This window comes from Brucella pituitosa, assembly GCF_003049685.1.
Classification (GTDB): Bacteria; Pseudomonadota; Alphaproteobacteria; order Rhizobiales; family Rhizobiaceae; genus Brucella; species Brucella pituitosa.
This window is the reverse complement of record NZ_PYSY02000001.1, coordinates 1,957,134-2,013,403: the sequence shown is the minus strand read 5'-3', so window position 1 is coordinate 2,013,403 and position 56,270 is coordinate 1,957,134. Positions and strand designations below refer to the sequence as shown.

The window sequence follows — 56,270 nt, the reverse complement described above, 5'->3', positions numbered from 1 at the left end:
ATAATCCGGTCGGCAAGCCCGGTATAGGGCGGCTTGATCATATCGGTTGATGCAGGCGTATATTTGGTCAGTACTGGCATGGCCTTGGAGAAGGTGAGGAAGCCATCTTTGCCGTGGTAGTGTCCCATGCCGCTATGTCCCACCCCACCAAAGGGCAGATCCCCACAGGCGAAATGGTAAAGCGTGTCATTGATACAGACGCCGCCTGCAACGACATGCGAAAGCACAGTGTCGATTTCAGCCGTGTTATCGCTGAAGCAATAAAGTGCCAGCGGTCGCTCATGTCCAAGAATATAAGCAATTGCTTCATCAAGTGATCGATAGCTGATAATCGGCAACAAGGGACCAAAAATCTCTTCATTCATGATCGCGCTGGTCGGCGCTGGCTCAAGAATTACGGTTGGTGTCATCAAGCGTGGATGGCTTGCTGTGGCAGAGATCTCCAGAAGCGGAATGATGGCTTCGCTTTTACCTTCCGCGTCGTGCAACAGATTGGAAAGACGCGCATATTGCATATCGTTGATGATCGTCGTGCGGTCATTTTCCGCTGTTGCACCACTATAACGCCTTTGCGTTTCTTCGCGTAGCAGCGCAATGAATGCATCGCGTTTGCTTTGATGGATCAGTACATAATCGGGCGCAATGCAGGTTTGACCCGCATTGAAGTATTTGCCTGTCGCGATAGAGCTGACTGCACGTTTAAGGGTGCTGTTCTCGCTGATGATCGCTGGCGATTTCCCACCCAGCTCCAGGGTTACGGGTGTGAGGTTTTCTGCAGCTGTTTTCATAATCTTGCGGCCCACAGCCGTCGACCCTGTGAAGAACAGATGGTCGAAGGGCAGGGCAGAAAACTCTGCTGAAAGACTGGCATCGCCAAGAATAACAGCTGCCCGGTCATCCGGAAAAACATCGGCAATCAGTTTGCGCAGAAACTCGGACGTATGTGGCGTGTGTTCTGAAGGTTTCAGGAATACGTGGTTTCCAGCGGCTATGGCTGCCACAAGTGGCGCGAGTGCAAGATTGACCGGATAGTTCCATGGCGAAATGATGCCAACTACACCCAAAGGCACAAAGCGCAGCTCTGCTTTTGCTGGCCAGAGTTTCCAACCTGCCTTACGGCGCTGTGGCTTCATCCATCGCTTGAGGTGATGAAGCGTGTGGTCGATCTCGGCGAACACGACGCTCGCTTCACCCAACAACGTTTCATGGACCGAACGGTTTCCAAAATCCGCATTGATGGCCTTTGCCATATCATCGAGACGTTCATGAAGCAGCTTACGCAGGCGACGCAGGTCATCAATGCGCTGTTCAAAAGGTGGCCGATGATTGATCCAGTTTTGCCGCAGACGTTGGAAGGTTGTCTGCAGTGTTTGCTGTGATGAAACGGCTTGATCAGCGCTCATAAGCAAAATTCTCCGTTGAGCGCGCAAAGAGGAATTGCGCCACATAATAGGTGCTGAGCACCCAGAATCCAGCAAGGGGAATTGGCGCATGAAAGCGATCAAAGGCGAGCAGCGTGTCGCTTACCATGAAGAACAGACCACCAGCCGCCGCCAGCGTCGCGCTATAGCGCAAGGTGGGTTCGAGTTTGTCTGAACGCGCACGACTGACGGCCTGTGCAGCCATAACGCTGATTGCGGTTGCATAAATGACAACAGGAATTTTCATTGCGGATGGAACGGACGTCCACAGGCCCGCAATGATCGCAATTGCGAGGAATGCGAAGATCAAGAACACGAGCTTGTTTTCAGCAAAGCGCGTCTTACGGCACAATGCATAAATGTAAATGCAGTGGGTTATGAGAAAGCAGACCAGTCCCGCCAGAAAATAATCGCCCGGAAGCATAAGGAAGAAATCGCCAGCAGCGGCAAAAGCCAAGCCCAGAGCGATTGCAAATCCGTAGCCTTTCGAGATGAGGCGCGGCGCACATAAGATCGCGCCGAGCAGAAGCAATGTTGCGGTGGGCTTGGTCAGGTAATGTAGCCAGCGCCAGAATGGTATTTCGCCATTCTGGCTCAACACGCTGCTTAATACGGCGCAGATGGCGCTTACCAAAAACAGCCGGTAGAACAGGCCGTTCCTTCCGAAATCGAGCAAGCCTTTACGACGCATTTTCCTCCCCTCTTGCTTTATCTCAGGCTGATATTGTTATCGTTCTTGAGCCTGTTTGATCCCATTGGAGCAGTTTCAGTTAAGATTGTATTGTTGGAACCGCTCCTTACGCAAAACCGCGACGCACTCTTGGCTCAAATGCCTTAATCGTTCGTCTGTTCAGCTTCGCGACAACGTTTACGATCGATCCGTTCCGCACGCGTTGAGAGTTCAGTGTTGCCCTCGAGGTCCGATTGCAGAATGAGGCCATGTTGCCTGAGCCAGCGGATTATCTCACCAAACTCAATATCATAGGCGGGTTGATGCATCTGATTTGTCCCTCAAATCGCATTGCGCAAAACAAGGATGCGCGGAGTTCTTGCATGTGGCAAGGCCCAAAGCATTGTGGGGCAATGAAGCGATAGCCGGTTAACCATTTATTAACCAATCGTGCCCACTATAGGCTCATAGCTGTTGTCGTGACTGCGGATGTACCAGCACTGACGATAGCGTAAAAAAGGCCGGGCAATTAGCCGGCCTTTTTCATTTTCGGATCCAGTTCCGATATCGTTTTGAACGCCCGATTTTCGGTTTCACTCACTTTCAAAAAAGCGCCCCTCTCTGGGCATGTTTTGCCCAATGAGAAGGTCGCCATCGCCGTGGTGAACGGAAACGGACAGTAGAAAATCAGGCAACAAAAAAGCCCGCTTGCGCGGGCTTTTTGGGGTGCTTCCGGACCTTGGTAGTGGTCTGAAGACTTGGAAATGGTGCCCAGAAGAGGACTCGAACCTCCACGCCCTTGCGAGCGCCAGCACCTGAAGCTGGTGCGTCTACCAATTCCGCCATCTGGGCGACGAGGACCCATCTAAGGGGTCGGCCTCTCTCTGTCAATCGCGTTTTCGATAATCAATCAGCTTTTTTTCACATTGGTGTTTTGAATGCTGCAAAAGCCTGGAAAACGCAATTCGGGCGCAGTGCATAAATGCGTCCGCGCCCGAAAAATCATTATGCAGAAAGCACTTCCTTGGAAGCGACGGTCGAATCGGCGTTCAGCTTGTAGATGATTGGGACGCCGGTGTTGAGTTCCTGCTTGAGGATCTCTTCAGGCGTCAGGCCATCAAGCGCCATGATGAGCGCACGCAGCGAATTGCCGTGGGCTGCAACCAGAATGGTCTCGCCACGCAGAACATGCGGCTGGATGGTGTGCAGATAATAAGGCCACACGCGCGCGCCGGTATCCTTCAGGCTTTCGCCGCCGGGAGGAGGAACGTCATAGGAGCGGCGCCAGATATGGACCTGCTCTTCGCCCCATTTTGCGCGTGCATCGTCTTTGTTGAGTCCCGAGAGGTCGCCATAGTCGCGTTCGTTGAGGGCCTGATCGCGGATCGTTTCAAGATCGGACTGGCCGAGTTCATCAAGAATGTGCTGGCAGGTGACCTGTGCACGCGACAGGGCCGAGGTGTATGCGAGGTCGAATTTGAGGCCTGCGGCCTTCAGGCGCTGACCAGCGGCCTTGGCTTCCGCATGGCCCTGTTCGGTCAAGCCTGGATCACGCCAGCCAGTAAAAAGGTTCTTCAGGTTCCATTCGCTTTGGCCGTGGCGGACCAGGACGAGGGTACGAGACATCGCAGCACTCCGTTGGGATGAAAAAACAGATCAGTCGTTGAGCCCGAGAACATCGAGCATGGAATAAAGGCCGGGTTTCTTGCCGTGAGCCCAAAGTGCTGCTTTCACAGCACCACGAGCAAAGATTGTGCGGTCCTGAGCATGGTGGGAGAGGGTGATACGCTCTCCTTCGCCGGCCAGAATCACTTCGTGGTCTCCAATGACGGAGCCTCCGCGTAAAGTCGCAAAACCAATCGTGCCTTCCTCGCGTGGTCCAGTATGACCATCGCGTACACGCACGCTCTTTTCAGCAAGATTGATTGCTCGTCCTTGCGCAGCTGCCTCACCCAACAGAAGGGCCGTGCCGGAAGGCGCGTCGACCTTGTGCTTGTGATGCATTTCGAGGATTTCGATGTCGAAATCTTCAGGCCCGAGTGCTTGCGCTGCCTTCTTGATAAGGCCAGACAGAAGATTGACACCCAAACTCATATTGCCGGACTTGACGATTGTTGCATGGCGAGCGGCGGCACGGATCTTTTCTTCTTCGTCAGTGGAAATGCCTGTGGTGCCAATGATGTGGACGATGCGGGCCTGTGCTGCGAGCCCTGCATAATTCACCGTAGCAGAAGGACTGGTGAAGTCGATAACGCCTTGAGCTTTTGCGAAGACGGGAAGTGGGTCGTGGGTGATCTCGACGCCGAGATTGCCCACGCCTGCGAGCTCACCGGCATCTCTGCCAAGAAAAGGTGATCCCTCACGTTCAATAGCCCCGATCAGTCGTGCGCCATGAATTGCATGGATCGTGCGAATGAGAGTCTGTCCCATCCGACCGCTCGCCCCAACAACCACGAGGCCCATTTCAGCGTTCTCAGCCATTTGACGTTTCCTCCGAGCCTGTATTTCCGATGAGCATGTCATCCTTGCCGCTCTGAAGCTGATAGAAGCGGGCATAGACGCCATTTGGTATCTTGATCAGGTCGTTGTGACGGCCTTCTTCGACAACATAACCGGCTTCCATCACGACAATGCGGTCGGCATTGACGACGGTGGAAAGACGATGCGCGATGACGATGGTCGTACGATCCTGCATGATGTGATCAAGCGCCTGCTGCACACGCTTTTCCGACTCATTATCAAGCGCGGAGGTGGCTTCATCCAGCAGAAGAACCGGAGCGTTACGCACGATTGCGCGGGCAATTGATATACGCTGACGCTGACCGCCTGAAAGCGTTACGCCATTTTCGCCAACTGGCGTGTCATAGCCCTGCGGTTGTTGAAGAATGAATTCATGCGCATTGGCAAGTTTTGCGGCTTCTATGATTTCATCCAGCGTCGCATTGGGGCGCCCATAGCGGATATTATCGGCAATGGTGCCTTCAAAAAGATATGGCTGCTGCGAAACATAAGCCACGCAATGACGCAGCGACTCTTTCGTGACTTTTGAGATGTCCTGTCCGTCGAACAGGATTTCTCCGTCGGTGACGTCGTAAAAGCGCTGCACAAGGCTGATGAGGGTCGATTTGCCCGCGCCAGACGCACCAACGATAGCGGTGGTTTCACCTGCCTTGGCTGTGAAGTTCACGCCATGCAGGACCGGTGCGATATCGCTATAGGCGAAGTGCACGTTCCGGAAATCAATTTCACCAGGACCGGCCTTGAGTGACACGGCATCAGGCGCATCACCCTGATTGGGTTCGATATCCAGCACTTCGTAGATCATGCGTGCATTCACAAGCGCACGTTCCAGTCCGACCTGCAAACGTGCGAGACGGCGCGCAGGATCATAAGCCAGAAGCAGCGCAGTGATGAAGGCGAACATTGCGCCCGGAGGCTGTTGATTGAGGATCGCATTGTAACCGCTATAGGCCAACACGCCCGCAATGGCGAAACCTGCCAGAATTTCTGCAATCGGCGTGGTGCGTTCTGAAACGCGTGCGATTTTGTTGCTTCTGTTTTCTGCCTGATCGATCAGTGTGCTGATTTTGCCGCGAAGCTGGTCTTCCATAGTGAAGGCCTTCACGATGGAAATACCCTGCACGGTTTCCTGCATGGCTCCCAGAAGATGGGAGTTCAAGTGAACCAGATCGCGCGTGACAGACCTGATGCGGCGAGAAATATAAGAAACCGCCAGAACGAGCGGCGGGCCGACCAGAAAGACCACCGTCGACATGAACGGATCGGTATAAAACATCATGCCGATCAGACCGATAAGCGCCACGAAATCACGGGCAATCGATGTGATCGTCATGTTCAGCAAATCGCGTATGCCATTCACATTCTGATTGATTTGCGCTGCCAGATGGCCGGATCGCGTATCGTTATAAAAATCGAGGCCAAGCTTCAGCAGATGATCGAAGATGCGCTTCTGATAGCGCGCTACCAGATTATTGCCGATCTTCGCCAGTTCGACGGCCTGAATATAACTTGAAAGACCACGCAGAACGAAAATGCCGAGGATTGCGCCGCAGATTACCCAGATAAGGCCGATTTTCTGTTCGTAGAAAATCTTGTCGATCATCGGCTTCATCAGATAGGCGAGCGCGCCATTTGATACGCCGACGACAAGAGAGGCGGCGATGGCTATGGCATAGCTTGCCTTATACTGGCTTCCGTTTTCCGATAGCATACGACGAATGACGCGGGTGGCTTCGCTCGGGTCGATCTTGTTTTTTTTCTTTTTGAATAGGCTCACGGGCAAAGTGCTTTTTATCTAGCAGCCGCTGGCTGTCGTTGATCATGCATTTTCGCGCGTCCTTTTGGACTGGAAACGACAAAAGGCTGCAATAGAGCGGTTCCAGTTAAGACAAAATCGTTCGAACCACTCTAATTCTTCGTTTTTGCGCATTATCCAACGCAAAACCGCTTCGCACTTTTGCTGGAAATGCTTCAAGTGTTTTCATTGCAGCGCTTCTATAGCGTTATCTTTGTCGCTTGACCATGCCTGAGAAAGCAAACCCGATCAGCTAACACGCCAGCGGCGGCCATCGGTTGAAACTTCAAACCGCATTGGTATGCGAGCAAATGCGGAAAGCCCGCTGAGTGCCGCCAGCGGATGAATGACGACGCGGACCGGAATATCCCGCATAAAATGAGTATGAGGAGCCTTGTCCTCAAAAGCTGCCCTGAACGATCCGGCTTGCAAAGCGGGCAGGATACGCTGCGGAATGCCGCCGGAGAGATAAACGCCGCCATGCGCTTTGTAGATCAGCGCAAGGTCGCCTGCCAGTCTGCCGAGATAGGTGACGAACAGATCAAGCGTTTCCACTGCCTGAGCATTGCTACCATCAAGCCCTGCGGCCGTGATATCCGGTGGCGTGTCGAGAACTGGTGCCACCTTATCTGCGGCACAGATTGCAAGGTAGAGATTGCGCAAACCGCGGCCGCAAAGAATCTGCTCAGCTGCAACGCGACCTTCAATTGGTTCAATATGTGGGAAAACCTGATAATCGCGCTCACTGCGCGGGCCGATATCAATATGTCCACCTTCACCGGGAACTGGAACCCATGCCTTGCCAGTGCGCACAAGCCCGGCAACGCCAAGGCCCGTTCCCGGACCAAGCACCACGCGTGTAGCGACAAGTTCTTCGTCGTGTCCGCCGATCTGATGCAGATATTCTTTGCCGATCGAAACCACTGCAAGCGCCTGAGCTTCAAAGTCATTGAGAACAGTCACATCCTCGAAGCCGAGATTTGCGATCAATTGTTTGGGGCGAACCGCCCAGTCGCAATTGGTCAGATCGATTTCATCACCATCGACCGGGCCTGCAACAGCCAGAATGGTTGAGCGCGGGCGTATGGAGGTATGATTGAGGACGGTCTGCTCGATTGCATCATCAATCGTTGCATAGTCAGCCGTTTGCACCACGGGAAACTCTTTCGGTTCCGCGTGGGCATCAACAAGAAGCGCAAAGCGCGCATTGGTTCCACCGATATCGCCGACGAGGACGGGAAACTTGAAACTCTGGTCAGCGTCAATCATGGTCTGCCTTGCTGCTTCGTCTGTTCTTATTGTTTGAGGGCGGCCTAATGCAAAGGAATAGAGGCTGATTTAATCCAGCACTCTTACCAGCTTTTCAGCCGTTGCCGGATTAAGCGCCATTGGGATGTCATAGACACTGCCGAGGCGTGTCAGCGCTTTTACGTCGACATCATGTGGAAGCGGCGATAGCGGATCGATGAAGAAGATCAATGCCTGCACCGTTCCTTCGGCAATCATTGCGCCAATCTGCTGATCGCCGCCAAGCGGTCCGCTTTTGACACGATGAATGTTGAGCGAAGGGCAAGCCTCCTGGATGAGGCCTCCTGTCGTCCCGGTCGCAACGATATCGTAATGCGACAAGGCTTTCTCATGCGCACGCGCAAAGGCGACCATCTCGTCTTTCTTCAGGTCATGAGCGATCAAAGCAATGCGCAGACGTTCTGTCATGAGATTGATAACCTTGTCATTTGAAGTTTAAATCGTTTAAACCCTATAGCGAAGCCGTGGTTAAGTGAAAAGCATGTTTTCTATTACACGCTTAATTGGCACCATAAATAACATCTGCAATAGAATCCGGTGACGGGCCATTCAGCACTGCGGCACAGGCTTTTGGCAAGTCTGAAACCATAATTGGTTTCGGCTTCTTCGGAGGTTCCTTGGATGGCTTTGCAGGCTTCCATGGCTCGTCGGTAAACCACCATGCCAGCGACTTGTCGCAACCGTCACCTGCCGCCACCTTTGGCTGCGGCTTGCAGTCCGGCGATCCGGGCTGACAATGCAGTCTTACATGAAAATGATAGAAATGCCCCCAATAAGGACGCACTTTGCCAAGCCAGCTGCGGTCGCCTGTCACCGTATCGCAAAGCTGCTGCTTGATGCCGGGGTGAACGAAAATGCGCTCGACTTCCGGATAGCTGGCAGCATGTTTGATGAGTGCCGTGCGGGCAGGGGTCCATTTCTGCGGATCGACGTACAGCGAATCCTTTTTCAGCATGGACACAGCCGATACGCTTTCACGCTCAGCATCGGTGAAGCGTTTCTTTGGCATTGGCGTCAGCCAAATATCCGCGTCCAGCCCAACTTGGTGCGAGGCATGACCAGTGAGCATAGGGCCGCCGCGAGGCTGCGAAATGTCGCCAACCAGAAGGCCGGGCCAGCCGTCTTTTGCGGCGTCGCGGGATAGTTTTTCCAGCAGGCCAATTGTGCGCGGGTGTCCCCAGTTGCGATTGCGAGAAAGCCGCATAACCTGCCAGTTGGGGCCATCGATAGGCAGGGCGACACCACCGGAAAGACAGCCCTTGGCATAAAAGCCGATGGATTGCGGTGATTGCGCCAGAACCGGCAGCTGTTTGCTGCCAAATGCCTGCTTGGCAGGGGCATCCTGAGCTAAGGCCTGTGTTACAAAGTCCGGAGCGATCATTGCCGCAAGACAGGTTGCCAGAACAAGACGCGGCCAGAATTTTGAGCTGGATCTCTTTGCCATGGGCAATTTCCCATAAAAACGTTTGCTCGAATCATTCGAGCGGATGGGCCGGATTATGCTTTGCGTTCGTCTAAACGGCAATCATCGCCAATTATCGTCTCGCCACATGGCGGAAAAAGCAGCTTTATAATCGGGATGGATGAAATCATAGCCGAGATCTTTGATGCGCTGGTTGGAGACGCGCTTGTTTTCACCATAGAAAGAGCGCGCCATCGGCGTCATGTCCGCATCTTCAAACGGAACTTCTGGCGGAGGTGCAACGCCCATCAATTCGGCGGCATAGACCACAACATCCTGCGGCGGCGCAGGTTCATTATCGGTGATGTTGAAAGCGCCACCCGTATTGGTACCTGCCAGAAAACGTAGCGTTCCGGCAATATCCTCGACATGAATGCGGTTGAAGACCTGACCTTCCTTGATGATGCGTCGTGCCGTACCGCGTTCCAGATTGATGAAGGCATTGCGGCCCGGACCGTAAATGCCGGACAGGCGCAAAAGTGCGACCGGCGTACCGTGCCGTTCGCTTAAAGCATTCCATGCATTTTCTGCTTCAACGCGCTCAAGCGACCGGCGAGAGGCGGGTTCGCATGGGGTGGTTTCATCGATCCAGTTGCCATCGTGATTGCCATAAACGCCGACGGTGGAAAGATAGCCGATCCAGCGGATCGTGTTGTCAGGACGACGAAGCGCTTCTTCGACAATTGCCAAAGAAGGATCGCCGTTTTCGCGAGGCGAGATCGAGATAACAACGTGTGTTGATTTCGCAAGCCGGTCAATAAGTTCTGGTGAAGCAGTTTCACCGTCGAAAATGATTGGTGCGATGCCCGCTTTTTCCAGTGTCGGGAAGTTCTGCTCGTTGCGGGTGGTGCCATCAATGCGTTCTGCCTCTCCGGTCATCAGGCGGGAAAAGGCTCTCGCAGAATAACCGGCTCCAAACAGAAAAATGCGCATGTCAGACGTCCTCCAATATCCATTCTGCGCGCACCGTATCATCCTCTTCGCTTGAGGCCAGACGTTTCTTTGAAATTTTGAAACGTTCCATGGTGGCGAGCTGCTTGAATGCCCAAACCGCTGCGCCGCGCACAACGGGGGCAGGGTCTTCAAGCAGATTTTCGATCTGAGGCAGCAAAGACGGATCTTGCGAATTGCCCGCTGCGATCAGCACATTTCGTAAGAAACGATCACGTCCGATCCGTTTGACGGGCGAGCCGGAAAACAGTGTGCGAAAAGCGGGATCGTCAAGAACCAGAAAATCGGCAAGCCGAGGTGCTTTAAGATCGTCGCGTGCTTTCAGCTTCATCTCGCTGGTTGCTTGTGCGAATTTGTTCCAGGGGCAGACCGATAGACAGTCGTCACAACCATAGATGCGATTGCCCATCGATTTGCGGAACTCGTGCGGGATCGGGCCCTTATTCTCAATGGTGAGATAGGAAATGCAACGTCGCGCATCGATCCGATAAGGCGAAGGAAATGCTTTCGTCGGACAGGCATCGAGACATGCGCGGCAGGAACCACAATGATCGCGGTCAGGCTTATCGGGTGGAATTTCAGCCGTGGTGAAAATCGAGCCGAGAAAAAGCCATGAGCCAAGCTCACGGCTGACCAGATTGGTGTGTTTGCCCTGCCAGCCCAGACCGGCTGCTTGCGCCAATGGCTTTTCCATAACAGGAGCCGTGTCCACGAAGACTTTGACGTCCTGACCAGCGCGGGCCGCAAAGCGGCTCGCCACATGCTTGAGCTTACCCTTGATGATGTCGTGGTAATCGCGGTTCTGCGCATAGACTGAAATCGCCGCCCGGTCCTTGTGTTCAAGAATGCCGAGCGGATTGCTGTCCGGACCATAATTCATGGCAAGGATCATGATCGAGCGGACTTCCGGCCACAACACACTTGGATTGGCGCGGCGGTCTTCCGTTTCCTCCATCCAGAGCATGTCGGCATGATGGCCGTCGGCAATATACTGCCGAAGTCGCTGCGGTGCTTGTGGGATCGTATCGGGCGTTGTGAAAGCGACCGCGTCGAAACCTACAGCTTTCGCTTCCTCAATGAGAAAGCGCTTGAGCTTGAGATCCCTTTCCGAAACCTGTCCAGAAACTTGCTTTGTCTCAGAAGTCGAGGTCGCCATAATGGGCCACTGGTGCTAGTCCGCGCACACGATCGGAGAGCAGGGGGCGGAAGGCTGGGCGCGACTTCATACGTGCATACCAGTCGCGTGCGGCCTTGGTTTCGCTCCATTCGATTTCACCGAGATAGTCGAGCACGGAGATTGATGCAGCTGCTGCCATGTCAGCATAGCTTGGATGACCACCTGCAAGCCAGTCCCGAGTTGCCGCAAGCCAGTCGATATATTTCATATGCTGGCGAATATTGGTGCGGGCTGCGCGAATAGCTGTGGAATCGGGCGCGCTGCCCCCCATTTCGTCAGCCATTTGAAGCTTGAACACGCGCTCGCGCGCAATGTGCCGCGTAACCTCGTTCTCGAATTTGAGCAAGAACCAGTCGACAAGGCGGCGCACTTCTGCGCGCTCCATCGGGCTTTCCGGTAGCAGGCGACGACTACGCTTCAATGCGCCACGTGTCTCATCGAGATATTCTGCAATGACGGTTGCGCCAACAACCGGCAGATCGCGTTCAGCCAACAATACAGGAAGTGTTGCAGCAGGATTCAGCGCCAGAAATTCCTTACGGCGCGACCATGGACGTTCCTCGATCAGTTCGGCTTCCACATCATATTCGCCGAGAATAAGCCGCACATAGCGCGAGCCTGAAGACATAGGATGATGAAAAAGCGTAAGCATAATCGACGCGGTACTCTCGACTGACAAGCTTTAATTGATCCCCGGTGAGGCACTGTGGCTAGCGTTTGCACCGGCAGCAGGTTATTTCTGCTGTCAGGCGATTCGAGCCACCTCAACGGAATATTTAGTCTATAAGGGCTATGCCTGCGGGAGACAAGCAATCGCTGGAAGCGCTTATTGTAGCACTTTCATGCTTAACAGCTCGTCAAGACGCACCATTTTCATCCTGCTCACCTCCCTAAGGTACTGACTTCATGGAAATTTATAATCTTCTGGAAGCCGCTTTTCTTGGTCTCATCGAAGGTTTGACGGAATTCATCCCCGTTTCCTCCACAGGCCATTTATTGCTGGTCGGTCATTTTCTGGGCTTTGAATCGACGGGCAAGACCTTTGAAGTGCTCATTCAGCTGGGCGCAATCCTTGCGATCCTGACGGTCTATTCGGCAAAGCTCATCAAAATTCTGACTGACTTTCCGCGTGATGCTCGGACTCGTCGTTTCGTGCTGGGGATTCTGATTGCATTTCTGCCCGCAGCCGTCATCGGCGCAATGGCACACGGCTTCATCAAGAGCGTGCTTTTTGAAACGCCGATGTTGGTCTGTATCATGCTGATCATTGGCGGCTTTATTCTTCTGTGGGTCGATCAGCTGGAGCTGAAGCCGCGTTATCGTGATGTGATGGATTATCCGTTGCCGATCTGTCTGGCCATTGGCTTTGTCCAGTGCCTTGCCATGATCCCTGGCGTGTCGCGCTCTGGCTCCACCATTGTTGGCGCACTTTTGCTCGGCGCAGACAAGCGTTCGGCGGCAGAGTTTTCGTTCTTCCTTGCCATGCCAACAATGGCAGGCGCTTTTGCCTACGACCTTTATAAGAGCCACAGCATGTTGTCGTTCAATGATGGTGCTTTGATCGTTGTTGGTTTTGTGATGGCGTTTATCTCAGGCGTATTCGTCGTGCGTCATCTGCTCGACTATGTTTCCCGCCATGGTTTCAAGTTGTTCGGCTGGTGGCGCCTGATCGTTGGCTCGCTCGGAATGGCTGCTCTGCTGATTTGGGGGTGAGAAGCGTTCCGCGTAGCGGACAAAAAGCCAACGCTTTGGCTTTTTGCGCGACGAACGCGCTACAGCATCGGCTCAAAAATCAGAAGTTATTTTTGGAAGGCACGATGCGTAGATTCAATAAATAGAGCGTCCTTTGTGCGTCCATAGGGACGCACGGCGCTCTAAGCCATAGCGGAGGCTGGAGCGTTACGCGCATTAAAAAAGGGGCCTTACGGCCCCTTATTCTTTGGTCTCATACTATACTCACGCAAGCCCGGTCTTGGTGTACTGACCTGCAATGCGATAACGCCAGAGATAGGCTGGAATTATTGCATCCACGGCTTCAGGCGTGATGCCCATGCCCTGAAGTGTGCGGCCTTCTTTGGCAGCCTGTTCCGAGACGACATTGTCGTATTTGAGCAATGTCACCTGATCATTGGTGAGCAGTGGGTTTGGCAAAAGGCCGAGAACCGAGGCCTGAATACGTGCAACCCACCAAGGCATCGAGACGATGAGGCGCTTGCGGGCGATGACGCCGAGCATATCTTTCATCCAATGCTTGAATGGCTGCACGTCCGGACCGCCCAGTTCATAAACGGCACCTGGCTGCAGCTTGCCATCGACTGCGCGGGCTGCGGCTTCCGCGACGTCGCCGACATAGACCGGCTGAAGTCTGGTTTCTCCACCACCGATGACCGGCAGGAATGGCGAGAAGCGCGCCAGATTGGCAAAGCGGTTGAAGAAGCGGTCTTCATGGCCGAAAATGATCGACGGACGCAGAATAACCGTATCCGGCAGAACCGAGAGAACAGCCTTCTCGCCTTCACCCTTTGTGCGGGCATAGGCTGATGGCGAATTGACATCGGCTGCGAGCGAGGAGAGATGCGTCATCGGGACGCCAGCAGCTTTTGCGGCCTCAGCAATGTTCTTTGCACCCAGCACCTGAACGCTGTTGAAACGCTGCTTGCCGCTTTCCGAAAGGATGCCGACGAGATTGATGACATGATCAGCGCCTATGATAGCGCGCTCGACCGACCAGCGATGGCGGACATTGGCCTGAACCATCTGGATCTGGCCAACATTGCCAAGTGGTGCCATGTAATAAGCAACTTCCGGCTTGCGCACGGCAACACGTACACGATAGCCGCGCTTGGTGAGGCTTGCTACAACCGCGCGCCCGACAAAGCCAGAGCCGCCGAAAACGGTGACCAGTTTTGGCCTGTTGTGGACTTCGTTCGGTTCGGTCTTCATCCTAAACTCCTGCATGAAAGCCTGATTATACCGCCAGATGTTATGATTGCGGCATGCTTTTATCGCGGTGATTTATCGCCTTTTGGCAACAACGCAAAGGGGACTTGTTGTCACGATGTCGAAACTGATCGCTTTTCCAGCATTAAACGCGCAATACCGCTTTGAGATTTCGCGGCTTACTGGTAAATCGCGCGCATGAGCACACCACTTGACCATATTCGCAATTTTTCGATTGTCGCCCATATCGACCACGGCAAATCGACGCTGGCCGACCGCCTCATTCAATTGACGGGCGGGCTGGACACGCGTGAGATGAAGGACCAGGTCCTCGACTCGATGGATATCGAGCGCGAGCGCGGCATTACCATCAAAGCCCAGACCGTTCGTCTTACCTATAAGGCGAAGAACGGCGAGGACTACGTGCTGAACCTCATCGACACCCCCGGACATGTCGACTTCGCCTATGAAGTCTCGCGTTCGCTGGCTGCGTGCGAAGGTTCTCTTCTGGTGGTGGATGCCTCACAGGGCGTTGAAGCGCAGACGCTGGCCAATGTCTATCAGGCCATCGACAATAATCACGACATCGTGGTGGTGCTGAACAAGGTTGATCTTCCTGCAGCCGAACCAGAGCGGGTTCAAAGCCAGATTGAAGAAGTAATCGGTATTGACGCCAGTAAAGCCGTGATGATCTCTGCCAAAACTGGTCTTGGCATTCCTGATGTGCTTGAAGCTATCGTCGAGCAGCTGCCGCCGCCGAAAGAAGGCGACCGCAATGCGCCGCTGAAGGCCATGCTGGTCGATAGCTGGTATGACAGTTACTTGGGCGTTATCGTTTTGGTGCGCGTCATCGATGGTGTGCTCAAAAAAGGCCAGACCATTCGCATGATGGGAACCGGTGCGAAATATCCGGTTGAACGCACCGGCGTTTTCACGCCGAAAATGGTTCAGGTCGAAGACCTTGGTCCGGGCGAACTCGGATTCATTACGGCTTCCATTAAAGAAGTCGCTGATACCCGCGTCGGTGATACCATCACCGAAGACCGCCGCCCGACAGAAAAGGCTCTGTCAGGCTTCAAGCCTGCGCAGCCGGTCGTGTTCTGTGGATTGTTCCCGGTTGATGCCGCCGACTTTGAAGACCTGCGATCTGCCATGGGCAAGCTGCGTCTCAACGATGCGTCGTTCTCCTTTGAAATGGAAACCTCTGCGGCACTCGGTTTCGGCTTCCGCTGCGGCTTCCTTGGGCTTCTGCATCTTGAGATCATTCAGGAACGCCTTGAGCGTGAGTTCGATCTCGACCTCATCACGACGGCACCTTCGGTTGTCTATCGCCTGAACATGCAGGATGGCTCGCAGAAAGAGCTGCATAACCCGGCCGATATGCCGGATGTGGTGAAGATCGAGGCGATTGAAGAGCCGTGGATTCGCGCCACCATCATGACGCCAGATGATTATCTTGGCACGATCATGAAGCTCTGTCAGGAGCGTCGCGGTCTCCAGATCGATTTGACCTATGTCGGCCCGCGCGCCATGATCACCTATGATCTGCCGCTCAATGAAGTTGTGTTCGATTTCTATGATCGTCTGAAGTCGATTTCCAAGGGCTACGCATCGTTCGACTACAATCTTTCAGATTACCGCGAAGGTGATCTGGTCAAGATGTCGATCTTGGTCAACGAAGAGCCAGTGGATGCACTGTCGATGCTGGTTCACCGTTCGGCTGCAGAAAAGCGCGGTCGCGTGCTTTGCGAAAAGCTCAAAGAGCTGATCCCGCAGCACATGTTCAAGATCCCGATTCAGGCAGCTATTGGCGGCCGCATCGTGGCGCGCGAAACTATTTCGGCACTGCGCAAGGACGTGACAGCCAAGTGCTACGGCGGCGATATTTCGCGTAAGCGCAAACTTCTGGACAAACAGAAGGAAGGCAAGAAGCGCATGCGCCAGTTCGGCAAGGTGGAAATCCCGCAAGAGGCCTTCATTCAGGCACTCAAGATGGGTGATGATTAAAAATATTAAGAGGTGCCTTTGGGTACCTCTTTTTTTTGATATTATTGTTGGACAGAAACCGAGACAAATTTGATGGATATTTTACCACGCATTTCCATCACCTACTGTACACAATGTAACTGGATGCTGCGGGCGGCATGGCTGGCGCAAGAGTTGCTGCAGACATTTGGGCAGGATTTGGCGGAAGTGGCGCTGCGGCCTGGTACAGGCGGGGTGTTTGAAATCCACCTTTATATGCCGAGCGGTCAGGATGAACTCATATGGGAGCGCAAGCGTGACGGTGGGTTTCCGGAAGCCAAGGTATTGAAGCAACGCGTGCGCGATCTGGTCTGGCCTGATCGCGATCTTGGTCACTCTGACAGGACGTCAAAACCTGAATAAGACAAAGCCCGCAACTTGCGGGCTTCTTTGTTTTGGTAGCTTTTAATCCTCATCCACCACGCGCAGGTGCATTTGGGTGGGGGCGCCTTCTGGCTGGCGGGCTGGGCGCTGAGACTCTTCTGTAGGTGCGGGGCCGAACTCAAGCGCTTCGATCTTCGCACCGCGCTTGGTGACCTTATTGGAAGACACCAGAATGTCGTCAATATCCTTGTTGGCCTGCACGAAATGGGTTTGCAGCTTGCGCACACGCTCATCAAGGCGGCCCACATCTTCCATCAGGCGGATCACTTCACCCTGAATGACATGTGCCTGTTCGCGCATACGGGCATCTTTCAAGATCGCCTGAATAACCTGAATGGACAGCATCAGGAGCGATGGCGAGACTATGACGATCCGCGCCCGGTGCGCGCGCTGGATCAGTGCTTCATAATGCTCATGAATATCGGCAAAAATGGATTCCGATGGCACGAACAGGAAAGCCGTGTCCTGTGTTTCGCCGGTAATCAGATATTTGTCGGAAACGTCCTTGATATGCACTTCCATATCGCGGCGGAACTGCGCAACGGCTGTTTTGCGCGCTTCCGGCGCTTCAGTTTCGCGCATGGAGTTCCATGCTTCAAGCGGGAATTTCGCATCGATAACCAGTGAAGGCGCGTTGTTTGGCATTTTAACAAGGCAATCGGGGCGCGTGCCGTTGGAGAGTGTAGCCTGAAATTCGTAAGCGCCCTGCGGCAGACCATCGGCAATGATCGCTTCCATGCGCGACTGGCCGAAGGCACCGCGCGTCTGCTTGTTGGCAAGGATCGCCTGCAACTGCACGACCTGACCTGCAAGCGACTGGATGTTGTTTTGCGCCGTGTCGATGACCGCAAGGCGCTCCTGCAACTTTGCAAGATTTTCATGGGTCGAACGGGTCTGCTCGGTCATCGTCTGGCCGATGCGATGCGTCATGCCGTCGAGCCGTTCACGGATCGACTGATTAAGTTCTGCCTGCCGCGAACCAAACACTTCGGCCATGGTCTGCATGCGGCCCTGCATCTCGGACTGTGCTTTCAGAATCTCGGCCATGCGATATTCGGCGTCCCGCGCACGATCTTCTGCCTGCGCTTCGGCCACCGCTCGAAGACGGGCTGAGCGCGCTGCCGCAATGAGGAAAATGGCGAGGCAAAGGACCAGCACGACAATGCCCGCAAGGAGGATATCTCCCAGCGTGAGAGAGGTGGCACCAAGCTGCAGGAGCGGCTCATTCAACAGATTCTGATTTTCCATTTATCCAGCTTAGCTGATTCGTATTGCAATGATGAGATCAAAACGGGAACATTTTACAAGTTACGATTGACGATTCTTTTGCGAGCGATTACGTGAAACTCATGTCTATAAAACCGCTTATTATTCTTCCTGATCCCGTTCTTCGTGAACTGTCCAAGCCCGTCGAGCGCTTTGATGATCAATTGCGCAAATTTGCCGGCGACATGTTCGACACGATGTATGATGCGCCGGGCATTGGTCTTGCCGCCATTCAGGTGGGCGAACCCTTGCGCATGCTGGTCATCGACCTTGCCAAGGAAGATGAGGCGAAGGCTCCGCATGTCTTCATCAATCCTGAGATTGTTGCCTCGTCTGACGAGCGCAGCGTCTATGAAGAAGGCTGTCTTTCGATCCCGGATTATTATGCGGAAGTGGAGCGGCCTGCGACCATCAAGGTCAATTATTTCGATGCGGACGGCAAGCCGCAATCGATGGATGCCGATGGGCTGATGGCAACCTGTTTGCAGCATGAAATCGACCATCTCAATGGCGTGCTGTTCATTGATCATATCTCCAAGCTGAAACGCGATATGGTCATCAAGAAGTTCAAGAAGCTCGCCAGCCAGCGTGCGTCAAACAGGGCTTTGTGATGCGGATCGTCTTTATGGGGACGCCGGATTTCTCCGTGCCAATCCTCACAGCCATCATCGGACAGGGCTATGAAGTTGTTGCGGTTTATTCGCAGCCGCCGCGCCCGGCAGGTCGTCGCGGACTGGAATTGACCAAGTCGCCGGTGCACGAAAAAGCTGAGGAGTTCGGCATTCCTGTTTTCACACCGAAAAGCCTGAAAAGCGCGGAAGAGCAGAACGTCTTTGCAAGCCTCGAAGCGGATGTGGCAATCGTGGTGGCCTATGGCCTGCTGCTGCCACAGGCCATTCTCGATGCGCCGCGCCTTGGATGTTACAACGGTCATGCGTCGCTTCTTCCGCGCTGGCGTGGTGCGGCTCCTATTCAGCGCGCGATTATGTCTGGTGATACAGAAACCGGCATGATGATCATGAAAATGGATGCAGGGCTTGATACGGGTCCTGTCGCCATGGCCGAAAAAGTTGCAATTACGCCGGACATGACAGCAGGCGAGCTGCATGATCGTCTCAGCATGATCGGCGCCGATCTGATGGTGCGTGCACTCGGTGCGCTTGAGCGTGAAAGTCTCACACTTCAGCCGCAGGCCGAAGAGGGCGTGACCTATGCCGCCAAGATCGACAAGGCCGAGGCGCGTATCGACTGGTCGAAGCCTGCGAAAGACGTTCACAATACGATCCGCGGCATCTCGCCATTTCCAGGCGCCTGGTGCGAGATGGAAATCAACGGTGTCGTTGAACGTGTCAAACTTCAGCGCTCCACATTGGGCGAGGGAAGCGGCGCTCCGGGAACTGTGCCGGGAACTATACTTGATGATCGCCTGACGATTGCGTGCGGAGAGGCTGCTGTGCGGCTCGTAACGCTACAACGTTCAGGCGGAAAGCCTTTGCCTGCGCAGGAATTTCTGCGCGGTGCGACAGTGACGAAGGTTCTCTGAGCGGTGCCTCGTTATAAAATCACTGTCGAATATGACGGCACGCCCTATGTCGGCTGGCAGCGGCAGGAAAACGGTCATGCAGTTCAGAACGCCATCGAACAGGCGTTCAAGAAATTCTGCGGTGAAGATCTGACATTGAGTGCGGCAGGCCGCACCGATGCAGGCGTTCATGCGAGCGCGCAGGTCATTCATGTCGATCTGACAAAGGATTGGGGTGCTGCGAAAGTGCGTGATGCGCTTAATGCGCATCTGGTGATGGCCGATGAACGCATCAGCATTCTCAATGTCGAAAAGACAACGGATGCTTTTGATGCGCGTTTCTCGGCGCGTGCCCGCCACTATCTTTATCGCATTCACAATCGCCGTGCGCCGCTGGCCATAGATTATCAGCGTGTGTGGTGGGTGCAGAAGCGCCTTGATCATGAAGCGATGCATGAAGCTGCAAAGCGGCTTCTGGGTGAACATGACTTTACGACATTTCGCGCAACGCAATGTCAGGCAAAAAGCCCGGTCAAGACACTCGACAGGCTCGATATCACACGCAATGACGACTATGTCGAAATGCGCGTTTCTGCCCGCTCGTTCCTGCATAATCAGGTGCGATCCTTTGCAGGAAGCCTGATGGAAGTGGGCGTTGGCCGCTGGACGGCAGATGATTTACAGGCTGCTTTGGAAGCCAGAGACCGCAAAGCTTGCGGTCAGGTCGCCCCACCTTATGGTCTTTATCTGATTGGCGTTGATTACGCGTTTCCGTTTTAAAAAGTCTGCGCGCTAAGCCCTATACCAAAAAGCTGTTGCAGGAACACTGTAATGAACAGTGAACCAAAAAAAACGCAGGCAAAGAACGGTGCGACATAGGCGTGCGGGCGTTGCAGCACGATGAATGTGAGCCGATAGCTCAATATGACCGATACAGCGAACAGCACGATCGCAAACAGCGTTGCAACATCGAGATAGCCCGGAAAGAACAGTTGCAGCAGCGTGATCGGTGCGAAAAGCCAGGACAGCAGAGCGCTCCCCCAGTTGGTTGCAATGACATAGGCTGCGTAACGTTTTGAAATGCCTATCCGTTGGGCTAATATCCCAATAACGACAAGCGGTATCACCCATGCAGAAAGGTCGACGAATGCTGCGCGGATGACGATTGCAAGGCGCAGGCCTGCTTCATCGCGACCGGCAGTCAGATCGGCCGCATAGGCGACCCATGTTGCCAAAAGCGGAGGCAGGGCGATGACTATCGCATAGAAAGATGCCCAGAAATCTTCTGCAGAGATATCAAGGTATGCAAGGCCGTCTTTACGGCCAAGCATCATCTTCCAGACGCCCGTGAAATATCTGAAAATATCATCCAGACTGGGCATGAAGTTCCTTATCCAAAGAAATCAGCGATGAAACGTTCGTAAATCTGTGTGAGGCCTTCAAGATCAGCAACCGCGACACGTTCGTCAACCATGTGCATGGTCTGTCCGACAAGGCCAAACTCGACAACTGGACAGTAGTCCTTGATGAAGCGCGCATCAGATGTGCCGCCCGACGTCGAGAGATTGGGGCGCTTGCCTGTGACCGCTTCAACAGATGAAGTCAGTGTGCCGATCAGCTTCTCGTCACGGGTCAAAAAGACATGGCTCGGATTTTCGCGCCAGACCAGTTCGTAGTTGATCGGGGTTTCGCGGCCCGGGCGTAGGCGGTCATTGCGTGAGGCCTTTTCGAGGCGCGAGACGATCTCGGCCTTCAGGCTGTCTGCTGTCCAAGTATCGTTGAAGCGGATATTGAAGGAAGCGCTTGCCTTATTGGCAATAACATTGGTGGCCTTGTTACCGACATCGACGGTTGTCACCTCCAGATTGCTCGCCTGAAAATCTGCTGTGCCTTCATCAAAGGCGGGGTAGAGCAAGCTGTCGACGAGTGTGGTGATGCCACGAACCGGGTTCTCCGCCAGGTGCGGATAGGCGGCGTGACCCTGCACACCGTGGACGGTAATGATGCCGGAAATCGAACCACGACGTCCGATCTTGATCATATCGCCAAGTGCGTTGGGATTTGTTGGCTCGCCAACGAGTGACGCATCCCAGCTTTCGCCACGCTCTTTGGCCCATTTCAGAAGCTTCTCGGTGCCATTGATCGCTGGGCCTTCCTCGTCACCGGTGATGAGGAAGGAGATGCTGCCCTTAAGGCTACCATGCTTTTCGACGTGGCGGGCAACGGCTGCGACAAAGCAGGCAATACCACCTTTCATGTCGACAGCGCCGCGACCATACATAATGCCGTCTTCAATGGCTGCCGAGAAGGGCGGATGCTTCCAGTCGGCTTCATCGCCTGGAGGCACAACATCAGTGTGGCCAGCAAACATCAAATGAGCGCCATTGCCCGACTTGCGCGCATAGAGGTTTTCAATGTCTGGCGTGCCTTCATCGGTGAAGACCGGGCGCTGGATGGAAAAGCCCATCGGTGCAAGCATGCCTTCAAGTGCCGTCAGCGCGCCGCCTTCAGCGGGCGTAACCGACGGGCAGCGAATGAGAGCGGCAAGGTTTTCGGCAGGATTGGTAGGCAGGCTCATGATGACACAGCTTTATTCTGAGAATCGTATGGGCCTGAGATTAGATCGAGAAGCGCCCAGATGAAACAACAATCCCATAACGGGGTAAACACTGCGCACCGACGTTAATCGCGGCTTTTCTCAATTCGTTGCAATTCGGGAATGAAATTTCCTTGACCAAGGGGGCTTTGTCATCGTTAGTTAAAAAAAGGTTGATAACGAGACCCGGAAAACGGGCCGGTCATCGGGGAATTGTCACTAGAGAAGTTTTTCTAGGTGATTTTTAGTAATGGGAATCCGTCATGCGTTCACTGATTTCTGCGGCAGCAGGTATAATGGCCTTATCTGGGGCGACGCTGGTCCCCGCCAAGGCAGCACAATGGAGTGAAGCGGGCGGGATTACGAGTATTCCCTACGGTCATCTTGATTATTGTAAGCGAACACCACGAGACTGTGGTGCTCATCGTGCGCTTTCGCCAATGAAATTGACGCCTGAACGCATGCAAATGCTGCAAAAAGTCAATGCATCCGTGAATGCTGCCGTCAAGCCGGTTTCCGATCAGGATAATTATGGCAAACGCGATTACTGGACCCTCCCAAGGAATGGTAAAGGCGACTGCGAAGATTATGTGCTTTTGAAGCGCGCCAAGCTCATGTCACGTGGCATCAGCCCGTCACAGCTTCTTATTACGATGGTGCAGGGGAGTGAGCCGCATATCGTGCTGACTGTACGGACGGACCACGGCGATTACATTCTCGACAATATGCGCGGGGAAGTGTTGCCGGTGGAGCAGACGTCCTATCGTTACATCAAGATGCAATCGCCGGGCAATTCTGGCCAGTGGGTTTCGATAGCCGGGCGTTCCGTGGCTGTAGCCAACAATTAATGTTGGCCTGAGGCTTCGAGCGAGGCTTGAGGTCAGTTATCTCTGATGGAGATGTTCAGAGCGCCGATCTGGTTGGATCAGATTGGCGTTCTATCTTTTTGCGTTAAGCACACCGTAGTCCTAAAACCGTGCCGCACTTTTCGAGATGCGTTCTGATAGATCGCCTCTTGCAGCGGCAGTGTGCGCATTGAACACCTGTTTTCTGATTTGCAGATCATAGCGAGGATGAAACTATCAGCTGCATAATTGTCGCCAATGAGCCTCATTGTTCGCTATTATTATACAGTGAATGCAAACAGTCTGTTCGCGAAAAATGAACAAAAATACCCATATAACAGTTCTGTGAATGCTGATATATGAACTAACAATTTGTTTTCAGTATATATTTTTCCATTTTTTTGACAGTTGTTGAAAAGTTGGGTGCACAAATGTGTGATTAAGAAAACACTTTCGTGACTGGAACTTTCTCCCACTGTCACCCATTTGAGATGCATGAGGACGACGCATAGAACGTCGCCCATCAGACTAAGGAGATAAAAAATGAATAAGTTTGTTCTTGCTGCTGCTGCTCTCGCTCTAAGCGCCGGTGCTGCTTTTGCTGAAAACCCAAGCGTGGGTGAGCCAGCTGATCTTTATGCAAATGATCGTACCCCAGTTGCTGCACAGCGCGTTGATCACACCGCGACTGCAGCAATCGGCCAGTCGACCTACATGGATGGCTCGGCAAACCGTTTCGGTGATGCATCGCCTTCCAGCTTCTCGAACTAAGAGTTCGATTAAAAGCTTTGCTATCCCGGTCTGATCACAGACCGGAATAGCAAGACATGAAGGCAGCGAGTGCGGCCTCCCAAGGTTCTCGCTACCGGATTTAGAGCGCATCACGAAAAGTGTGAAACGGTTTTCTAATTCGATGTGCGCTGAAGAAAATGATTGGAGCGCGGATCTGATAAAATCAGATCGAAACGCGCTCTAGAATATTCGACGATTTTAACGAATCTCCCCGGAGGATGGCTTCCTGTCATCCCGGAGTCCCCGAAGGGAAAGGCGAGTTGCCATCCGATGGGGCGATAGAAGGATTATAAAAATGAAGAAGTTTGCTCTTGCTGCCGTAGCCGTTGCCCTTAGCGCCGGTGCTGCTTTCGCTGAAAACCCAAATGTTGGTGAACCAGCTGATCTTTATGCAAACGACCGTACGCCTGTTGCAACCCAGGGTGTTGACTACACGGCTCCTGCATCGATCCAGAGCCAGACCTATAGCGACGGTTCTGCACACCGCTTCGGTGATGCATCGCCTTCGAGCTACCAGAACTAATCATTCTGGCAGTGAAATAAAAAAAGGCGAAGCTCTCGAGCTTCGCCTTTTTGTTTGATTATGCTGACAAATCAGTCGCGCAGCAATTCGTTGATCGAAGTCTTTGAGCGGGTCTTTTCATCGACGCGCTTGACGATCACGGCGCAATAGAGGCTTGGGCCCCAGTTTTCGCCCGGAACATTCTTGCCCGGCATGGTGCCAGCGACAACAACCGAGTAAGGCGGCACTTCGCCGTAGAATATTTCGCCTGTTGCACGATCAACAATCTTGGTCGACTTACCGATGAATACGCCCATGCCAAGCACAGCACCTTCGCGAACGATACAGCCTTCGACGACTTCAGAACGAGCACCGATGAAGCAGTTGTCTTCGATGATGGTTGGTCCAGCCTGCATTGGCTCCAGAACACCACCAATACCGACGCCACCTGAAAGATGCACGTTCTTGCCGATCTGTGCGCAGGAGCCGACAGTTGCCCATGTGTCGACCATCGTGCCTTCATCGACATAAGCGCCGAGATTGACGAAAGACGGCATCAGGATAGCGTTTGGTGCGATATAAGCCGAATGGCGCACAACCGAATTTGGAACGGCGCGGAAACCGGCCTTTTCAAACTCATTGGCTGTCCAGCCGTCAAACTTTGATGGAACCTTATCCCACCAGGAAGACTGACCGGGGCCGCCTTTGATGACTTCCATCGGGTTGAGGCGGAAGGAAAGCAGGACGGCTTTCTTGAGCCACTGATTGACCTGCCAGTTGCCGTCCGCCTGTTTTTCTGCGACACGCGCTTCACCGCGATCAAGCAAAAGAAGCGATTGCTCAACAGCATCGCGAATTTCGCCGCGGGTTGCCGTGTTGATGCCATCGCGTTCGTCAAAAGCCTTTTCGATGACCTTCTCAAGTGAGGCGAAATCTGGCTTGGTCATATGGCGGTCTCCATAAAATGGCAGGATAAACGGCTGCCGCCTTTTCGGTCGGCAGTTGTCACAGATGTGATTAAGCGAAGGTATCATATGGGTCAATCGCGTTATTGTGCGAAATAGCTGACCGCAATTGTGCCAGATTAAGAATTTAGCGCCAGAATGGATGCTAAAATATCGATACGCATTGAAATTGAAGGAGCAGGCAAGCATGAACCCGATGGAGAAGACTGGCTGGACGCCTTTCCCCAATTCTGAGGAAGCCGTTAAACAGGCACGTACGGTGCCAAAGACGCCTCAGACTGAGGCTGAGGCCTATAGGCTCGCCTTCATGGATGATGACTTCATGACGCGACGTGATGTGCGTCCAATCCGGCTTCAGCTTGAGCTTCTTAAACCCGAACTGATCCTTGCGGATCGTGGCATTAAATCTACGGTCGTTCTGTTCGGTGGTGCACGTATTCCAGAGCCGGGCGGCGAAGCCTGGGCTGCGAAGAATGATGTGCAGAAGAAAAATCTGGAGGCCAATTCGCGCTATTATGAAGAAGCGCGCAAGTTTGCCCGTATCTGCTCTGAATATTCTGCGACCACCTACTATCGCGAGTTCATCGTGGTTACGGGTGGCGGCCCGGGTGTGATGGAAGCTGGTAATCGTGGGGCGGCGGATGTTGGTGCGCCGACCATCGGTCTCAACATCGTTCTGCCGCATGAGCAGGCACCGAACGCCTATGTAACGCCGGAACTTTGCTTCAACTTCCACTACTTTGCGCTGCGCAAGATGCACTTTCTGATGCGTGCAAAAGCTGTCTGCGTATTCCCCGGCGGTTTTGGCACGATGGACGAGCTGTTTGAAGCCATGACGCTGATCCAGACTGATCGCATGGAGCGTATGCCACTGATCCTGTTTGGCAAAGAGTTCTGGAGCAAGGCGATCAATATCGAGTTTCTGGCAGAGCAAGGCACGATTTCGCCTGCCGATATCGAGCTGCTGACCTTCGTGGAAACAGCCGATGAAGCATGGGACGAGATCAAGAACTTCTATAAGCTTTGATTTGACTCGATTGAGAATTACAAAGCGCCCGGTCCGTCATGACTGGGCGTTTTCGCTTTCTGAATACTCACGCGGGCGGTGAACGAGTGTTACCAGCACGACTGAAATAATCATCAGCAGGTACCATGAGCCGAGCTTGCTCATTGAGACCAGCTCCCAGCCATTCCGCTGATTGGGATAGAGCCAGGCTTTCGACCAGGTTCCGATGTTTTCGGCGACCCAGATGAACAGCGATGTGAGCAGGAACGCGACCAGCAGCGGCATTTTATGCCTGAAGCGAAACACGCGATAATGCATGGTCGTGCGCCAGTAGAGCGCGAAGGTCGCGGCAAACAGCACCCAACGCATATCCCAGATAAAGTGATGGGCGAAGAAATTGATATAGATCGCAGCCGCCAGCACAATCGTCGTCCAGAGCGGCGGATAGTGGTTGAGCCTGATATCGAAGATGCGGTTGATACGCGCCATATAGGAGCCGACAGCCGCATACATGAAGCCTGAAAACAGTGGCACACCACCGATCCGGAAGAAGTTTTCCTCCGGATAGATCCATGATCCGGCATGGGTTTTGAACACTTCCATTGCCGTTCCGACAATATGGAAAATGACGATGACCTTGGCTTCTTCCCAGGCTTCCAGCTTGAAGACAAGCATTCCAAGCTGGATCACAACAGCGGAGAGAAACAGGAAGTCGTAGCGGGTGATATATCCTGCACCACCCGCAATTCCACCTTCTGGCCAGAACCAGCGCGTGAGGATGATAAGGGCCAGCATCGCGCCGCCGAACAGGCAGGCCCATGCCTGTTTCAATCCGAAAACGAGAAACTCAATTAGCGCATCGCTGATGCGATGCCGGGGCAGGCTGTCGAGAAGGCGGTGAGCCGCCTTATCGATGCGCTTTTCAAGGCCGGTGAACTGCCTATCGGTCTGCAATTATGGTTTCCAGAAACTGGGTCAGATTATCGGTCACATAATCCACCTGATCGGTGAATTCCGGGTCACTTTCCCAAATCTCCGAGAATGTTGGCTCAAAATTGCTCGGAACCACCAGCACGGTTTTCATGCCCAATGTCTTCGGCACGACGAGATTGCGCGCCAGATCTTCAAACATGACGGCTTTTTGTGCGTCCACACCGAATGCGCCAAGAAAACGGTCGTAAGTGACGCGCTCCGGCTTTGGCGTCAGGCCCGCTGCAACGATGTCGAATATATCGTCGAAATCATCGAGAATGCCGAGCTGCTTTGCCGCACGTTCCGCATGGCCACGATCACCATTGGTGAAGATGAAACGGCGACCGGGCAGGGCGCGAATGGCAGCCCCGAGGGCCGGATCGGGCTTCAGCCATGAATAGTCGATATCGTGGACTTGTCTGAGAAAGTCATCAGGGTCAATCTCATGGCATTCCATCAGGCCTTTCAGCGTGGTGCCATATTCCAGATAAAACTGCTTCTGAATTCTGCGCGCTTCGTCACGCGGCAGCTTCAGAAGGTTCTCGACATAATTCGTCATGCGCACATCAATCTGGGAAAACAGATCGGCTGCGTGCGGGTAGAGCGTATTGTCGAGGTCGAATACCCAGTCGGTAACGTGGGCAAAGGCCGGAGCATCAGGTTGATTGGTCATAAGTCTTTATGTCACGAAGGCGGGCCAAGAAAAAGCCGCCCGAAGGCGGCTAACTGATTATGGCACAATGAGCGTGCCGGCACCGTGTTCGGTGAAAAGCTCAAGCAGCACGGAATGCGGTGTCTTGCCGTTAAGAATAACAACGCCTTCAACGCCGCGACGGATCGCATCGATGCAGGTTTCGACCTTCGGGATCATGCCGCCAGAAATCGTGCCGTCCTTGATCAGCGCCTGTGCATCCGCAACCGAAAGCTCCTTGATGAGCTTCTTGTCCTTGTCGAGAACGCCCGGGACGTCGGTGAGGAACAGAAGACGCGTTGCAGCCAGCGCGCCAGCGATAGCGCCTGCAAAGGTGTCGGCGTTGATATTGTAGGTGTGACCGTCGCGACCGGGTGCAACGGGTGCTATAACCGGGATCATTTCCGAACGCGCCAGAAGATCGAGAAGCGTGCGGTCAACTTCTGCTGGTTCACCAACGAAGCCAAGATCAAGCACTTTTTCGATGTTGGAATCCGGATCGACAACCGTTTTGTGCGCCTTGCGTGCGAAAACCATGTTACCGTCTTTGCCGCAGAGACCGATGGCCCATTCGCCTTCGGCATTGATAAGGGCGACGATTTCCTTGTTGATGGAACCGGCGAGAACCATTTCCACCACTTCAACCGTCTTCTCGTCGGTGACACGAAGACCGCCTTCAAAGCGCGATTCGATGCCGAGCTTCGTCAGCATTGCCTGAATCTGTGGCCCACCGCCATGAACGACAATCGGATTGATGCCTGACTGCTTCAGAAGCGCGATATCTCGGGCAAAGGCCTTGCCCAGTTCCGGGTTACCCATGGCGTGACCGCCATATTTCACCACGACATTCTTGTTTTCGTAGCGCTGCATATACGGCAGAGCTGCGGACAGGAGTTGCGCTTGCATTTCAGGATTTTCAAGAGTCGTCATCGCGGGCTCCATGGCTGGCGACAGGGCAAGAGAGGCAGGCTTTTCTAAGCAATATGCACTGTTCTGTAAAACGGTTTTCCATTGTTTGTTCGCGAATATTTGAACGCGTTGCCAAAGATCGCCCAATTAAAATCCTATGAGTGCGCGAGAAGATTGCGCATAACACATGCTCTCGAATGGAGTGGTTCAATGCGGCGGACAGTTTTCACGGCTTTGATTTTTCTGGCAGGCATAGGTGTGTCGCAGGCAGCCTCGACGACTGAAACCATTATCATGTTACGACATGGCGAAAAGCCGGAGCAGGGTTTGGGGCAACTCAATTGCCAGGGCCTGAACCGTGCGCTGAAACTGCCTGCGGTGATTGAGCAAAAATTCGGCAAACCGGATTTCATTTTTGCGCCCAACCCGGCGCAACTGAAGGAAGATAAGGGCGCGATCTATTCCTATAATCGTCCGCTTGCCACGGTTGAGCCGACGGCCATCAAGTTTGGAATGCCCGTCGATACGCGCTTCGGCTTCAAGGACATTGAGGAGCTGCAAGCGACCCTCGCGCAGCCCGACTACCGGAACGCCACTGTGCTGGTCAGCTGGGAGCACAAGCAGCTTGTAAAGCTTGCCAAAAATATCGTGAAGGACAGCGGTGCCGATAAGGCTCTCGTGCCAAAGTGGCCGGGCGAAGACTTTGACAGCATGTATGTTCTGCGTATCACGCGCGATGGCGCAAAAACCACCACGCGATTTGAACAGCTCAAGCAGGGACTAAACAATCAGTCGGCAAGCTGTCCGAACTAGTCTATTCCTTCGCGACAAGCGCGATAGCAGCACGCAACTCATCAAGGCCGAGGCCTTTTTCCGATGAGGTCGTGATGATACCGGGGAAGCAGGCCGCACGCTTTTTGGTAAGCGCATGGGTTTCTTCCAACAGACGAGGAATGCCCGCGGCCTTGATCTTATCGATCTTGGTCAGCACGATCTGATAAGAAACCGCGGCCTTGTCGAGCAGGTCAAGCACTTCCGCATCGTTCTTCTTGATGCCATGGCGGGAGTCGATCAGCAGATAGACGCGCTTTAGTGTCGTGCGGCCGCGAAGATAATCGAAGACGAGACGCGTCCACGCATCGACATGGGCTTTTGGTGCTTCAGCAAAGCCGTAGCCCGGCATATCAACCAGTGCCAATGGCGGGAGGTCACCATTCTCCCCCGAATAACCATCGGGAACGAAATAGTTCAGTTCCTGTGTACGGCCCGGCGTGTTCGATGTACGGGCGAGTGCTTTTTTGCCGACAATCGCATTGATGAGCGAAGATTTGCCGACATTTGACCGCCCGGCAAAAGCAATTTCAACCGGACCTTCCAGTGGCAGAAATTTCATCGAAGGCACGCCACGGATGAAGATCCACGATTTCTTGAAGAGCAAGCGCCCTTCTTCGACCAAAGCTGCGTGTGCTGCGCGGGTCGCATCTGCTGCTAACTGGGCTGCTGCCTGCTTTTTGTCCTGATCGCTCAATGTGGTCTTCCTGATGGTGTACTCTAAAGAATACACGCATCAATGTTACGCGCTGCATTGTCAACCGCTCTGGATCAACCAGCACAAAAAAAGCCCCGCGAGTGCGGGGCTTTTTGTCGTTTTACTTCTTCGCCTCTTTCGGCTTTCGCTTGAAGAGGTCTTTCAGGTTGTCAAAAAGTTCGATTTTAACACCCTGACGCTTCATGATGATGCCCTGCTGGGTAATCGAAAGCGTGTTGTTCCATGCCCAGTAAATCACGAGACCTGCTGGGAACGATGCCAGCATGAAGGTGAAGATGATCGGCATCCAGGTGAAGATCATCGCCTGTGTTGGATCCGGAGGCGTCGGGTTCATGCGCATCTGCAGGAACATGGTGATGCCCATAATCAGCGGCCAAACGCCGATCATCAGGAACGCCGGAACTGCGAATGGCAGAAGGCCGAACAGGTTGAAGATCGATGTTGGATCGGGTGCTGCAAGATCCTGAATCCAGCCAAAGAATGGCGCATGGCGCATTTCGATGGTGACGTACAGAACCTTATAGAGTGCGAAGAACACCGGAATCTGAACCAACACTGGCCAGCAACCTGCAAGCGGATTGATCTTTTCCTGCTTGTAGAGCTGCATCATTTCCTGCTGCTGCTTCATCTTGTCATCCGCATATTTCTCGCGGATTTCAGTCATCTTCGGCTGCACCAGCTTCATACGCGCCATCGACTTGTACGACTTGTTGGCGAGCGGGAAGAACAGGGCCTTGAGCAGAACGGTGACAACCAGAATGGCGACGCCGAAATTGCCGGAGAACTTGTAGATCCAGTCGATGAGATAGAACATCGGCTTGGTAATGAAGTAGAACCAGCCCCAGTCGATCAGCAGTTCAAACTGCTTGATGCCGAGCTTTTCTTCGTAGTTCTTGATGTCCGAAACGACCTTGGCGCCAGCAAAAACGTGGTTCTTGATGGTGCTGGCTTCACCAGCGGCAACTGTGATCGGTGCGCTGAGGAAATCCGACTGGTAGCGCGGAGTGTTATCGGTGAAGTGCGAGAAGCGTGCTGTGAACTTTTCGTTCTGCGGAGGTACGAGCGTTGCGGCCCAATACTTGTCGGTGATGCCGACCCAGCCGCCAGTCACGTCCTTGAATGAAATATCCTTGTCGTCTTCGACCTTGGAATACTTGATTTCCTGAAGGCCGTCCTGGCCCATGACGCCGATAAGGCCTTCATGGAGAACATAGGTAGCGCTTGCATGCTCAGGCTGGTTGAAACGCGTTACGCGGCCATAAGAAGCAAGCGAGATCGGGGCGCCGGTGTTGTTGGTGACCGTGTCGTCAACTTCGAACATGTAAGCATCGTCAACCGAGATGACGCGCTTGAATGTGATGTCTTTGTCGTTGGTGAAGGTCAGCGTAACAGGCGTCGATGCCGTCAGCTTGTTGTTGCCTTCAACGGTCCAGACAGTGTTCGGACCGGGAACTTCACCGGTTGCTTCGTTGCCGGTGAAACCGAGTTCAACGAAATAACCCTGCTTGAGACCCGATGGTGCGAGCAGTTCGATTTCAGGGGACTTGTCGTCAACGGTCTCGTGATACTTCTTGAGATAGAGATCATCGAGACGTGCACCGGTCAGGTTGATAGAACCGCGCAGCGAGGCTGTGTCGATTTCAACGCGCTGCGACTGCGCTGCAGCAGCTTCGCGGGTCAGTGTACCGCCTGCGGCTACGCCATCGCTGTGGCCGGGGATCGCGCCGGACGTGCCGGGCATCTGTGGGGTGTCACCCTGAGCACCACTCTGTGTGGCTTGCTGGGTCTGGCGCTGCTGCTCCTCAATGCGTGTCTGCTCCCGCTGGGCTTCCGTTTTCGGCCCCAGATAGAATACTTGCCACAGCGTTAATACGAGGATGGACAGGGCAATGGTGATGAAGAAATTACGATTATTTTCCATTGACGGGTCCTGATTCCGGTCTTTCCGTTCGGCGTTTCTTTTCGTCCCGCCGCCCATCCGTAGCTTTTAAGCGTTTGGAGAGTTCTGCGGTCAGTTGCGAAAAGGGCGCAGTGAGTGCCTGCTCGCGTGCTACGATCACATAGTCTGTCGAAGCCGCCATGTCACGCCCCACGTGACAACGAACCGCTTCTCGCAACCTGCGTCGGATACGATTTCGTATCACTGCATTGCCGTTTTTCTTGGTGACAGTGAAGCCTGCGCGGGGTTTTTCGCCGATTTTGGCAGCTTCAGATTCTTCTTCAGAACGTTTCCGGACTTCCAGAAGAAACAGTGGACCACGCCGTTTTTCACCATTCCTTACAGACAAAAACTCCGCTCTCTTGCGAAGGCGGAGTATTTGTTTCTGCTTTTTCATATCTTTGTTCACCGCGCTGGTCGCGCGGGGAAAGATTAAGCGGAAAGCCGCTTGCGGCCGCGCGAACGGCGAGCGGCAAGAACCTTGCGGCCGCCGGCAGTTGCCATGCGCGCACGGAAACCGTGACGACGCTTGCGGACGAGATTGGATGGCTGGAAAGTGCGCTTCATTTATTTAATACCGCGGTGTGCGGCCCTTCTTGGTTCTGTCTTTGAACAGGAGCTAGTTCATTCCCTCGCGGATCGGACAGCACAAACTATCCGTTGACCCGTGCGGGCGAACGTGGTGCGGCTTATAAGAGCAGGGGCATCAAGAGTCAATTCCCACAAGGGCATTCCACGCAAACATGTGATCAAGCCAATTATGACTAACGGCGGGGTGGTTTCGCTTTGTTGAGTACAATGGCTGCGCGGACGAGCACTTGCAATGCATCTTCATTGATGGCTTCGTTTTCGTGAATATCGATTGCTCGTCTCACATTGCCTTCGAGGCTTGAGTTTAAGAGAGCAGACGGGTCCGCAAGGGATGCACCTTTGGCAAAGGTCAGCTTTACGATGCTTTTATAAGTCTCGCCCGTACAGATAATACCCGTGTGCGACCAGACCGGCACACCGCGCCACTTCCACTCTTCAATGATCTCCGGATCGGCCTGTCTGATAATGGTTCTGACCTTGGCAAGCGTTTCGCCACGCCCAGTCTGCAAGTTCCCTGATCCGCGCATCGATCAATTGTGAGGGTTCTTTGTCGTCATCTGCATTCACTGCATTGTCTTTGGTCATGGTGGCTCCATCCCATTCAGGGTGATCATAGCACTGCACTTTATTGTAGGCGAGTGTGAGGGATGTTGCGGGCATTTTCGATGGAATTGTGTGCTTCATACTGCGATCAGGCATTGCCAAAGCGGGCAGGGGCTTTAATAAGGATGCGCAACATTTTCAAAAAGCGGGACCATTTCCGCAGCAGTCATGAGAGGAGTTCACCATGAGCATCCGTCGTATCGAAGTCGGACCACGTATGAGCCAGGCCGTTGTTCACGGCAATACCGTTTATCTCGCTGGCCAGGTCGGTGCTCCGGGCACAAGCGTGACCGATCAGACCAAGGCTGTTCTGGTTGAAGTTGATCGTCTTCTCGCGGCCGCTGGCTCCGACAAGTCGAAGATCCTGCAGGCCATCATCTGGCTCGCTGACATGAAGGACTTCGCGGAAATGAACGCGGTCTGGGACAGCTGGGTCGACAAGGCCAACACACCAGCGCGCGCGACCGGTGAAGCAGCACTCGCAACTCCTGACTACAAAGTCGAGATCATTATCACTGCTGCAATTTAATCAGCAGGTCATGTGATTATCGTTGTGATGCGCTCTAATGAACCCCGTGCAAGCGGGGTTTTTTATTGGCGTATCCGCTCCGAATAACCTTCTCGTCCACCTGCCTGTGCTTTTTTATCGATAGATGCACGCTTCTCTATCTCTTCAAGCGTGCCATTGTTTTCGAGCCAGCCATGGTCATAGAGATAACCCGGCAGATAGCCGGACAAGAGAATACGGTAATCGAAGGGGAATGTCGGGTCGAGCAGACGCGCCATTGTGAAAATGATCGTCGTGCAATTGGCGCTCAGCGTATTATAGAACTTGGGTGTAGACGCCAGTTCGTTTCCCATTTCCACATAAGAGAGAAACAATTCGCGGGCATCTGCCGGGGGCAGATTCACGCGGTAGCGATAGACATCTTCTTTCCGCACATTGGTGCGCAGGAAAACGATGTCACTTTCTTCAGCTGCAATCATGGCCAGCTCGAATTCACGGAAGAAGCCGCCGATCGCGGAATAAACCTCGTGATGTTCCTTGCGGATCTCACCGGAAAAGACGACATGCCGCCCATCTTCAAAACCGAAGGACAGGAGCGTGTGGGCAATCGCCGGTCCTGTCCAATAGGACAGATAGACATCGACTGAGTTTATCTTGCTGAGGTCGTAAGTTTCGTCTTTCCAGACTGGCGTGAAGTCCTCTGGCGTTCGCCAGTCGAAATCCCGGACGTTGAAAAGAGTGACCTGATCGCCATCCACCTTGCCCGTGACGGTGCGTGCGACTTCGGGAGCCCAGATGCGATCGAGCGAAGGGCGGATGGTTGCCCACCAGCCAAGGAAGGCGAGCACAAGCAGGCAGAAAAAAAGCCGCTTGCGCAGACAAAAGAACTGGCGCTCCCCCGCGATGACCCAAACTGCGATGAAGAGCCAGGCTGCGATAATTGAGCCGCGCACGGCATTGCCGAAGGGCAGCTGGAACCACATCGCGAAACTGGCCCAGATTGCAAAGATGATAACGAATAAGATGAAGACCAGTTTGCCTATGATACGGACGGTTTTTGATTTCAATATAGAAGACATGGACATCCCGTATTCGCTTGGCGCTTCATTTGCCGAAGTTGCAGCGATACTGACATGATTTGCATTGGAATGTCATCGCCTATCCTGCAGGAAAGGCGATTTATCTGATAGATTAGACTTTATAAAAAGAAGAAGTGCATATCTTATTTCTTGAGTATTACAGCAGCGTCACGCGGACGTCTTACTTGCTTGCTTCCTTTGGCAAACGGGCGTCCAACGCGCCATAAAAGCAGTGCCGTTACAATCGCTGCATAGATTATTGGTTCAGCGGGCCAGCTTTTAACAGACATTAGAAAGTGTATCGCACCACCAGCAATGGCGACATAGACAAGCTTGTGCAGCGTGATCCAGCGTCGACCGAGTTTGCGAATGGACCAATTGTTGGAAGTAAGCGCCAAAGGCACCAGAAGCGCCAGACTGATCATGCCTATGGTGATGAAGGGTCTGCGGACGATATCTGCAACGACAGCCGAAATGCTAAGTGCCTGATCCAGCACCATATAAACAGTAAAATGCATCAACACATAATAGAATGCGAGAAGGCCAAGCGCGCGTCGATAACGCAGCAGGCTGATGCCAGTGACATCGCGGATCGGTGTTACGAGCAATGTCAGGATAAGGAAGCGCAGAGCCCAAAGGCCGAGCGTGTGTTCAAAGCTTTTGACAGGATCTGCACCGAGCTGGTCTGTTGCCCCGAGATAAAAGGCCCACAAAGCGGGAAGCAAGCCGAGGACATAAAGTCCCCAGACCTTCAATTCATTAACCCGCACAGATTTGGTTTTGGCGATGGCCATGTCAGTAATTCTTCTGCAGGTCCATTCCAGTATAGAGCGATGCTACTTCCTCTGCATAACCGTTGAAAGGCAGGGTAGGGCGGCGGCTCGAACCGAAGAAGCTGCCTTCACCGATCCTGCGCTCAGTGGCCTGACTCCAGCGCGGATGATCGACTGCCGGGTTCACATTCGCATAGAAGCCATATTCATTGGCAGCTTGCTGCTGCCATGATGTTGGCGGTTGTTTCTCGACGAAGCTGATTTTGGTGATCGATTTGATGCCCTTGAAGCCATATTTCCATGGAACAACAAGCCGGATGGGTGCGCCATTGGCGTTGGGAAGCGTTTCACCATAAAGGCCAACCGACAGGATCGTCAGCGGGTGCATGGCTTCGTCCAGGCGCAAGCCTTCGATGTAAGGCCAGTCGAGAACCTGAAACAGTCCCTTTTGTCCCGGCATTTCTTCGGGACGGACAACGCCAGTAAAGGCGATATATTTGGCGGAGCCAAGTGGTTCGACCTGAGAAAGCAGGCTTGCCAGCGGAAAGCCGATCCACGGTATGACCATCGACCATGCCTCAACGCAACGCATCCGGTAGATGCGTTCTTCGAGCGGCATTTTGGCTATCAGATCCTGAATGTCGAATTCCTTCGGCTGCTTCACAAGACCGTCGACTGTCAGGCGCCATGGCAAAGGTTTGAAATCGCCCGAATTGGCAGCCGGATCGCTCTTGTCGGTGCCGAATTCGTAGAAATTATTGTAGGTGGTGACGGCCTCTTTGGGCGTCAGCTTTTCATCGACCTTATAGGATGAGGCTTTGGCCTTGAGTGGGTCTGCGAAAGCGCCAGAGGCCATTCCGGTTGCCGCCAGCGCGCCAAGTCCGACCATAAATTCGCGACGCCGGAGGTAGAACGCGCGCGGTGTTACCTGATCATCCGTCAGTCGGGCAGGTGAGAAGCGGCTAAATTTAACGTTGGTCATCGTTTTGAAATCCATTCGTCGCAATCATAGCCTATTTCTCCGTTCAAAGGCGTCAAAATCGTGAACATTTTGCCGCCCTATTGTGGCTCACGCTTTGTTGATGGATTTGAGGTGCTGTAACAGAATTGTAACATAGCGTAATTTTTCGTGCGCTCTGCCACATTCTCGCTAAAACTCTGCTGTTAAGAGCCTTACATTCATCGAGCCGGCAGGGGTCCTAGAGAACCCGGGTGGAGCTGCCTTAAAACCTTCGTTAACATATCAGTGGCAAGTTGGGCTTATGGTAAAGAAGACGTTTATAGCTGCCATTATGATGGCGCTCGCAGCAACAACAGGCACCGCATTTGCGGAAGGCCAGCCCGCGCCGGTAAAGGTGATGAGCAAGGCTCAGGGCATGGCCTTGAACGGCCTCTCTGCCTCAATGAAAAATGAAACAGGCACTCCCCAGCTTGGTGAGGGCGTAACGATGCGCGACAAGAAGATGGACGCAGAAACAACTCCCGAACAGAATTTTTCGCGCAGCAAGCGGTTCATTTATCGCTTCTACACGCCTGAAAACGCTTCCAGCGAGCTGATTGTTCTTTTGCATGGTTCCGGCGGCAATGAAGCAAGCCTCGTGCCGCTCGCGTCCAAAATATGGCCACGTGCAACGCTGTTGGGTATTCGTGGCCGTGTAATGCAGGATGGTGGCACGCGCTGGTACAAGCGTATTACCCCGGTTAAGTTCGACCAGAAGGATGTGAAGCTTGAGGCCAATGCGTTTGTCACATCGCTGACGCGCCTGGCTGAAGAGAAGGATCTCGACCTCTCACACGCAACCTTTGTCGGTTACTCAAACGGCGCAAATCTGCTGGCTGCAACCATGATGTTGCACCCCGATCTGGTGAAGCGCGCGGTTCTGATGCGCTCCATGCCAGTTCTGGACAATGTGTCGGTTGCCAATCTTGGCAAAGCGCGCGTGTTGACGATTACTGGTCAGGAAGACAAGCTTTATTCGCCTTTTGCGCCAGCTTTGTCGGCACTGCTGCGTTCTGGTGGTGCGAAGGTCGATGCCCGCACAATTGAGGCTGATCATATGCTCGGTGAAAAAGACGCTGCTGCGATTAGCCAATGGGTTGCATCGCTTGGGCCAGACGGTGGGCCAACTGTCACGATGAAAGCGAAATAGTTTAAATGAAAAGGCCCCAACCGGGGCCTTTCGTTTTAGTTCGTTCAAACTTATCAGGCTGTTGTCATGTCGATGACGCCGCAGTCACCTGTTTCAGAACCAAAGGCTAGACGGCTACCCTGATCGTCCCAGCCCATGCTGGAAATAGCACCTTTGCCCGGACGCCGCAGAAGAACTTCCTTCTGGTCCGAGAAGCGCACAAGAAGAACCATGCCGTCATTGTAGCCAATAGCAGTGATGTCCTCGACCGGATGGCAGGCAACGGATGTTACCATACTGTCTGCACGAAGCCCCAATTCGAGCGGCGCTTTGCCCATAGGGCCATCCTTGCCAGCAAATGGCCAGACGATTGCAGCCGGGGCACCGGAGGTCGCCAGCCACTTGGCTTTAACGCTCCAGGACCAATCCTTGACCTTTGCCGGATAGCCCGTCATGCGCATGTGCTTGGTGTCTTCCAGACGCCAGCCATGCAACGCATTTTCCTGCATTGAGGTGATCAGGAAGCGACCGTCAGGGGAGAAAATGACGCCGATATGTGCGCCTTTCCACTCAAGTTCCACAGGCTTTGCTTCGGTGCCGGTCCAGATCAGGGTCGCGCCATTGTAACGCGCGATTGCGAGACGCTGCCCTTTCGGCGCAAAGGCTACGCCTTCGACACTGCGTTCCTGTGGAAACTCCTGCACTTTACCATTGGACGTGCGAACCCACGCGGTGCGCCCGGAGGCAAACCCAACGGTTCCGCCGGGGCCGCTTGCGACCGCAGTCATCCATTTGCGTGGGACTTTGGCCAGCTCGGTAACTGTTCCGTCGGAAGCAGTTTGGCAAACGCGGCCGTCTTCACCGCCGGTTATCAATGCTTTGCCGTCAAAAGACAACGTTGCACTGAGCAGTCCGTCATGAGCTGTGCTGGTCTGGTGGCCGTTGTCCAGCCGATGGATGGTTCCATCGGCCAGAGCAAAGAAGGGAACGCCGCCGATGAAGCGGGCATAGAGACAATGACCATCAAGGTCGAGCGGGGCAACTGTAGGCATCAGCGTCCAATTTTACTTTGGCAAGTTTACTAGAGCGCCGGGCGTCCTATTGGACGCCCAAAGGTCGCTCTAACCCTTTAAAATCAGAGCATAATTTTACCTTAAACTGATCCAAGTTTAAGGAATTATGCTCTAGGATTGGCAGTTTTCAAAGCCGGCTTTAAGTTCGGCTGCATTAAGCTCTCGTCCGATGAAGACAAGACGGCTTTCATGCTTTTCTTCCGGCTTCCATGCGCGCTGGTGGTCGCCTTCGATGATCATATGAACGCCCTGAACCACGTAGCGGTCCGGATCGTCCTTGAACGCGATGATGCCCTTGAGACGCAGAATGTTCGGACCCTGTGTCTGGGTGATATTCTGTATCCATGGAAAGAATTTCGCCGGATCAATTTCACCAGCACGAAGCGAAACGGATGTTACCGTCACATCATGGATCGGTGATGCATGGTCATGATGATGGTGGTCATGCCCGTGCGCGTGATCATGCCCATGGTCATGGTTGCAATCTGGACCGCAGGTGTGGTCATGATCATGGTGGTGATGATGATGATCGTGGCCATGATGATCGTGCCCGTGATCATGATCACAGTCAGGTCCGCAAACGTGATCCGGATGATCGTGATCGAGGAAGTGAGGATCATTCTCAAGCGCGCGCTTCAAGTCGAAAGCACCGCGATCAAGGACGCGCTCAAGCGGAATCGAAGCGCGTTCAGTACGGTGAATGATGGCGTGTGGATTGATAGCGCGCACAGTTGCTTCAATCACGGCCAGTTCTTCCGGTGTCACGAGATCGGTTTTGTTGATCAGAACCACGTCGGCAAACGCGATCTGGTCTTCAGCTTCGCGGCTGTCTTTGAGGCGCAGCGGCAAGTGCTTGGCATCAACGAGTGCGACAACCGCATCAAGGCCGGTCTTGGCGCGCACATCGTCGTCCATGAAGAATGTCTGTGCCACTGGAACAGGATCGGCAAGCCCAGTGGTTTCAACGATGATGGCGTCGAAGCGGCCCGGACGGCGCATCAGGCCCTGCACCACACGGATCAAATCTCCGCGCACGGTGCAGCAGATGCAGCCATTGTTCATTTCGTAGATTTCTTCATCCGATTCGACGATTAGATCGTTGTCGATACCGATCTCGCCGAACTCGTTGACGATAACTGCGTAACGCTTGCCGTGATTTTCGGTGAGGATGCGGTTGAGAAGCGTCGTTTTACCCGAGCCTAAGTATCCGGTCAGAACGGTAACGGGAATGCGGGCCGCTTCTGTGCCAGCGTCGTTGGTCGACTTGTCCTCAGTTTGGGCTTCAGCCTGGCTCATTGTTCATGCCTCTTGAAGTTGCTGCCTTTCGGTGCGCGCACAAACATGCGCCATCAAGGCTTCAGATCGGGTAATTCATATAAGGGAAGGTGCTCGTGAATGCTATATGCAATGCTATATTATTACATTGGCTCCAATCACGTTCTCGCCAATTGCTTGGGTGCAAAGCGTGCAAGGTCAAACTGATCCACGTCATGGAGAAGTTCAATAAAGCCTGCAACAGCATGCGCGAGAATTTTCTCACCAGCCTCAGCAGTTGCAGCACTCGCATTACCCGCAACGCCTTCTGCATTCAGATCATGCATCTTCCAGCCGAACGCATGGGGGCCATAGGCGCGCAAGTGTTTGAATTGTTTTGCAAAGTCAGACTGTGCATTGGAGAAGTGTGCTGCCTTCGTCATATCGACGAGATCAGGGCGCAGCGCCAGCATCACTGATGTTTCAATAAATCCGCCATGAATATCGAGCGCCTTATCCTCAGGCCCAATCAGCCCTTCCGGCAGGCCGAACCGGGTCCAGCTTGTGGCCACAGCCAGCATGTCGAGCCGTGTGCGCAGTTCGGTCGCGACAATGGTCATCAGCGGTGCGTTGCCGCCGTGGGCATTGAGCATCACCAGCTTGCGGATACCGCCTGCATGAAGGTTCTCACCCATGCCGATCCACTGATTGACGGCTTCTGAAAATGCGAGACTCTGTGTGCCCTCGGTATCCATGTGCTCGATAGAATAACCGATAGGCTGGGCTGGCAGAAAATTGACATTGAGATCGGCTGGCAGGGCTTCGTTGACACGCGCCACAATGCCTTCCGCGATGATGGTATCTGTTTCAAATGGCAAGTGGGGGCCATGTTGTTCGTGAGCGCCAAGTGGCAGGACGACGATCATGTCACTGTTCTGGTCGCGCAGGTTTGTCATGTTTCCCTCATTCTATTTCATCTAAAATCGAAGCCTAACGCCAGTGAGCTGCAACCGCAAGCGAAGCTCACGCATTGTTAAGCTGAGAAGAGTTTCATCGATGCAGACAGTCGAAATCGCAGGTTGCACAAGAGTGTGCAGCCATTCTGGCATCATACGATTTTCAACAAATTGATAACTACAGTCATATTTACTGGATGCATGTTTGTTATTTCATAAGTCGGACAATATTTTACTTTATAAATATGTGTGACAATGTCGATCCAGCGACAATCTTAAAGTCGCAACAAGGGCGAGGTGGCGATGAGTAGGGACAATAAGGCGGTGGTGCTGTACCGGCTGCAATCTGTGGCGCGTCTGACACGCACTGTGTTGGCAACACGTCTTCTGGAGCTTGGACTTTATGCTGGTCAGGATGCGGTTATGCTGCAGCTCGCCTCAGAAGATGGTCTGCCTCCGGGCGTTTTGGCCCAGCGGCTGGGTGTTCGCCCTCCGACTATCACCAAAACCATCACGCGCCTGCAAGGTCAGGGCTTTGTCGTCAAGCGAGCCTCGGAAACGGATCAGCGTCAGTCACATGTCTATCTGACGCCGCAGGGGATCGAAGCAATCAAGGTCATCGAAAAGTCCATTCGCAAGACGGAAAAGGACATGTTGAAAGGCCTCGACAAGAAGGAGCGCAAGGCTTTCCTGAAGATGCTCGGACGCATGGAAAGTAATCTTGCGGCGCGTGGTGCGGCACGTCTTATCGATGAGTTGGACAAGGAAGTTGTTGATGACGATGATGTGGAATAGGTGCATGGTCGCTAAGACGCACTGAAAAAACTTTCAATTCAATGATTGCAATGGCATAACCATCTGCAAGATGGGATGGCCGCTCCTCTGATTGTCTGGCCGATGCCATCCTGTTTCGACTGTGGCAAGACCATTTCGGGGAGGCGACTTGGCTCAGAAAATCAAGCTTTCGACCATCGCAGACGCGCTTGGTGTTTCGACGGCCACCGTTTCGCTGGCATTGCGCGACAGTCCGCTTGTCGCCGATCAGACACGCGAAAAGATCAAGGAACATGCCCGCACCATCGGCTATATTTATAACCGAAGAGCTGCGAGCCTGCGTACATCCCGTTCCGGGATCGTAGGCGTTGTTGTGCATGACATCATGAATCCGTTCTTTGCCGAGATTTTGCGGTCGATTGAAACGGAGCTTGATCGTTCACGTCAGACCTTCATTCTGTCCAACCATTACGATCAGCTGGAAAAGCAGCGCACCTTTATGGATACGCTGCTGCAGCTTGGTGCGGATGGCGTGATCATGTCGCCAGCCATTGGCACGCCGGCGGAAGACATTCAGCTTGCTGAAGATAATGGTCTGCCGGTTGTGTTGATTGCACGTAGCGTCGAAGGCGTTCATGCGCCCGTTTTCCGTGGCGACGATGCCTATGGGATCGGGCTTGCGACCAATCATCTTATTTCGCTGGGCCACACACGGATTGCCATGATTGGTGGTACGGATCAGACTTCGACAGGTCGCGATCGTTATCGTGGTTATGTGCAGGCTATGGATAAGGCCGGACTTCTGGTGAACCCGGAATGGCGCATTTCAGGTCCGCGTACCAAGCAGGGCGGCTTTGAAGTTGCGCCGCAATTTCTGGCATTGAAAGACAAGCCGACTGCCGCCGTCTGCTGGAACGATCTGACTGCCATCGGTCTGATGAACGGTATTTCACGTGCAGGCCTCGTGCCGGGTGAAGATATTTCTGTCACCGGTTATGACGATCTCGAAGAAGCGGCAATTGCAACGCCTGCGCTCACGACAGTCTGGAACGGCCAACGCGAAGTCGGCCGCCGGGCTGCGCGTGCACTTCTTGATCAGCTGAACGGGGTCGAGGTTTCGTCAAACCAGGAACTCATCAAACCGGAACTACACATCCGGCAATCGACTTCCAAGCCCAAACACGCTTGATTATCCTTGATAACCGGACCGGGTTCTCTGGTCCGATGAATTCTGCTTGAACATAAGGAAGCTGCCATGACCCAACGTGAAGCGACCATTCTGGTGCTCGGTAATTTCAACGATTATGCCGTGCAGAGGCTTTCGGGTGAGTTCAAGGTCAAACGCATTCCTAAGGGTGATGCTGCCTTGGTGGAGGCAGGATGGGCAGGAGACGTGACAGGCGTTGCAAGCATGTCGACGGTCAATGCCGCGTTGATCGATGCGCTGCCAAATCTCGAGATCATCGGCAATTTTGGCGTCGGTTATGACGCAGTCGATGCGAAACATGCCGCGACCAGGAATGTCATGGTCACGAACACGCCTGATGTGTTGACCGAAGAAGTTGCCGACACGACGATTGGTCTGTTGATCGATACTGTCCGCGAGTTGTCAAAATCGCAAGAGTTTCTCCGTGCAGGAAACTGGGTGAAGGAAGGCCGCTACCCGCTTTCCAAGCTGTCTCTGCGGGGCCGCAAGGTCGGCATTTTTGGTCTTGGGCGCATCGGCAAGGCTGTTGCACACCGCGTTGAAGCTTTTGGTCTGCCGATTGCCTATCACAACCGTCGCCAAGCCGATGACGTGACTTATGATTATTATCCAAGCCTGCTTGAGCTGGCCCAAGCGGTCGATACGCTCATTCTGGTAGCGCCGGGTGGTGCTGAGACCGCCAAGGCAATCAATGCGGACGTGCTGAAAGCGCTCGGTTCGGAAGGCGTTTTGATCAATATCGGTCGCGGTTCGGTTGTTGATGAAGATGCGCTTGCAGCGGCTTTGACCAATGGCACGATTGCCGCCGCGGGACTTGACGTCTTTGTCGATGAGCCGAATGTGCCACAGGCGCTGCTTGATGCGCCCAATACGGTATTGCTTCCGCATATTGGTTCGGCATCCGAGAAAACCCGTCAGGGCATGGCTGACCTTGTCATCGACAATCTGATTTCATGGTTCGACAAGGGCGAAGCACTAACGCCTGTGCCGGAAACTATTCACGTCAAGAAAAAGTAAGATAAAGCGTCAGCTTCATTCGTTGAAACTGGCGCTCTGATTTCAGGCTGTGCGCTGCGCCTTGTGTTGGCGCACGGCTTCGCCAAAGGCTTTGAAGATTTTCTGCGACGGGCCATCAGTCTTCACCCAATATTCCGGGTGCCACTGTACACCTACGATAAAGCCTTTAGCGTTTTTCACGGATACGGCTTCGATCGTACCGTCTTCGGCAGTCGCTTCGATTTCGAGCGCTGGAGCCAATTGATCAATCGCCTGACGATGGACAGAGTTGACTTCCACAGTGTCGGATTTCAGAATTTCTGCGAGGCAGGAGTTTGGCGCGATCTTTACCGGATGCTGGATAGCAAAACGTTCGGCCTGACTATCCGATACCGGTGCGCGATGATCCATCCGTCCTTCGAGCTCTTGGATTTCGGTGGCCAGTGTGCCGCCCAAAGCGACATTTAATTCCTGCAGGCCACGGCAGATCGCCAAGACTGGGACGCCTTTTTCAATCGCTGCACGGAGCAACGGCAAGGATGTAGCATCGCGTGCATTATCATATGGCTCGAAGTCCGCACTCGGCTCTACACCATAAAGTTCCGGATTGACGTTCGACTTTGAGCCGGTAACGAGGAGACCATCCACACCGTCCAATATCGTATCGGTATCCATTTTCTCGCCAAAGCTTGGCACGAGAAGAGGCGTGACCTCTGCGACATCAATTGCGGCTGCGAGATATTGTGCTGGTGCTGCGTGCCACGTGTAGTTTTCAAAAGGCTTCACGTCTGTAGGCACGGCGATGAGTGGGCGTATAGATTTTGGCATGATCGATTGAAATCCGGCGAATGGCGTTCCTTCGCTGTTTGTAGAGCGGTGCGTGGTTCCGCGCAATCACCAAGCTGATCGCAGCCTCGCAACATGTTGGCATCTTCTGCTCACTCGATTGATCTGGTGATATTTTGGCCGTTGGGTTCACATAAACGTGATGTTGCACTAGATATACAAAGGAAATTGGCAGTCGGGGGGATAAATGGCTGACGATCAGATTTTCTCTGTCGTAGGCAAGGTGATTGCCGTGACCGGAGGGTCTTCCGGTTTGGGTTTGCATATGGTGCGCGTGCTGGCACGCCATGGAGCGCGTGTTATCTCGATATCACGCAGCCACGAAGGTGCCACATTCTGCCCCTCGGGAGGAGAAGTGCTGGAACTCATGGCAGATGTGACCAATCCCGATGAAATCAAAACCGCATTCGATGACGCGGAGCAGCGTCTGGGGCCGATTAACGTTTTGTTCAATAATGCGGGTGTCGCTCACGTGGCGCGTGCACTTGATACGACCCGCGATATGCTTGAACATATCTTCGATGTGAATGTTGGGGGTTCTTTTTTTACTGCGCAGGAAATGGCGCGCCGGATGATCGGTCGAAGCCAGAGCGGAGTGATCGTCAACACGACCAGTATTCTCGCTGAACGGCCGCAGAAGGGCACTGCTGCCTATGCCATGTCCAAGGCCTGTGTGACACAAATGACCCGGGCTTTGGCACTCGAATGGGCGTCGCATGATATTCGTGTCAATGCCATTGCTCCGGGATGGTTTCCGACGCGAATCAATGAAAGCCAGCTTTCTGGTCCTGCCGGTCAATATTTCAAAGGGCGCAATCCAATGCGGCGCCTTGGGGAAATGCAGGATCTTGACGGCATTGTCCTGATGCTGGCGTCAGATGCCAGCCGTTACATGACCGGGTCTGTGATTACTGTTGATGGCGGCCATCATATTTGACGATCCGTGCTGCCATTCAGTGCTAAATGGTGATCTGCCGGTGGTTTCCCCGCAGTTTAATCTTTGAACTGGGTTTTCCACTAAAAGAAGCGCCTGGAATGGCATTGTTACTCAGTCGTGATGTGTCGTTACGGTGGGTTTTGACTTTATAATAGTCGCTAAAGTCTCGTCAGTGCATAGGTTTTGGCGCGTTGTAAATAAACTGAAAGCTGCGCTCTGAGATCTTAGAGTTGTATTATTGCTTCCAGGTTGTGCTGATCGTTATTTACTTAATAATAATCTGATTACATCTTATGGTGGTTGTAATAACAGCTTGTGGTTTAGTTTTGCGAAAGGTATTTTTAAGTGATTGGTGGCATATTCCCCCTATGAAAGGGGTACAATCAAAGAGATGTGGCGAAGCCTTCAACCTGAGATACCTGCCGATGTGCGGCTATCATTTCTGCGTGCGCTTTACGGCAATCGCACGACATTATGGTTTGGTTTGCTCGCCCATGTTGTGGCGTGTGTCGTCATCTATGTAAAAACAGCTGACTGGCGCTTTTTGGGATTTGCCAGCATTTTTACAGTTGTGGCGCTTGGTCGCCTCTATGACATGCATAAATTTGATCAGGCCAAGCTTGGCAGCCTGTCTCATGCGGATTTAGATAAGTGGGAAGCACGCTATCTGGTCGGCGCTTCTTTGGTCTGTGCAACGCTGGGAATGCTCTGCTTTTTCTCAAGTTATGTTTTGCGTGATTCCTTCGCTGAACTTGCAAGCCTGACTATTTTGCTGGCATCGGTCGTATCGATTGTTGGACGCAATTATGCGTCAGCAAAAGCCGTGATACTGATGTCCGCTTGTACGCTGATCCCGGTTCTGGCCGGATTGATCCTTGCGGGAACGCCCTTTCATGTTGTCATTGGGCTGCTGCTGATCCCGTATTTTCTGTCCAATATCCAGATGGCCAACGGCCTTCGCGAATTTCTCTTCGCAGCGGTGATGGGAAAACGACGTCTTTCCATCGTGGCAGGGCGTTTTGATGCCGCGCTCAACAACATGCCGCAAGGCTTGCTGATGTTCGATGCGCAGCAGCGCATTGCCGTTATCAATCACAAGACGAAAGCGTTGCTGAAGATCGCCGAGCATACCAAATTGCGTGGCCGCAGGTTGGAAGTCTTGTTGCGTTATTGCGCAAAGCAGGGCCTGTTTCCTCACAATGACCTGATCAATATCCGAACACGCATGCAGGACTTGCTGTCGGGGCGCAAAGCGCGCGACATTCTGCAGCTGGCAGATAATCGTTATATTGAGTGCATCGGCAACCAGACCTCTAATGCGGGTGTGGTGCTGATGTTTGAAGATGTGACACAGAGGGTCGAATCCGAAGCGCGCATTCAGCATATGGCGCGTTTTGACGGTTTAACCGGACTGCCGAACCGTAATTACTTCGAAACGATGGTGCGTTCGCTGCGCACCCATCAGGAACCTGATACACTTGCGGCCCTGATCGTCATTGACATCAATCATTTCAAGCATGTCAACGATACGCTTGGCCATCACGTCGGTGATGTATTCCTGCGGCTTTTTGCGGAGCGGCTCAACTCGCTTGACCCGCAACGTTATGTTGCCTCACGATTTGGCGGCGACGAGTTCGTTATTTTTGTCTTTAATCTTCGCGGCGATGATGAAGTGGTCTCGGTCATGGACCACGTTATTTCAGTGGCAAGTGGTGTCTACGATCTTAACGGCGATCAGATTCACATTGAGATCAGTGCGGGTGTTGCCACTGAGACCATTGAGAAAAGCGACGTTGGCAGTATGCATATGAATGCTGATCTGGCGCTTTATGAAGCCAAAAGTGAAGAGGGTAAACAATGGGCGCTTTTTGTGAGCGCCATGGATACCAAATATCGCGGGCGGCAGAAGTTGAAAGCCGATCTGCGTTTGGCCATCGAAAACCGAGAGATCAAGGTTGTTTATCAGCCGATTGTCAGCGCGCAGTCGCTGCGCGTTGTGGCCTATGAAGCACTGGCGCGATGGGAACATTCGGAGCTCGGGCATGTGCCTCCGGCCGAATTCATTCCACTGGCAGAAGAAATTGGCATCATCTCGCAAATCACGCGATTCATGCTTGAGCAAGCCTGCTTAGATTGTAGCACATGGGGTGATCGGATTGGCGTTTCGGTCAATCTGTCAGCCATTGATTTGAAGAACAGCGATATCACGCGTGATATTGCCAATGCATTGCAGAAATCAGGCCTCCCCGCCCGGCAGCTTGAGGTTGAGGTGACGGAAAGTGCGATCATCGCCGACAGTAATCAGACGTCGCTGGTTTTACAGCGTCTTAAAAATGCCGGGATCAATATTGCGCTGGACGATTTTGGTACGGGTTATTCAAGTCTTAGCTATCTCAACAGCTTGCCGCTGACCAAGGTCAAAGTCGACCGTTCTTTTGTGCATGACATCACCACCGATCGCCGATCGCTGATGTTGTTGCGCGGTGTGACGCAGCTTTCGCATGAGCTTGGGCTCGCCGTAACAGTTGAGGGCGTTGAAACGGAAGAACAGCTGGCATTAATACGCGTGGCGGCGGGTGCCGATCTGGTGCAAGGCTATCTCTTGGGTAAACCTGTTCCTGCCACAGAAATTCGAACTTCTTCGGCCAAGGCCGTGGTGCCTCATGATAGTGGGCGCACATTCGTCGGATAGAGCGCCGTGCGCCCTCCTGGGTGCACAAAGGTCGCTCTGCCTTCTTTACTAAGCATCGTGCTTTCCCAAAATCTCAATCGATTTTTGGGCCGATGCTGTCGTGTTTGAACGAACAAGCGTCCAATCATATAAAACGATTTATGTGTCTGCCATGCACCCTATTTTATCTTGGCAAATTTTAGCTATTTTCTTTACAGCAATAAAGTTGAAGATACTCGCTGGTCATTGAAGAGTGAATTTAATTCTCTCGTTATTTATAAGTAAAATTTAATAAAGGAGGAGGAATGAAGCGGGTTTTTCGCTATTTATTATATTTAACTATATGCCTTGTAATTATTCTTGGTGTTGGTGCGGCGGTTTTTTGGAAAAAGATACATGAATATTGGGCCGTGTATGAATATGCCCAGATATTTAAACCTGATGTGATCGATGAGAATTTTCGCACTCTCTACAAGCGTTACGCGTCAATCCGCATCCCGCATACCAATGATGTTAGCCCTTTGCCAAAAGTCGAACGGGCATTGCCAGAGACTTATGTCTACAAAGGTGAAACGCGCAAACTTTCTGACTTTCTCGAACGAACAGACACAACCGGATTTATTGTTCTCAAAGATGGTGTGATCGTCCATGAAGAATATGCGCGGGGCAACACGGAGAAAACGCAATCCATTGCAATGTCTCTTTCAAAATCCTTCATTTCCTTCCTGATCGGCAATGCTGTTCATGATGGGCAGATCAAATTGGACGAGACGGTCGATCACTATGCACCGGCTCTCAAAGAGGGGGGCTATAAGGGTGTTACTGTCAAAAACGTCTTGCAAATGTCCTCAGGTATCGGCTTCAACGAGAATTACGCTGATCTGAATTCAGATATTGTGCATTACATTGTGCAGATGCTGACAGGCTCCGTTGTTGATTTCACGGCTCATTTGAAAAATGCAGTGCCCCAGGGAACGGTCACTCAGTATGTTTCTGCCGATACTCAGGTTCTCGCTCTGGTTCTTGAAGGGGCGACAGGCGTACCGATTCAGCAGTATTTCGGAGATCGGCTTTGGTCGAAGCTGGGAGCAGAAGCTGACGCGTATTGGCTGGCTGATCCAAAAGGCGAGGTCGTTGCGGCGGGGGGCCTGAATGCTGTTCTACGCGATTACGCCCGCTTCGGGCTGCTCTATATGAATGAAGGACGCAATTATCGCGGTGAGCAGATTGTGCCTGCTCAGTGGGTGCATGATTCTGTGACACCTGATGAACCCTATTTGATGCCGGGACGGAAAATGCCGTCTGGAAAGACAGCTTATGGTTATGGCTATCAGTGGTGGATACCTGTGGAACCTCAAGGCGATTTTTGTGGTGTGGGGATTTACGGGCAGTTCATCTATGTCAATCCGGCCAAGCGGGTGGTGATTGTCAAGACATCGGCTTATGCCAACTACAATGTCGATGGTCAGGCAGTGAAAGAAGAAACAATCAACATGTTTCAATCTTTGGCCAATGAGATCTAGCTCCCCATTGGACTAGTCAGAATGGCCGTTTAGGCGGCCATTCAACCTCGCCAAGCCGCAAAACGGGCCTCTCTGCAGCATCACTTTTATGAGGCGGCGGGTTTATCTCTTCCCGACATGAGAGAAAAACTCCAAGTTATACCTTTACACGCTCATAAAGCACCTTATTCTGCGCGCTGATTTGATGGGTGCGGATACAATTTGAATGACCAATGAAGCTGTCTCCGGCGGGCAACCGCCGCTATCCAATTTCGCGCGGCAGCTCCTGCAGTTTCTGGATCGGGTAGAATATCGCCGTGTGGTTCACGCGGAAGATCTCGAAGAGATAGGCCGTTTGCGCTATCGGTCCTATCGTACGCGCAATGTGATGCATGAAGCGGAAGTGCCGTCGATCGTCGATGATATTGATCTCGACAGCCATGCCTTTGTCTATGGTATCCATATCGATGGGCAGTTGGTCAGTACATTGCGAATTCATCACATCACGCCAGACCACCGCCGCGGAACAAGCTACGCACTGTTTCCTGATATCCTTGATCCATTGCTGAACAGCGGTATGAGCTTTGTCGATCCCACGCGATTTGCAGCAGACCCTGAATTGTTGAGCGAGTATCCTGCCATTCCCTATGTCACGCTTCGCATTGCAGCGATGGCTTCGGAGTTTTTCGAAGCTGATCAATGTCTTGCGTCAGTTAAGCCCGAGCATATGGCCTTTTATAAGCGCATTTTCGGCACGACCGTTATGGCTGAAGCGCGCGAGCACGAAGGATATGGCATCAAGGTTGGTTTAGGTGCAGCACCTATTCGCAATATTCGAGATGCGGTTGCTGTTCGTTTTCCCTTCTTCAAGTCTCAACCGCATGAACGGCGCGCCATGTTTGGCAATCTTGTGAATGGCGTGGGGCCGCTGACCATCTTGCCGACCGCTAAATATACGGGGCTGGGCGTATAGTGCCTATCGTTGACGAAACTGCGTTTACGCACGATCCTTGCCATCTATCTTTTAAATCTTTTTGAAAGTTGCTCTAAATAATTAGATGTAGCACTTTTTGAAAATTGCCGTTAGTTAGGTGGAGGAGCCGCACAATGCGGCACTTGCGGAATGGAGGGGCGCTGCGACAAACAGCCGGGTAGGAAAGCTAAAGGCTAACTCCGGTAAAGGTTGCATGCGCGTTGAAGATTGCGGATATTCTGGCTAAGAATAGTCAAAATATCTCAATGGGTGGAACTAAAAAATGGCAGAACATCACAATACAGCCCCAGCTGAACTTGGCGCGTCGATGGATTATCCTGAGCATGAGAAAACTTATGCGGGTTTCACGATCGTATTTAAATGGGGCACAGTGGCACTCGTTGCGCTTCTGGCTGCCATGGCGTTCGGCTTCTTCGCGGGTGGTTTCTTCTCTGCGACCGTTCTTTTCCTTCTTATCTGCGTTGCTGCCTGGTTCCTTCTCTAAGGACTTAAACCAGCAATAATCTGCACGATTTGATCGAATGCCTTGGTATTGGTGCAGCCCGCACCGTGCCGGGGCTTTATGCATGTTGTCTACTTCGAGCGCATCCCGAAAAGTGTGAAATGGTTTTGGGACCAAGATACGCGTGAGAACAAAATGTTGAGACGCGCCAATCTGATTCAATCAGATCGAAATGGACTCAAATGTCTTTGATGGAGCCTCTTCCCGGAGGCTCTGAATTGTGCCCGTCCGCAAGGTCGGATCAAGCCACGAAAGGGAAACCAGTTGGCCCAGACTATATTCATTCCGAAAGAGAGTGATCCCAACGAGACCCGCGTTGCGGCATCTGCCGAGACGGTGAAGAAATTCATCGCGCTTGGTTTTGATGTCGTGGTGGAAAAAGGCGCAGGCGAAAAATCGCGTATCATCGATACCGAATTTTCGGGTGCCGGGGCGCGCATTGGAACTGCGGCAGATGCCAAAGCGGCAGATGTTATCCTCAAGGTACGCCGGCCAAACGACGCGGAACTTAAAGGATATAAATCGGGCACAGCGCTCTTTGCGATGCTTGATCCTTATGGCCATGAAGAGGCCGTCGCAGCATTGGGCAAGGCCGGAATTTCCGCTTTCACGATGGAATTCATGCCGCGCATCACCCGTGCGCAGGTGATGGATGTTCTCTCGTCGCAAGCCAATCTCGCGGGTTATCAGGCGGTCATTGACGCGTCCGAAACCTATGATCGCGCCATGCCGATGATGATGACGGCAGCGGGCACCGTTCCTGCGGCGCGCGTGTTTGTCATGGGGGCGGGCGTTGCAGGTTTGCAGGCTATTGCGACCGCGCGCCGTCTTGGGGCTGTCGTGACAGCAACCGACGTGCGTCCGGCCGCTAAAGAACAGGTGGCTTCTCTTGGCGCGAAATTTATCGCTGTCGAGGATGAGGAATTCAAGGCTGCTGAAACCTCTGGCGGCTATGCCAAGGAAATGTCGAAGGAATATCAGGCGAAGCAGGCGGCACTCGTTGCAGACCATATCGCCAAGCAGGATATTGTCATCACCACAGCGCTTATTCCGGGTCGTCCGGCTCCGCGCCTCGTGACGAAGGAAATGGTCGCGGCCATGCGTCCGGGCTCGGTGCTGATTGATCTTGCCGTTGAGCGCGGCGGCAACGTTGAGGGTGCAATTGCCGGTCAGGTTGCAGATGTGAACGGCGTGAAGATCGTCGGGCATCTCAATGTGCCGGGACGCATTGCGGCGACTGCCTCGCAGCTTTACGCACGCAACCTTTATGCATTCCTCGAAACGCTGGTCGATAAGGAAGCAAAGCTGCTCAAGCTCGATCCGGAAGAAGAGCTGGTAAAGGCGACGCTTCTCACCCATGAGGGCAAAATTGTGCATCCGGCTTTTGCCAAGGCCGAAGCCGAAGCAGCACCAGCGGTCGTGACTGAGAAGGTCGCTAAGCCGAAAGCTGCGCCGAAGGCAAAGGCGCCTGCTGTCAAGGCAGAGGCTGCAAAGGAGGCGGCGTCTGCCACGGCTAAGGCTGTCGCCAAAACAACCCGAAAAGCACCGGCAAAAGCTGCAAAAACTTCCGCTGATGGAGGAGAGGCATAATGTCCGATACAGCACTCGAAAAAGCTCTTGAGAGCCTCAATCAGGCGGCAGATGCCGTAAGGCGGGCAGCGGAAAATGCAGGTGGTTTAGGAGACGCGGCCGCCGCTGCCGCCCATGCTGCAAGCGGTGGCGTGGTTGATCCGTTTGTCTTCCGTCTTGCGATTTTCGTCCTGTCGATTTTCGTCGGTTATTACGTTGTCTGGCAGGTGACACCTGCACTTCACACACCACTTATGGCCGTTACCAATGCCATTTCATCGGTGATCGTGGTCGGCGCACTTCTCGCAGTCGGTCTTTCGCTTTCGGGCTGGGCCACGGGCTTCGGCTTCATCGCGCTCATCCTTGCAAGTGTAAACATCTTTGGCGGCTTTCTGGTTACCCAGCGCATGCTCGCCATGTACAAGAAAAAAGAAAAGTGAGGGCTGAGCCATCATGAGTGTTAATCTCGCAGCCTTCCTTTATCTGGTCTCTGGCGTCCTGTTCATCATGGCACTGCGCGGCCTTTCGCACCCAACCACCAGCCGTCAGGGTAATACCTACGGCATGATCGGTATGGGTATTGCTATCGTCACCACGCTGTTGCTGGCACGTCCAAGCTTCGGCGGTCTGGTGCTGATCCTTCTTGGTATCGCCATTGGTGGCGGTATTGGTGCCGTGATTGCACGCCGTATCGCCATGACCGCGATGCCGCAGCTTGTGGCAGCCTTTCACTCGCTGATCGGTCTTGCAGCTGTTCTCGTTGCTGCCGCAGCGCTTTACTCACCGCACTCCTTTGGCATTGGTGAAGTCGGCCAAATCCACGGTCAGGCGCTGATCGAAATGTCGCTGGGTGTTGCGATTGGTGCAATCACCTTCACAGGCTCGATCATCGCATTCCTGAAGCTTGATGGCCGCATGTCGGGCAAGCCGATCATGCTGCCGGGGCGCCATGTCATCAATGCTGCACTGGCGGCGGCAATCGTGATCCTGATTGCCGTTCTGACCAACACCGAAAGTCATTTCGTGTTCTGGCTCATCGTCATTCTGGCGCTGGTGTTCGGTGTGCTAATCATTGTGCCAATCGGCGGTGCAGATATGCCGGTTGTCGTTTCCATGCTCAACTCCTATTCGGGCTGGGCTGCAGCAGGCATCGGTTTCACGCTTGGCAATCTGGCGCTGATTATTACTGGTGCGCTGGTTGGTTCGTCTGGTGCGATCCTGTCCTACATCATGTGTAAGGGCATGAACCGCTCGTTTATCTCGGTCATTCTCGGTGGGTTTGGTGGAGACACCTCGGCTGCTGGCAGCGGCGAAGTTGAGCAGCGTCCGGTCAAGCAGGGTTCGGCAGACGATGCGGCCTTCATCATGAAGAACGCTTCCAAGGTCATTATCGTGCCGGGTTACGGTATGGCAGTGGCGCAGGCACAGCACGCGCTGCGTGAAATGGCCGACAAGCTGAAAGCCGAAGGCGTGGAAGTCAAATACGCAATCCACCCTGTTGCTGGTCGTATGCCGGGCCATATGAATGTTCTGCTGGCCGAAGCCAACGTACCTTATGATGAAGTTTTCGAGCTTGAAGACATCAATTCAGAATTTGCGACGGCTGATGTTGCCTTCGTGATTGGCGCGAATGACGTGACCAATCCGGCAGCGAAGACCGACCCGCAATCGCCGATTTTCGGTATGCCGATCCTCGATGTCGACAAGGCTGGAACAGTACTTTTCATCAAGCGCGGCATGGGCTCAGGTTATGCGGGCGTGGAGAACGAGCTGTTCTTCCGCGACAACACCATGATGCTTTTTGCTGACGCGAAGAAGATGGTGGAAAGCATCGTCAAAGCATTGGACCACTAGGCCTTGGATATTCGGGTTCTGGCGGTCTGCAAATGGCGTGGTTCTGCGCTTCCGGTGCTCATGTACGTTAAGTACACTCCGCTCCGGTTCTCGAACCTCACCATTTTCGGCACGCCATTTCCCCGAATCTCATAAGGCCGGGGTGCCCGGTTGGAAAACAAAAAGGCGGCTTCGAGCCGCCTTTTTGTTTGAGTTTTCGATCGGGCTTCAGCCGTAGATCATCTTGTCCTGCAACGCACGCAGTTCGGCGATCTTGGAGCCCGGCTGCGGTGCTGCATTGGCATAGGTGATGAGTTCACCTTTCTTGATCGGTGCGGTGACGGTGCCGTTTTGCAGCAAGCCGCAAGGAATGGCTTTGGCAGCACGTGCTTCCGGTGTCGTCATGATCCATGAGCGGTAGCAATATTGGCCGATGGCATCGAGCTTTTCGCCCGGCTGCATGTCCTTTTTCGCAACGGCACAGACTTCTGCCACAGGCTTTGGCAACGGCACCATATCGGATTTGCCATGCAGAACCGCGCGCGCAACGGTCAACGGCACTTCAAGTGAAGTGAGGTGGTAGGGGCGGTGGAAGGTGAAGTAAGGGCCTTTGCCGATTTTCAGATCTTCAAGACGTTCGTTAAGACGAGGGTGGTCCATCTTGGCCACAACGAACACGCCGGGCGAAACGCCTTTCCCGATGGAATAATCGACGACACCACTTTTGGTCAGCACACCGCCATCCGCCTGCGGGATTAGAGTGCTGCTCAACTGGTCAATGCTGGCGCGGGGGCCATGCATCCCGGCAATATCAGGAACAAGGCCGGTTGCATTGGCAATGGCTGCCATTTCGACCATGGTCTTGGAGCCATCGATGAATTCGACCAGCAGGCGGACATTCATGTTCCGGCGGTCGGCTTCTTCCTGATAGTCGTCAGGGATGGCATCAAAATTAAGCGGATTGTTCTTGCCCTTACCAGCAGAGACCACTTCATAGCCAAGCGCTGAAACGAACTCGATCAGCTCCATGCAGGAGGAAGGTTCGTCGCCTGCACCCAGCGAATAAATAACACCGTGCTTGTCGGCCTGTGCCTTAAGGTAAGGTCCGATGGTGACATCGGCTTCGACATTCATCATCACAAGGTGCTTGCCATGCTCGATAGCCTTGATGCCGGTCTCGGCACCCACTTCCGGAATGCCGGTTGCATCGATGATGACGTCGATCAGCGGATTTGAGAGGATCAGATCATTATCGCCGGTGACAGC

The 56,270-nt window shown here is 53.3% G+C and carries 56 protein-coding genes, 1 tRNA gene and 1 pseudogene (2 of these 58 cut by a window edge); 24 read left to right on the top strand and 34 right to left on the bottom strand.

Annotated features, from left to right (window positions below):
- From C9380_RS09920 to C9380_RS09865, 13 genes are all read right to left on the bottom strand, one after another.
- Positions 1-1,403, bottom strand: partial view of a coniferyl aldehyde dehydrogenase gene (locus C9380_RS09920; RefSeq protein WP_111786120.1) — the 5' portion only. The gene continues 19 nt to the left of window position 1, outside the view; 1,403 of the gene's 1,422 nt are visible here — the first part of the coding sequence; the start codon lies at positions 1,401-1,403; its stop codon lies beyond the left edge, outside the window.
- Entirely contained in the window at positions 1,393-2,112 is a 720-nt protein-coding gene (locus C9380_RS09915) for a lysoplasmalogenase (RefSeq protein WP_128093465.1), read from the bottom strand. The genes C9380_RS09920 and C9380_RS09915 overlap by 11 nt, the downstream gene beginning before the upstream one ends.
- A 143-nt stretch (positions 2,113-2,255) precedes the next feature.
- On the bottom strand, positions 2,256-2,420 hold the full coding sequence (locus C9380_RS26800; protein ID WP_164844640.1) for a hypothetical protein: 165 nt from the start codon (positions 2,418-2,420) through the stop codon (positions 2,256-2,258).
- Positions 2,421-2,856: 436 nt separating this feature from the next.
- A tRNA-Leu gene (locus C9380_RS09910) sits at positions 2,857-2,943 on the bottom strand.
- 153 nt (positions 2,944-3,096) lie between these two features.
- Complete coding sequence (locus C9380_RS09905; protein WP_024899231.1) at positions 3,097-3,717, bottom strand: 2,3-bisphosphoglycerate-dependent phosphoglycerate mutase; 621 nt, start codon at positions 3,715-3,717, stop codon at positions 3,097-3,099.
- A 30-nt stretch (positions 3,718-3,747) separates the two neighbouring features.
- Positions 3,748-4,572 (bottom strand): 4-hydroxy-tetrahydrodipicolinate reductase, encoded by an 825-nt coding sequence (gene dapB, locus C9380_RS09900; RefSeq protein ID WP_100558626.1) that lies wholly within the window; start codon positions 4,570-4,572, stop codon positions 3,748-3,750.
- Positions 4,565-6,388 (bottom strand): ABC transporter ATP-binding protein, encoded by a 1,824-nt coding sequence (locus C9380_RS09895; protein WP_128093464.1) that lies wholly within the window; start codon positions 6,386-6,388, stop codon positions 4,565-4,567. Before C9380_RS09895 ends, dapB begins: the two co-directional genes overlap by 8 nt.
- 267 nt (positions 6,389-6,655) lie before the next feature.
- Entirely contained in the window at positions 6,656-7,675 is a 1,020-nt protein-coding gene (locus C9380_RS09890; RefSeq protein ID WP_128093463.1) for a glucokinase, read from the bottom strand.
- Positions 7,676-7,744: 69 nt separating this feature from the next.
- Positions 7,745-8,122 carry a methylglyoxal synthase gene (locus C9380_RS09885; protein ID WP_024899235.1) on the bottom strand — a complete coding sequence of 126 codons (378 nt, stop codon included), beginning with the start codon at positions 8,120-8,122 and terminating at the stop codon, positions 7,745-7,747.
- Between the two features lie 91 nt (positions 8,123-8,213).
- Positions 8,214-9,158 (bottom strand): penicillin-insensitive murein endopeptidase, encoded by a 945-nt coding sequence (mepA, locus tag C9380_RS09880; RefSeq protein WP_128093462.1) that lies wholly within the window; start codon positions 9,156-9,158, stop codon positions 8,214-8,216.
- Positions 9,159-9,239: 81 nt separating this feature from the next.
- Positions 9,240-10,109 carry an SDR family oxidoreductase gene (locus C9380_RS09875; RefSeq protein WP_128093461.1) on the bottom strand — a complete coding sequence of 290 codons (870 nt, stop codon included), beginning with the start codon at positions 10,107-10,109 and terminating at the stop codon, positions 9,240-9,242.
- A 1-nt stretch (position 10,110) separates the two neighbouring features.
- A complete protein-coding gene (gene queG / locus C9380_RS09870) occupies positions 10,111-11,283 on the bottom strand; it encodes a tRNA epoxyqueuosine(34) reductase QueG (RefSeq protein ID WP_024899238.1) in 1,173 nt (390 codons plus the stop codon).
- On the bottom strand, positions 11,264-11,956 hold the full coding sequence (locus tag C9380_RS09865) for a glutathione S-transferase family protein (RefSeq protein WP_024899239.1): 693 nt from the start codon (positions 11,954-11,956) through the stop codon (positions 11,264-11,266). Before C9380_RS09865 ends, queG begins: the two co-directional genes overlap by 20 nt.
- Positions 11,957-12,210: 254 nt before the next feature.
- On the opposite strand from C9380_RS09865, the gene C9380_RS09860 reads away from it, so the two are divergent.
- The gene (locus C9380_RS09860) at positions 12,211-13,017 is read left to right on the top strand and encodes an undecaprenyl-diphosphate phosphatase (protein WP_100558630.1); all 807 of its coding nucleotides are present in this window, start codon (positions 12,211-12,213) and stop codon (positions 13,015-13,017) included.
- A gap of 243 nt (positions 13,018-13,260) precedes the next feature.
- Here the strand turns inward: C9380_RS09860 and C9380_RS09855 are convergent, their stop codons facing one another.
- On the bottom strand, positions 13,261-14,247 hold the full coding sequence (locus C9380_RS09855) for a complex I NDUFA9 subunit family protein (RefSeq protein WP_100558631.1): 987 nt from the start codon (positions 14,245-14,247) through the stop codon (positions 13,261-13,263).
- A gap of 195 nt (positions 14,248-14,442) precedes the next feature.
- On the opposite strand from C9380_RS09855, the gene lepA reads away from it, so the two are divergent.
- Positions 14,443-16,251: a translation elongation factor 4 gene (gene lepA / locus C9380_RS09850; RefSeq protein ID WP_024899242.1), complete on the top strand. Its 1,809-nt coding sequence runs from the start codon at positions 14,443-14,445 to the stop codon at positions 16,249-16,251.
- Between the two features lie 72 nt (positions 16,252-16,323).
- Positions 16,324-16,632 (top strand): Rdx family protein, encoded by a 309-nt coding sequence (locus C9380_RS09845; protein WP_128093460.1) that lies wholly within the window; start codon positions 16,324-16,326, stop codon positions 16,630-16,632.
- 42 nt (positions 16,633-16,674) lie between these two features.
- Here the strand turns inward: C9380_RS09845 and C9380_RS09840 are convergent, their stop codons facing one another.
- Positions 16,675-17,901, bottom strand: coding sequence for a DNA recombination protein RmuC (locus C9380_RS09840; RefSeq protein ID WP_024899245.1), 1,227 nt, complete (start codon positions 17,899-17,901; stop codon positions 16,675-16,677).
- 101 nt (positions 17,902-18,002) lie between these two features.
- Here C9380_RS09840 and def point away from each other — a divergent pair, with 101 nt between their 5' ends.
- From def to truA, 3 genes are read left to right on the top strand one after another with little or no spacing between them, the layout of a single operon-like run.
- Entirely contained in the window at positions 18,003-18,530 is a 528-nt protein-coding gene (def, locus tag C9380_RS09835) for a peptide deformylase (protein WP_024899246.1), read from the top strand.
- Positions 18,530-19,462, top strand: a complete 933-nt coding sequence (gene fmt / locus C9380_RS09830) for a methionyl-tRNA formyltransferase (RefSeq protein WP_105707928.1) — start codon at positions 18,530-18,532, stop codon at positions 19,460-19,462. The genes def and fmt overlap by 1 nt, the downstream gene beginning before the upstream one ends.
- A gap of 3 nt (positions 19,463-19,465) precedes the next feature.
- Positions 19,466-20,221, top strand: coding sequence for a tRNA pseudouridine(38-40) synthase TruA (gene truA / locus C9380_RS09825; RefSeq protein WP_128093459.1), 756 nt, complete (start codon positions 19,466-19,468; stop codon positions 20,219-20,221).
- Here the strand turns inward: truA and C9380_RS09820 are convergent.
- Both C9380_RS09820 and dapE read right to left on the bottom strand, forming a co-directional pair.
- A complete protein-coding gene (locus C9380_RS09820) occupies positions 20,218-20,823 on the bottom strand; it encodes a hypothetical protein (protein ID WP_024899249.1) in 606 nt (201 codons plus the stop codon). The two genes, truA and C9380_RS09820, sit on opposite strands and share 4 nt — an antisense overlap.
- Before the next feature lie 8 nt (positions 20,824-20,831).
- Positions 20,832-22,019, bottom strand: a complete 1,188-nt coding sequence (gene dapE, locus C9380_RS09815) for a succinyl-diaminopimelate desuccinylase (RefSeq protein WP_128093458.1) — start codon at positions 22,017-22,019, stop codon at positions 20,832-20,834.
- Positions 22,020-22,333: 314 nt separating this feature from the next.
- On the opposite strand from dapE, the gene C9380_RS09810 reads away from it, so the two are divergent.
- The 3 genes from C9380_RS09810 (at position 22,334) to C9380_RS09800 (ending at position 24,197) form a co-directional block, all read left to right on the top strand.
- A complete protein-coding gene (locus C9380_RS09810; RefSeq protein WP_084486922.1) occupies positions 22,334-22,885 on the top strand; it encodes a transglutaminase-like cysteine peptidase in 552 nt (183 codons plus the stop codon).
- A 540-nt stretch (positions 22,886-23,425) separates the two neighbouring features.
- Entirely contained in the window at positions 23,426-23,653 is a 228-nt protein-coding gene (locus C9380_RS09805) for a hypothetical protein (RefSeq protein WP_024899252.1), read from the top strand.
- Between the two features lie 316 nt (positions 23,654-23,969).
- Complete coding sequence (locus C9380_RS09800; protein ID WP_024899253.1) at positions 23,970-24,197, top strand: hypothetical protein; 228 nt, start codon at positions 23,970-23,972, stop codon at positions 24,195-24,197.
- Positions 24,198-24,268: 71 nt separating this feature from the next.
- Here the strand turns inward: C9380_RS09800 and dapD are convergent, their stop codons facing one another.
- Entirely contained in the window at positions 24,269-25,123 is an 855-nt protein-coding gene (gene dapD, locus C9380_RS09795; protein WP_105707929.1) for a 2,3,4,5-tetrahydropyridine-2,6-dicarboxylate N-succinyltransferase, read from the bottom strand.
- Positions 25,124-25,328: 205 nt separating this feature from the next.
- On the opposite strand from dapD, the gene C9380_RS09790 reads away from it, so the two are divergent.
- Positions 25,329-26,168, top strand: a complete 840-nt coding sequence (locus tag C9380_RS09790; RefSeq protein ID WP_111786144.1) for an LOG family protein — start codon at positions 25,329-25,331, stop codon at positions 26,166-26,168.
- Positions 26,169-26,204: 36 nt separating this feature from the next.
- On the opposite strand, the gene C9380_RS09785 is transcribed toward C9380_RS09790, so the two are convergent.
- Genes C9380_RS09785 through argB form a run of 3 tightly spaced genes read right to left on the bottom strand, consistent with a single transcriptional unit; the run spans position 26,205 to position 28,740 of the window.
- Entirely contained in the window at positions 26,205-27,101 is an 897-nt protein-coding gene (locus C9380_RS09785) for a DUF817 domain-containing protein (RefSeq protein ID WP_128093457.1), read from the bottom strand.
- Positions 27,088-27,792: a pyrimidine 5'-nucleotidase gene (locus C9380_RS09780; RefSeq protein WP_024899258.1), complete on the bottom strand. Its 705-nt coding sequence runs from the start codon at positions 27,790-27,792 to the stop codon at positions 27,088-27,090. Before C9380_RS09780 ends, C9380_RS09785 begins: the two co-directional genes overlap by 14 nt.
- Before the next feature lie 57 nt (positions 27,793-27,849).
- Positions 27,850-28,740 carry an acetylglutamate kinase gene (gene argB, locus C9380_RS09775; protein ID WP_024899259.1) on the bottom strand — a complete coding sequence of 297 codons (891 nt, stop codon included), beginning with the start codon at positions 28,738-28,740 and terminating at the stop codon, positions 27,850-27,852.
- 189 nt (positions 28,741-28,929) lie between these two features.
- Here argB and C9380_RS09770 point away from each other — a divergent pair, with 189 nt between their 5' ends.
- Positions 28,930-29,532 carry a hypothetical protein gene (locus C9380_RS09770; protein ID WP_128093456.1) on the top strand — a complete coding sequence of 201 codons (603 nt, stop codon included), beginning with the start codon at positions 28,930-28,932 and terminating at the stop codon, positions 29,530-29,532.
- Position 29,533: 1 nt separating this feature from the next.
- Here the strand turns inward: C9380_RS09770 and yihA are convergent, their stop codons facing one another.
- The 5 genes and pseudogenes from yihA to C9380_RS09745 all read right to left on the bottom strand — a co-directional run bounded on the left by yihA (position 29,534) and on the right by C9380_RS09745 (position 33,383).
- Complete coding sequence (gene yihA / locus C9380_RS09765) at positions 29,534-30,247, bottom strand: ribosome biogenesis GTP-binding protein YihA/YsxC (RefSeq protein WP_024899261.1); 714 nt, start codon at positions 30,245-30,247, stop codon at positions 29,534-29,536.
- Positions 30,248-30,368: 121 nt separating this feature from the next.
- The gene (gene yidC / locus C9380_RS09760; RefSeq protein WP_128093455.1) at positions 30,369-32,189 is read right to left on the bottom strand and encodes a membrane protein insertase YidC; all 1,821 of its coding nucleotides are present in this window, start codon (positions 32,187-32,189) and stop codon (positions 30,369-30,371) included.
- Positions 32,179-32,604 carry a ribonuclease P protein component gene (rnpA, locus tag C9380_RS09755; RefSeq protein WP_036567963.1) on the bottom strand — a complete coding sequence of 142 codons (426 nt, stop codon included), beginning with the start codon at positions 32,602-32,604 and terminating at the stop codon, positions 32,179-32,181. The genes yidC and rnpA overlap by 11 nt, the downstream gene beginning before the upstream one ends.
- A gap of 35 nt (positions 32,605-32,639) precedes the next feature.
- A complete protein-coding gene (gene rpmH, locus C9380_RS09750; protein WP_024899264.1) occupies positions 32,640-32,774 on the bottom strand; it encodes a 50S ribosomal protein L34 in 135 nt (44 codons plus the stop codon).
- 197 nt (positions 32,775-32,971) lie between these two features.
- Positions 32,972-33,383: pseudogene (locus C9380_RS09745) on the bottom strand (DUF1801 domain-containing protein).
- Positions 33,384-33,585: 202 nt separating this feature from the next.
- Here C9380_RS09745 and C9380_RS09740 point away from each other — a divergent pair.
- Complete coding sequence (locus tag C9380_RS09740; protein WP_024899266.1) at positions 33,586-33,930, top strand: RidA family protein; 345 nt, start codon at positions 33,586-33,588, stop codon at positions 33,928-33,930.
- Positions 33,931-33,992: 62 nt separating this feature from the next.
- On the opposite strand, the gene C9380_RS09735 is transcribed toward C9380_RS09740, so the two are convergent.
- The 3 genes from C9380_RS09735 to msrP all read right to left on the bottom strand — a co-directional run bounded on the left by C9380_RS09735 (position 33,993) and on the right by msrP (position 36,743).
- Positions 33,993-34,988, bottom strand: a complete 996-nt coding sequence (locus C9380_RS09735; RefSeq protein ID WP_181152051.1) for an Lnb N-terminal periplasmic domain-containing protein — start codon at positions 34,986-34,988, stop codon at positions 33,993-33,995.
- A 143-nt stretch (positions 34,989-35,131) separates the two neighbouring features.
- A complete protein-coding gene (msrQ, locus tag C9380_RS09730) occupies positions 35,132-35,782 on the bottom strand; it encodes a protein-methionine-sulfoxide reductase heme-binding subunit MsrQ (RefSeq protein ID WP_128093454.1) in 651 nt (216 codons plus the stop codon).
- A gap of 1 nt (position 35,783) precedes the next feature.
- Positions 35,784-36,743, bottom strand: a complete 960-nt coding sequence (gene msrP / locus C9380_RS09725; protein ID WP_128093453.1) for a protein-methionine-sulfoxide reductase catalytic subunit MsrP — start codon at positions 36,741-36,743, stop codon at positions 35,784-35,786.
- A gap of 280 nt (positions 36,744-37,023) precedes the next feature.
- Here msrP and C9380_RS09720 point away from each other — a divergent pair, with 280 nt between their 5' ends.
- Entirely contained in the window at positions 37,024-37,911 is an 888-nt protein-coding gene (locus C9380_RS09720; protein WP_024899270.1) for an alpha/beta hydrolase, read from the top strand.
- A gap of 53 nt (positions 37,912-37,964) precedes the next feature.
- Here C9380_RS09720 and C9380_RS09715 read toward each other — a convergent pair whose 3' ends face one another.
- The 3 genes from C9380_RS09715 to C9380_RS09705 form a co-directional block, all read right to left on the bottom strand.
- Positions 37,965-38,942, bottom strand: coding sequence for a WD40 repeat domain-containing protein (locus tag C9380_RS09715; protein WP_105707940.1), 978 nt, complete (start codon positions 38,940-38,942; stop codon positions 37,965-37,967).
- Between the two features lie 132 nt (positions 38,943-39,074).
- Positions 39,075-40,259 (bottom strand): CobW family GTP-binding protein, encoded by a 1,185-nt coding sequence (locus tag C9380_RS09710; RefSeq protein ID WP_128093452.1) that lies wholly within the window; start codon positions 40,257-40,259, stop codon positions 39,075-39,077.
- Positions 40,260-40,396: 137 nt separating this feature from the next.
- On the bottom strand, positions 40,397-41,173 hold the full coding sequence (locus tag C9380_RS09705; protein ID WP_105707943.1) for a creatininase family protein: 777 nt from the start codon (positions 41,171-41,173) through the stop codon (positions 40,397-40,399).
- A 303-nt stretch (positions 41,174-41,476) separates the two neighbouring features.
- Between C9380_RS09705 and C9380_RS09700 the strand changes: the two genes are divergently transcribed.
- From C9380_RS09700 to C9380_RS09690, 3 genes are all read left to right on the top strand, one after another.
- The gene (locus C9380_RS09700; protein WP_128093451.1) at positions 41,477-41,968 is read left to right on the top strand and encodes a MarR family winged helix-turn-helix transcriptional regulator; all 492 of its coding nucleotides are present in this window, start codon (positions 41,477-41,479) and stop codon (positions 41,966-41,968) included.
- A 148-nt stretch (positions 41,969-42,116) separates the two neighbouring features.
- Positions 42,117-43,136: a LacI family DNA-binding transcriptional regulator gene (locus tag C9380_RS09695; protein WP_024899274.1), complete on the top strand. Its 1,020-nt coding sequence runs from the start codon at positions 42,117-42,119 to the stop codon at positions 43,134-43,136.
- Between the two features lie 66 nt (positions 43,137-43,202).
- Entirely contained in the window at positions 43,203-44,171 is a 969-nt protein-coding gene (locus C9380_RS09690; RefSeq protein WP_100558647.1) for a 2-hydroxyacid dehydrogenase, read from the top strand.
- A 42-nt stretch (positions 44,172-44,213) separates the two neighbouring features.
- Here the strand turns inward: C9380_RS09690 and C9380_RS09685 are convergent, their stop codons facing one another.
- The gene (locus C9380_RS09685; RefSeq protein WP_105707947.1) at positions 44,214-44,978 is read right to left on the bottom strand and encodes a gamma-glutamyl-gamma-aminobutyrate hydrolase family protein; all 765 of its coding nucleotides are present in this window, start codon (positions 44,976-44,978) and stop codon (positions 44,214-44,216) included.
- A gap of 205 nt (positions 44,979-45,183) precedes the next feature.
- On the opposite strand from C9380_RS09685, the gene C9380_RS09680 reads away from it, so the two are divergent.
- The 8 genes from C9380_RS09680 to C9380_RS09645 all read left to right on the top strand — a co-directional run bounded on the left by C9380_RS09680 (position 45,184) and on the right by C9380_RS09645 (position 55,025).
- Positions 45,184-45,933 (top strand): SDR family NAD(P)-dependent oxidoreductase, encoded by a 750-nt coding sequence (locus C9380_RS09680; RefSeq protein ID WP_105707949.1) that lies wholly within the window; start codon positions 45,184-45,186, stop codon positions 45,931-45,933.
- A gap of 391 nt (positions 45,934-46,324) precedes the next feature.
- Positions 46,325-48,625: a putative bifunctional diguanylate cyclase/phosphodiesterase gene (locus C9380_RS09675; protein ID WP_128093450.1), complete on the top strand. Its 2,301-nt coding sequence runs from the start codon at positions 46,325-46,327 to the stop codon at positions 48,623-48,625.
- A 284-nt stretch (positions 48,626-48,909) separates the two neighbouring features.
- Positions 48,910-50,127: a serine hydrolase domain-containing protein gene (locus tag C9380_RS09670; RefSeq protein ID WP_128093449.1), complete on the top strand. Its 1,218-nt coding sequence runs from the start codon at positions 48,910-48,912 to the stop codon at positions 50,125-50,127.
- Positions 50,128-50,332: 205 nt separating this feature from the next.
- Positions 50,333-51,079 carry an N-acyl amino acid synthase FeeM domain-containing protein gene (locus tag C9380_RS09665; RefSeq protein ID WP_024899280.1) on the top strand — a complete coding sequence of 249 codons (747 nt, stop codon included), beginning with the start codon at positions 50,333-50,335 and terminating at the stop codon, positions 51,077-51,079.
- A gap of 283 nt (positions 51,080-51,362) precedes the next feature.
- Entirely contained in the window at positions 51,363-51,584 is a 222-nt protein-coding gene (locus C9380_RS09660) for an aa3-type cytochrome c oxidase subunit IV (RefSeq protein WP_024899281.1), read from the top strand.
- Between the two features lie 282 nt (positions 51,585-51,866).
- A complete protein-coding gene (locus tag C9380_RS09655) occupies positions 51,867-53,192 on the top strand; it encodes a Re/Si-specific NAD(P)(+) transhydrogenase subunit alpha (RefSeq protein WP_024899282.1) in 1,326 nt (441 codons plus the stop codon).
- Positions 53,192-53,611: an NAD(P) transhydrogenase subunit alpha part 2 gene (locus C9380_RS09650; RefSeq protein ID WP_128093448.1), complete on the top strand. Its 420-nt coding sequence runs from the start codon at positions 53,192-53,194 to the stop codon at positions 53,609-53,611. Before C9380_RS09655 ends, C9380_RS09650 begins: the two co-directional genes overlap by 1 nt.
- A 13-nt stretch (positions 53,612-53,624) precedes the next feature.
- A complete protein-coding gene (locus tag C9380_RS09645; protein WP_024899284.1) occupies positions 53,625-55,025 on the top strand; it encodes an NAD(P)(+) transhydrogenase (Re/Si-specific) subunit beta in 1,401 nt (466 codons plus the stop codon).
- Positions 55,026-55,232: 207 nt separating this feature from the next.
- Here the strand turns inward: C9380_RS09645 and C9380_RS09640 are convergent, their stop codons facing one another.
- On the bottom strand, positions 55,233-56,270 hold the 3' portion of the coding sequence (locus C9380_RS09640; RefSeq protein WP_024899285.1) for a 1-deoxy-D-ribulose 5-phosphate reductoisomerase. The gene runs 279 nt beyond the window's last position; 1,038 of the gene's 1,317 nt are visible here — the last part of the coding sequence; its start codon lies off the right edge, out of view — the gene reads right to left on this strand; the stop codon is at positions 55,233-55,235.

What these genes read in the sequence shown, in the direction of transcription:
- C9380_RS26800 (WP_164844640.1), bottom strand. Translation starts at nt 2,420, where the DNA reads ATGCATCAACCCGCCTATGATATTGAGTTTGGTGAGATAATCCGCTGG.
- C9380_RS09645 (WP_024899284.1), top strand. Translation starts at nt 53,625, where the DNA reads ATGAGTGTTAATCTCGCAGCCTTCCTTTATCTGGTCTCTGGCGTCCTG.
- rnpA (WP_036567963.1), bottom strand. Translation starts at nt 32,604, where the DNA reads ATGAAAAAGCAGAAACAAATACTCCGCCTTCGCAAGAGAGCGGAGTTT.
- C9380_RS09715 (WP_105707940.1), bottom strand. Translation starts at nt 38,942, where the DNA reads ATGCCTACAGTTGCCCCGCTCGACCTTGATGGTCATTGTCTCTATGCC.
- C9380_RS09720 (WP_024899270.1), top strand. Translation starts at nt 37,024, where the DNA reads ATGGTAAAGAAGACGTTTATAGCTGCCATTATGATGGCGCTCGCAGCA.
- C9380_RS09740 (WP_024899266.1), top strand. Translation starts at nt 33,586, where the DNA reads ATGAGCATCCGTCGTATCGAAGTCGGACCACGTATGAGCCAGGCCGTT.
- C9380_RS09790 (WP_111786144.1), top strand. Translation starts at nt 25,329, where the DNA reads ATGAACCCGATGGAGAAGACTGGCTGGACGCCTTTCCCCAATTCTGAG.
- C9380_RS09810 (WP_084486922.1), top strand. Translation starts at nt 22,334, where the DNA reads ATGGCCTTATCTGGGGCGACGCTGGTCCCCGCCAAGGCAGCACAATGG.
- C9380_RS09865 (WP_024899239.1), bottom strand. Translation starts at nt 11,956, where the DNA reads ATGCTTACGCTTTTTCATCATCCTATGTCTTCAGGCTCGCGCTATGTG.
- msrQ (WP_128093454.1), bottom strand. Translation starts at nt 35,782, where the DNA reads ATGGCCATCGCCAAAACCAAATCTGTGCGGGTTAATGAATTGAAGGTC.
- C9380_RS09660 (WP_024899281.1), top strand. Translation starts at nt 51,363, where the DNA reads ATGGCAGAACATCACAATACAGCCCCAGCTGAACTTGGCGCGTCGATG.
- msrP (WP_128093453.1), bottom strand. Translation starts at nt 36,743, where the DNA reads ATGACCAACGTTAAATTTAGCCGCTTCTCACCTGCCCGACTGACGGAT.
- C9380_RS09780 (WP_024899258.1), bottom strand. Translation starts at nt 27,792, where the DNA reads ATGACCAATCAACCTGATGCTCCGGCCTTTGCCCACGTTACCGACTGG.
- C9380_RS09665 (WP_024899280.1), top strand. Translation starts at nt 50,333, where the DNA reads ATGACCAATGAAGCTGTCTCCGGCGGGCAACCGCCGCTATCCAATTTC.
- C9380_RS09820 (WP_024899249.1), bottom strand. Translation starts at nt 20,823, where the DNA reads ATGCCCAGTCTGGATGATATTTTCAGATATTTCACGGGCGTCTGGAAG.
- C9380_RS09770 (WP_128093456.1), top strand. Translation starts at nt 28,930, where the DNA reads ATGCGGCGGACAGTTTTCACGGCTTTGATTTTTCTGGCAGGCATAGGT.
- C9380_RS09650 (WP_128093448.1), top strand. Translation starts at nt 53,192, where the DNA reads ATGTCCGATACAGCACTCGAAAAAGCTCTTGAGAGCCTCAATCAGGCG.
- def (WP_024899246.1), top strand. Translation starts at nt 18,003, where the DNA reads ATGTCTATAAAACCGCTTATTATTCTTCCTGATCCCGTTCTTCGTGAA.
- C9380_RS09675 (WP_128093450.1), top strand. Translation starts at nt 46,325, where the DNA reads ATGTGGCGAAGCCTTCAACCTGAGATACCTGCCGATGTGCGGCTATCA.
- argB (WP_024899259.1), bottom strand. Translation starts at nt 28,740, where the DNA reads ATGACGACTCTTGAAAATCCTGAAATGCAAGCGCAACTCCTGTCCGCA.
- fmt (WP_105707928.1), top strand. Translation starts at nt 18,530, where the DNA reads ATGCGGATCGTCTTTATGGGGACGCCGGATTTCTCCGTGCCAATCCTC.
- queG (WP_024899238.1), bottom strand. Translation starts at nt 11,283, where the DNA reads ATGGCGACCTCGACTTCTGAGACAAAGCAAGTTTCTGGACAGGTTTCG.
- C9380_RS09670 (WP_128093449.1), top strand. Translation starts at nt 48,910, where the DNA reads ATGAAGCGGGTTTTTCGCTATTTATTATATTTAACTATATGCCTTGTA.
- C9380_RS09680 (WP_105707949.1), top strand. Translation starts at nt 45,184, where the DNA reads ATGGCTGACGATCAGATTTTCTCTGTCGTAGGCAAGGTGATTGCCGTG.
- C9380_RS09905 (WP_024899231.1), bottom strand. Translation starts at nt 3,717, where the DNA reads ATGTCTCGTACCCTCGTCCTGGTCCGCCACGGCCAAAGCGAATGGAAC.
- C9380_RS09705 (WP_105707943.1), bottom strand. Translation starts at nt 41,173, where the DNA reads ATGACAAACCTGCGCGACCAGAACAGTGACATGATCGTCGTCCTGCCA.
- C9380_RS09700 (WP_128093451.1), top strand. Translation starts at nt 41,477, where the DNA reads ATGAGTAGGGACAATAAGGCGGTGGTGCTGTACCGGCTGCAATCTGTG.
- C9380_RS09845 (WP_128093460.1), top strand. Translation starts at nt 16,324, where the DNA reads ATGGATATTTTACCACGCATTTCCATCACCTACTGTACACAATGTAAC.
- lepA (WP_024899242.1), top strand. Translation starts at nt 14,443, where the DNA reads ATGAGCACACCACTTGACCATATTCGCAATTTTTCGATTGTCGCCCAT.
- C9380_RS09840 (WP_024899245.1), bottom strand. Translation starts at nt 17,901, where the DNA reads ATGGAAAATCAGAATCTGTTGAATGAGCCGCTCCTGCAGCTTGGTGCC.
- C9380_RS09735 (WP_181152051.1), bottom strand. Translation starts at nt 34,988, where the DNA reads ATGTCTTCTATATTGAAATCAAAAACCGTCCGTATCATAGGCAAACTG.
- dapE (WP_128093458.1), bottom strand. Translation starts at nt 22,019, where the DNA reads ATGAGCCTGCCTACCAATCCTGCCGAAAACCTTGCCGCTCTCATTCGC.
- C9380_RS09685 (WP_105707947.1), bottom strand. Translation starts at nt 44,978, where the DNA reads ATGCCAAAATCTATACGCCCACTCATCGCCGTGCCTACAGACGTGAAG.
- C9380_RS09690 (WP_100558647.1), top strand. Translation starts at nt 43,203, where the DNA reads ATGACCCAACGTGAAGCGACCATTCTGGTGCTCGGTAATTTCAACGAT.
- C9380_RS09915 (WP_128093465.1), bottom strand. Translation starts at nt 2,112, where the DNA reads ATGCGTCGTAAAGGCTTGCTCGATTTCGGAAGGAACGGCCTGTTCTAC.
- dapD (WP_105707929.1), bottom strand. Translation starts at nt 25,123, where the DNA reads ATGACCAAGCCAGATTTCGCCTCACTTGAGAAGGTCATCGAAAAGGCT.
- C9380_RS09885 (WP_024899235.1), bottom strand. Translation starts at nt 8,122, where the DNA reads ATGACAGAACGTCTGCGCATTGCTTTGATCGCTCATGACCTGAAGAAA.
- dapB (WP_100558626.1), bottom strand. Translation starts at nt 4,572, where the DNA reads ATGGCTGAGAACGCTGAAATGGGCCTCGTGGTTGTTGGGGCGAGCGGT.
- C9380_RS09800 (WP_024899253.1), top strand. Translation starts at nt 23,970, where the DNA reads ATGAAGAAGTTTGCTCTTGCTGCCGTAGCCGTTGCCCTTAGCGCCGGT.
- mepA (WP_128093462.1), bottom strand. Translation starts at nt 9,158, where the DNA reads ATGGCAAAGAGATCCAGCTCAAAATTCTGGCCGCGTCTTGTTCTGGCA.
- yidC (WP_128093455.1), bottom strand. Translation starts at nt 32,189, where the DNA reads ATGGAAAATAATCGTAATTTCTTCATCACCATTGCCCTGTCCATCCTC.
- C9380_RS09805 (WP_024899252.1), top strand. Translation starts at nt 23,426, where the DNA reads ATGAATAAGTTTGTTCTTGCTGCTGCTGCTCTCGCTCTAAGCGCCGGT.
- C9380_RS09710 (WP_128093452.1), bottom strand. Translation starts at nt 40,259, where the DNA reads ATGAGCCAGGCTGAAGCCCAAACTGAGGACAAGTCGACCAACGACGCT.
- C9380_RS09875 (WP_128093461.1), bottom strand. Translation starts at nt 10,109, where the DNA reads ATGCGCATTTTTCTGTTTGGAGCCGGTTATTCTGCGAGAGCCTTTTCC.
- C9380_RS09890 (WP_128093463.1), bottom strand. Translation starts at nt 7,675, where the DNA reads ATGATTGACGCTGACCAGAGTTTCAAGTTTCCCGTCCTCGTCGGCGAT.
- C9380_RS09860 (WP_100558630.1), top strand. Translation starts at nt 12,211, where the DNA reads ATGGAAATTTATAATCTTCTGGAAGCCGCTTTTCTTGGTCTCATCGAA.
- C9380_RS09855 (WP_100558631.1), bottom strand. Translation starts at nt 14,247, where the DNA reads ATGAAGACCGAACCGAACGAAGTCCACAACAGGCCAAAACTGGTCACC.
- rpmH (WP_024899264.1), bottom strand. Translation starts at nt 32,774, where the DNA reads ATGAAGCGCACTTTCCAGCCATCCAATCTCGTCCGCAAGCGTCGTCAC.